Annotated in this window: 49 protein-coding genes (2 of these 49 cut by a window edge); 14 read left to right on the top strand and 35 right to left on the bottom strand. The window is 25.0% G+C overall.

What is annotated here, in order from left to right; genetic code table 11:
* The 14 genes from folC to ndhC form a co-directional block, all read right to left on the bottom strand.
* Positions 1–881: the 5' portion of a bifunctional tetrahydrofolate synthase/dihydrofolate synthase gene (gene folC, locus U0T64_00785; GenBank protein XBC41404.1), read on the bottom strand. The gene continues 364 nt to the left of window position 1, outside the view; the window shows 881 of its 1,245 coding nt (coding positions 1–881); it begins with the start codon at positions 879–881; its stop codon lies beyond the left edge, outside the window.
* A 52-nt stretch (positions 882–933) separates the two neighbouring features.
* Positions 934–2,409: an NADH-quinone oxidoreductase subunit N gene (locus tag U0T64_00780; GenBank protein ID XBC41403.1), complete on the bottom strand. Its 1,476-nt coding sequence runs from the start codon at positions 2,407–2,409 to the stop codon at positions 934–936.
* Positions 2,410–2,415: 6 nt separating this feature from the next.
* On the bottom strand, positions 2,416–3,954 hold the full coding sequence (locus U0T64_00775; GenBank protein XBC41402.1) for an NADH-quinone oxidoreductase subunit M: 1,539 nt from the start codon (positions 3,952–3,954) through the stop codon (positions 2,416–2,418).
* Between the two features lie 107 nt (positions 3,955–4,061).
* The gene (gene nuoL, locus U0T64_00770) at positions 4,062–5,903 is read right to left on the bottom strand and encodes an NADH-quinone oxidoreductase subunit L (GenBank protein XBC41401.1); all 1,842 of its coding nucleotides are present in this window, start codon (positions 5,901–5,903) and stop codon (positions 4,062–4,064) included.
* On the bottom strand, positions 5,900–6,202 hold the full coding sequence (gene nuoK, locus U0T64_00765) for an NADH-quinone oxidoreductase subunit NuoK (GenBank protein XBC41400.1): 303 nt from the start codon (positions 6,200–6,202) through the stop codon (positions 5,900–5,902). The genes nuoL and nuoK overlap by 4 nt, the downstream gene beginning before the upstream one ends.
* A gap of 32 nt (positions 6,203–6,234) precedes the next feature.
* Positions 6,235–6,729 (bottom strand): NADH-quinone oxidoreductase subunit J, encoded by a 495-nt coding sequence (locus U0T64_00760; GenBank protein ID XBC41399.1) that lies wholly within the window; start codon positions 6,727–6,729, stop codon positions 6,235–6,237.
* Positions 6,730–6,740: 11 nt separating this feature from the next.
* On the bottom strand, positions 6,741–7,286 hold the full coding sequence (gene nuoI / locus U0T64_00755) for an NADH-quinone oxidoreductase subunit NuoI (protein XBC41398.1): 546 nt from the start codon (positions 7,284–7,286) through the stop codon (positions 6,741–6,743).
* Between the two features lie 15 nt (positions 7,287–7,301).
* Positions 7,302–8,240, bottom strand: a complete 939-nt coding sequence (gene nuoH, locus U0T64_00750; GenBank protein ID XBC41397.1) for an NADH-quinone oxidoreductase subunit NuoH — start codon at positions 8,238–8,240, stop codon at positions 7,302–7,304.
* A 30-nt stretch (positions 8,241–8,270) separates the two neighbouring features.
* The gene (nuoG, locus tag U0T64_00745; GenBank protein XBC41396.1) at positions 8,271–11,000 is read right to left on the bottom strand and encodes an NADH-quinone oxidoreductase subunit NuoG; all 2,730 of its coding nucleotides are present in this window, start codon (positions 10,998–11,000) and stop codon (positions 8,271–8,273) included.
* Positions 11,001–11,117: 117 nt separating this feature from the next.
* Positions 11,118–12,455: an NADH-quinone oxidoreductase subunit NuoF gene (gene nuoF, locus U0T64_00740; protein ID XBC41395.1), complete on the bottom strand. Its 1,338-nt coding sequence runs from the start codon at positions 12,453–12,455 to the stop codon at positions 11,118–11,120.
* Positions 12,452–12,946 (bottom strand): NADH-quinone oxidoreductase subunit NuoE, encoded by a 495-nt coding sequence (gene nuoE, locus U0T64_00735; protein ID XBC41394.1) that lies wholly within the window; start codon positions 12,944–12,946, stop codon positions 12,452–12,454. Before nuoE ends, nuoF begins: the two co-directional genes overlap by 4 nt.
* An 8-nt stretch (positions 12,947–12,954) precedes the next feature.
* A complete protein-coding gene (gene nuoC / locus U0T64_00730; GenBank protein ID XBC41393.1) occupies positions 12,955–14,757 on the bottom strand; it encodes an NADH-quinone oxidoreductase subunit C/D in 1,803 nt (600 codons plus the stop codon).
* 103 nt (positions 14,758–14,860) lie between these two features.
* Entirely contained in the window at positions 14,861–15,535 is a 675-nt protein-coding gene (locus U0T64_00725; GenBank protein XBC41392.1) for an NADH-quinone oxidoreductase subunit B, read from the bottom strand.
* A 41-nt stretch (positions 15,536–15,576) separates the two neighbouring features.
* Complete coding sequence (ndhC, locus tag U0T64_00720; GenBank protein ID XBC41391.1) at positions 15,577–15,966, bottom strand: NADH-quinone oxidoreductase subunit A; 390 nt, start codon at positions 15,964–15,966, stop codon at positions 15,577–15,579.
* Between the two features lie 254 nt (positions 15,967–16,220).
* Here ndhC and dnaK point away from each other — a divergent pair, with 254 nt between their 5' ends.
* Both dnaK and dnaJ read left to right on the top strand, forming a co-directional pair.
* A complete protein-coding gene (gene dnaK / locus U0T64_00715; GenBank protein XBC41390.1) occupies positions 16,221–18,134 on the top strand; it encodes a molecular chaperone DnaK in 1,914 nt (637 codons plus the stop codon).
* Between the two features lie 87 nt (positions 18,135–18,221).
* Positions 18,222–19,361: a molecular chaperone DnaJ gene (gene dnaJ / locus U0T64_00710; GenBank protein ID XBC41389.1), complete on the top strand. Its 1,140-nt coding sequence runs from the start codon at positions 18,222–18,224 to the stop codon at positions 19,359–19,361.
* 80 nt (positions 19,362–19,441) lie between these two features.
* Here the strand turns inward: dnaJ and rpsT are convergent, their stop codons facing one another.
* Positions 19,442–19,705 carry a 30S ribosomal protein S20 gene (rpsT, locus tag U0T64_00705; GenBank protein XBC41388.1) on the bottom strand — a complete coding sequence of 88 codons (264 nt, stop codon included), beginning with the start codon at positions 19,703–19,705 and terminating at the stop codon, positions 19,442–19,444.
* Positions 19,706–20,008: 303 nt separating this feature from the next.
* Here rpsT and ribF point away from each other — a divergent pair, with 303 nt between their 5' ends.
* The 8 genes from ribF to folA all read left to right on the top strand — a co-directional run bounded on the left by ribF (position 20,009) and on the right by folA (position 31,105).
* Entirely contained in the window at positions 20,009–20,845 is an 837-nt protein-coding gene (gene ribF / locus U0T64_00700) for a bifunctional riboflavin kinase/FAD synthetase (protein XBC41387.1), read from the top strand.
* Positions 20,846–20,870: 25 nt separating this feature from the next.
* Positions 20,871–23,681 carry an isoleucine--tRNA ligase gene (gene ileS / locus U0T64_00695; protein XBC41386.1) on the top strand — a complete coding sequence of 937 codons (2,811 nt, stop codon included), beginning with the start codon at positions 20,871–20,873 and terminating at the stop codon, positions 23,679–23,681.
* A gap of 59 nt (positions 23,682–23,740) precedes the next feature.
* The gene (gene lspA, locus U0T64_00690) at positions 23,741–24,166 is read left to right on the top strand and encodes a signal peptidase II (protein ID XBC41385.1); all 426 of its coding nucleotides are present in this window, start codon (positions 23,741–23,743) and stop codon (positions 24,164–24,166) included.
* Between the two features lie 95 nt (positions 24,167–24,261).
* Positions 24,262–25,206, top strand: a complete 945-nt coding sequence (ispH, locus tag U0T64_00685; protein XBC41384.1) for a 4-hydroxy-3-methylbut-2-enyl diphosphate reductase — start codon at positions 24,262–24,264, stop codon at positions 25,204–25,206.
* A gap of 27 nt (positions 25,207–25,233) precedes the next feature.
* Positions 25,234–26,055 carry a 4-hydroxy-tetrahydrodipicolinate reductase gene (dapB, locus tag U0T64_00680; GenBank protein XBC41383.1) on the top strand — a complete coding sequence of 274 codons (822 nt, stop codon included), beginning with the start codon at positions 25,234–25,236 and terminating at the stop codon, positions 26,053–26,055.
* Between the two features lie 104 nt (positions 26,056–26,159).
* Positions 26,160–27,299, top strand: coding sequence for a glutamine-hydrolyzing carbamoyl-phosphate synthase small subunit (carA, locus tag U0T64_00675; GenBank protein XBC41512.1), 1,140 nt, complete (start codon positions 26,160–26,162; stop codon positions 27,297–27,299).
* Between the two features lie 23 nt (positions 27,300–27,322).
* Positions 27,323–30,550, top strand: coding sequence for a carbamoyl-phosphate synthase large subunit (gene carB, locus U0T64_00670; GenBank protein ID XBC41382.1), 3,228 nt, complete (start codon positions 27,323–27,325; stop codon positions 30,548–30,550).
* A 69-nt stretch (positions 30,551–30,619) separates the two neighbouring features.
* Positions 30,620–31,105, top strand: a complete 486-nt coding sequence (gene folA, locus U0T64_00665; GenBank protein XBC41381.1) for a type 3 dihydrofolate reductase — start codon at positions 30,620–30,622, stop codon at positions 31,103–31,105.
* Between the two features lie 16 nt (positions 31,106–31,121).
* On the opposite strand, the gene U0T64_00660 is transcribed toward folA, so the two are convergent.
* Both U0T64_00660 and rsmA read right to left on the bottom strand, forming a co-directional pair.
* Positions 31,122–31,946: a symmetrical bis(5'-nucleosyl)-tetraphosphatase gene (locus U0T64_00660; GenBank protein XBC41380.1), complete on the bottom strand. Its 825-nt coding sequence runs from the start codon at positions 31,944–31,946 to the stop codon at positions 31,122–31,124.
* Positions 31,947–32,017: 71 nt separating this feature from the next.
* On the bottom strand, positions 32,018–32,815 hold the full coding sequence (rsmA, locus tag U0T64_00655; GenBank protein XBC41379.1) for a 16S rRNA (adenine(1518)-N(6)/adenine(1519)-N(6))-dimethyltransferase RsmA: 798 nt from the start codon (positions 32,813–32,815) through the stop codon (positions 32,018–32,020).
* 464 nt (positions 32,816–33,279) lie between these two features.
* Between rsmA and U0T64_00650 the strand changes: the two genes are divergently transcribed.
* Positions 33,280–34,005, top strand: coding sequence for a DedA family protein (locus U0T64_00650; GenBank protein XBC41378.1), 726 nt, complete (start codon positions 33,280–33,282; stop codon positions 34,003–34,005).
* Positions 34,006–34,199: 194 nt separating this feature from the next.
* Here U0T64_00650 and rplY read toward each other — a convergent pair whose 3' ends face one another.
* Positions 34,200–34,514: a 50S ribosomal protein L25 gene (gene rplY, locus U0T64_00645; GenBank protein XBC41377.1), complete on the bottom strand. Its 315-nt coding sequence runs from the start codon at positions 34,512–34,514 to the stop codon at positions 34,200–34,202.
* Between the two features lie 108 nt (positions 34,515–34,622).
* On the bottom strand, positions 34,623–35,459 hold the full coding sequence (gene nfo / locus U0T64_00640; protein ID XBC41376.1) for a deoxyribonuclease IV: 837 nt from the start codon (positions 35,457–35,459) through the stop codon (positions 34,623–34,625).
* Between the two features lie 457 nt (positions 35,460–35,916).
* Between nfo and U0T64_00635 the strand changes: the two genes are divergently transcribed.
* Complete coding sequence (locus tag U0T64_00635) at positions 35,917–36,780, top strand: glycine--tRNA ligase subunit alpha (protein ID XBC41375.1); 864 nt, start codon at positions 35,917–35,919, stop codon at positions 36,778–36,780.
* Positions 36,781–36,828: 48 nt separating this feature from the next.
* The gene (gene glyS / locus U0T64_00630) at positions 36,829–38,904 is read left to right on the top strand and encodes a glycine--tRNA ligase subunit beta (GenBank protein ID XBC41374.1); all 2,076 of its coding nucleotides are present in this window, start codon (positions 36,829–36,831) and stop codon (positions 38,902–38,904) included.
* 1 nt (position 38,905) lies between these two features.
* On the opposite strand, the gene secF is transcribed toward glyS, so the two are convergent.
* The 10 genes from secF to ydiK all read right to left on the bottom strand — a co-directional run bounded on the left by secF (position 38,906) and on the right by ydiK (position 51,787).
* Complete coding sequence (gene secF, locus U0T64_00625; GenBank protein XBC41373.1) at positions 38,906–39,826, bottom strand: protein translocase subunit SecF; 921 nt, start codon at positions 39,824–39,826, stop codon at positions 38,906–38,908.
* 10 nt (positions 39,827–39,836) lie between these two features.
* The gene (gene secD, locus U0T64_00620) at positions 39,837–41,726 is read right to left on the bottom strand and encodes a protein translocase subunit SecD (GenBank protein ID XBC41372.1); all 1,890 of its coding nucleotides are present in this window, start codon (positions 41,724–41,726) and stop codon (positions 39,837–39,839) included.
* Positions 41,727–42,259: 533 nt separating this feature from the next.
* Positions 42,260–44,650 carry a phenylalanine--tRNA ligase subunit beta gene (gene pheT / locus U0T64_00615; GenBank protein ID XBC41371.1) on the bottom strand — a complete coding sequence of 797 codons (2,391 nt, stop codon included), beginning with the start codon at positions 44,648–44,650 and terminating at the stop codon, positions 42,260–42,262.
* A gap of 18 nt (positions 44,651–44,668) precedes the next feature.
* On the bottom strand, positions 44,669–45,652 hold the full coding sequence (gene pheS / locus U0T64_00610) for a phenylalanine--tRNA ligase subunit alpha (protein ID XBC41370.1): 984 nt from the start codon (positions 45,650–45,652) through the stop codon (positions 44,669–44,671).
* Between the two features lie 251 nt (positions 45,653–45,903).
* On the bottom strand, positions 45,904–46,263 hold the full coding sequence (rplT, locus tag U0T64_00605; GenBank protein XBC41511.1) for a 50S ribosomal protein L20: 360 nt from the start codon (positions 46,261–46,263) through the stop codon (positions 45,904–45,906).
* 39 nt (positions 46,264–46,302) lie between these two features.
* Positions 46,303–46,500, bottom strand: a complete 198-nt coding sequence (gene rpmI / locus U0T64_00600; protein ID XBC41369.1) for a 50S ribosomal protein L35 — start codon at positions 46,498–46,500, stop codon at positions 46,303–46,305.
* 46 nt (positions 46,501–46,546) lie between these two features.
* The gene (gene infC / locus U0T64_00595; protein ID XBC41510.1) at positions 46,547–47,086 is read right to left on the bottom strand and encodes a translation initiation factor IF-3; all 540 of its coding nucleotides are present in this window, start codon (positions 47,084–47,086) and stop codon (positions 46,547–46,549) included.
* A gap of 3 nt (positions 47,087–47,089) precedes the next feature.
* On the bottom strand, positions 47,090–49,018 hold the full coding sequence (gene thrS / locus U0T64_00590) for a threonine--tRNA ligase (GenBank protein XBC41368.1): 1,929 nt from the start codon (positions 49,016–49,018) through the stop codon (positions 47,090–47,092).
* Positions 49,019–49,222: 204 nt separating this feature from the next.
* Entirely contained in the window at positions 49,223–50,269 is a 1,047-nt protein-coding gene (locus tag U0T64_00585) for a 3-deoxy-7-phosphoheptulonate synthase (GenBank protein ID XBC41367.1), read from the bottom strand.
* A 399-nt stretch (positions 50,270–50,668) separates the two neighbouring features.
* Entirely contained in the window at positions 50,669–51,787 is a 1,119-nt protein-coding gene (ydiK, locus tag U0T64_00580) for an AI-2E family transporter YdiK (GenBank protein XBC41366.1), read from the bottom strand.
* Between the two features lie 388 nt (positions 51,788–52,175).
* Between ydiK and U0T64_00575 the strand changes: the two genes are divergently transcribed.
* Entirely contained in the window at positions 52,176–52,574 is a 399-nt protein-coding gene (locus U0T64_00575; protein ID XBC41365.1) for an iron-sulfur cluster assembly accessory protein, read from the top strand.
* Between the two features lie 26 nt (positions 52,575–52,600).
* Here the strand turns inward: U0T64_00575 and tyrS are convergent, their stop codons facing one another.
* The 6 genes from tyrS to rsxC form a co-directional block, all read right to left on the bottom strand.
* On the bottom strand, positions 52,601–53,875 hold the full coding sequence (tyrS, locus tag U0T64_00570; GenBank protein ID XBC41364.1) for a tyrosine--tRNA ligase: 1,275 nt from the start codon (positions 53,873–53,875) through the stop codon (positions 52,601–52,603).
* 202 nt (positions 53,876–54,077) lie between these two features.
* Positions 54,078–54,713 (bottom strand): endonuclease III, encoded by a 636-nt coding sequence (gene nth / locus U0T64_00565; GenBank protein XBC41363.1) that lies wholly within the window; start codon positions 54,711–54,713, stop codon positions 54,078–54,080.
* A complete protein-coding gene (locus U0T64_00560) occupies positions 54,691–55,401 on the bottom strand; it encodes an electron transport complex subunit E (protein ID XBC41362.1) in 711 nt (236 codons plus the stop codon). The genes nth and U0T64_00560 overlap by 23 nt, the downstream gene beginning before the upstream one ends.
* Positions 55,394–56,023, bottom strand: coding sequence for an electron transport complex subunit RsxG (rsxG, locus tag U0T64_00555; protein XBC41361.1), 630 nt, complete (start codon positions 56,021–56,023; stop codon positions 55,394–55,396). The genes U0T64_00560 and rsxG overlap by 8 nt, the downstream gene beginning before the upstream one ends.
* 8 nt (positions 56,024–56,031) lie before the next feature.
* A complete protein-coding gene (locus U0T64_00550) occupies positions 56,032–57,087 on the bottom strand; it encodes an RnfABCDGE type electron transport complex subunit D (protein ID XBC41360.1) in 1,056 nt (351 codons plus the stop codon).
* Between the two features lie 60 nt (positions 57,088–57,147).
* Positions 57,148–57,671, bottom strand: the 3' end of a protein-coding gene (gene rsxC / locus U0T64_00545; protein ID XBC41359.1) for an electron transport complex subunit RsxC. 1,042 nt of this gene lie beyond the right edge of the window; 524 of the gene's 1,566 nt are visible here — the last part of the coding sequence; the start codon falls outside the window, past its right edge; it ends in the stop codon at positions 57,148–57,150.

Raw genomic sequence — 57,671 nt, 5'->3', positions numbered from 1 at the left:
TTTGGATTATAAGATAATACTTGAAACCGACCAGGAATTGATATATCTTGAAAACAATTTTTAATAATATACTTATTTAAAACAATTTCTGATTCAGAAATTGCTGCTAACGCAGTAGCAGCATTAACTAAAGGAACATTTGGCAAAGGAAGATTTAAAAAACAATGATATTTATTCATAAAAGACCAGAAATTATTGTATTTTTTATAAAACCAATCCTGATGTATTAATCTAATTTTTACATTATTTTTATAAACAATTTTTTTTGCTACTCTCGAAAAATTTGTTTCAGAAATTATTGCTATTTTTCTACTTCTTAAAATTCCAATTTTTTCAATACTAATCAAATGTCGATTATTTCCTAATATTTCGATATGATCCAAACTTATATTCGTAATAACAGAAATATTAGGAGTAATTACATTCGTTGCATCTAATCTACCTCCTAAACCTACTTCTAAAATAATGATATCTAATTTACTATGTTTAAATAAATATAAAGCAGATAAAGTAATAAAATCATAATAAGTTAAAAATAATGTACCTCTTGCTATTTCAACATTATTAAACGAAATAATATGCAAATCTTCTTCCAGCTCAACCCCATTAATGCGTACTCGTTCAGTATATCGAAATAAATGTGGAGAAGTATATAATCCAACTTTATATCCATGTTTTAATAAAATTTTTTCTAAAATATAACACGTTGTTCCTTTTCCATTAGTTCCTCCTACTATATAAATAAACATATTAGAATTTAATATACCTAATTTTTTAGCAACATAAACGATATTTTTAAAATGATTTTTTTGAACATCAAAACGAAATTCTTTAATATAATTAATCCACTCAAAAAACGATCTATTTTTATTTACATTCATATATGTTTTACATACCAAAAAACATTTCTTTTAAAAAAATAAGAAAAAATCTCTAAAGATTAACAAATAAAATAGGTTTATATGTTGACATTATACCAATTATTAAATTTGGATAAATACCTAATACTAATATCAATAAAGATATTGCTAATAAAAATAATATACAATTTTTACTGTATATATCTAAAACTATTTTATCTTCTTTACTAAAAACTTGCGGATATAGATAAAATTTAGTTACTATACTTAAATATGAATATATACCTAAAATTGATCCTATCAAAAACATAATACCTAATAACCATAAGTTTTCTCTAATTATTAAAGATAAAATATAAAACTTTCCAATAAAACCAATAGTTATAGGAATGCCAGAAAAAGAAAACAAAAATATACTTAGTATAGTCGATAAAACCGAATTTTTCCAAAACAATCCATGATAAAATTTAATAAAATCACATTTCCATGTATAATTTAAATTAGAAAGAACACTAATTAATCCAAAAATTCCAATACTAGATAAAAAATAACTTATTAAATATATGCCTACAGCTTCTAAAGAAAAATCAAAATTTTTAGAAGATAATAATAATATTAACAAATATCCAAATTGAGAAATAGAAGAATATCCTAAAAATCTCTTGATATTGGTTTGGAATAAAGCCATGAAACTTCCAAAAATAATGGAACAACAGGATATTACTTCGAATACAATATGAAAAAACTTTACATTAAAAAATGTTAAAAAAATAAATATCTTAAAAAATACACTGAACACTGCAATTTTTACAGCAGTGGAAAAATACATTAATACCGTTGGTTCTGTTCCTTCATAAACATCTGAAATCCATATATGAAATGGAAATACAGATAGCTTGAAGAAAAACGATAAAATAATTAATCCTAAACCACATAAAAAAATATAATTTGGACTTAAAGAAGATACAACACATTCATATATCACACTAGAAAATGTTAAACTACCTGTAATAGAATATACTAAAGCAATTCCAAACAATGCTAATACTGAAATTGAACAAGACAAAATCATATATTTTAGGGCCGCTTCTAATGAACGTTTTTTATAATATGTATATGAAATCAATCCTAAAGTAGGTAAAAAAATCAATTCCATTCCAATAAATAAAGAAAACATATGATTAGAAATAATTAATGAAATACAACCAATTGTAGAAAGTACTAATAATAAATAAAATTCTTCTTTATTATAATGTGAATTCTTTAATGCAAAATATGAAAATATACACGAAATAATACTCGATACAATAACCACTAAGATATATAAAAACGAATACTTATCTATATGAAACAATATAGTAATATCTATAGGTATATTTTTTTGAACTATATATAAAAATAATAAAGTAAATACTAATCCTATAATAGAACATAAAAAAATAGAAAAATGGTTACGATAATATGAAATAAGTAAAATTATTGTTATTACAGTCAATAATAAAATTAAAAATGGACAAAGAACTATTAACTGTTCTGAAGTAATCATCATCGAAACTTATAACCTTGTCATTGAAATAGAATTAAAAAAAATCGTTCGAATATTATTTAGTGGAAACTCAGATATATGTAAAATTATGTTAGGAAACACTCCAATTAAAATCAAAACTGTCAATAGTAACATTGATATAAATATTTCTCGGAAAGAAACGTTTTTAATAAAAACTTTATTTTTTTTATAAAAATAAGGACCAAAATATATTTTTTGTATCATATTTAATGAACATAATGCTGTAAAAATTAAAGAAAAAGAAACAACACTAATCAAAAACATATTTTTATTAAATGTTCCAAATAATATCATAAACTCGCCAACGAAATTACCTGTTCCTGGAATTCCTAAATTTGCGACTGCAAAAAACAAAGATAAACTAGGTATCCAATTCATTTTTGACCATAAACCACCTATTTCTTTCATATTCCGAGTATTAGTACGTTGAAATACTTGACCTACAAGACAATATAAAGCAGAAGTAGAAATGGCATAAGAAATAACATGAATAATTATTCCTTGATATGCTATTTGATTAGCACTAAACACAGCAATTAATAAAAATCCTGTATGTGACATTGACATATAAGCTATTAAACGTTTAATGTCAACTTGAAAAAAAGCTACAAATATAGAATAAAATATTGTTATAACTCCTAAATACATAAAAATAGATGAAAAAATAAACGAAGCATGTGGAAAAAAAGGAATATTAAATCGTAACAGTGCATAAATAGCCGTTTTCAATAAAATTCCAGAAATATCTAAAGCACCTGAAATAGGAGAATATGTATGAAAATCTGGAAACCAATCGTGAAATGGAACTATAGGAATTTTTATAGAAAAAGCTAAAAAGAAACCAATCATAATAAAAGTTTCCATAAAAATACCAAGAGACACATTACGTAATATATCATAGTTAAAACTTAAAACATGAGTACATGTATAATTAGAATAAACTAAAAGTAATATTGAAAATAATAAGATTAAACCAGAAAATTGAGAATATATAAAAAACTTATTAGCTGCTATGTACCTATTTAAACATGTATTTTTACTATTAACTTTATATCCCCATAATATAATTAAAAAATACATTGGAAAAATTATTATTTCCCAAAAAAAGAAAAATAAAAAAAGATCAATAGACAAAAAAATACCTACGGAAAAACTTAAAATCCATAATAAATTCAAATAAAAAAAACCAATTTTTTTTTCGATTCTGTTCCATGAACAAAGTACTGATATCATTCCTAAAAAATTAGTCAAAACCAACATTAAAATTGACAAACTATCAGCAGCTAAATAAAAAGTAATTCCTAATTGTGGAATCCAAGAAGTTTGATATTCAAAGTTCCAAAAAGATTTATATGAATGAGAAACAAAAATTGTTAAATCACAAAATAAACAAGAAAAAGATAAAACAAATAATAAACTTGTTAATACCAATGCAATATAATGCGAAATTTTTATACCATATTGATCAAAACACCAACATGCAATTCCACCTAAAAATGGAATTAAAATAAAAATAGGAAGTATCATGTCAATTATATTCCTGATTTTAGTTCACTAACTTAATAAAATTAATAAAAATTTATAAAATAATGAAAAATTTTTATCTAATAACTTTAAAATTATTATCAATATTTTTAAACGTATAAAATTATAGTTTCTAAACAAGCTATGCATCCTAATAAAATCCATAACAAATATGCTCTTAAATAACCATTATGTATAAAAACAAAATTACGATAAATAAAATAAAACAAATTTTTAAAATGATTGAAAAAATTACCTAAAGGATCAAACATTAGAAATTTAGTAATATAAAGATATGGATTTACAAATAAAACGTTATATATATAATCAAAACCACAAGCATTAAAAAAAAACTGGTTGAAAAAAATCCCTACTTTAGTACATAATAAATTATTAATAATTTTTTTATTGACTACCCATAAATAATAAGATAAAGAAATACCAAATAAAGATATAAAACTGCATATTATTTCTAAATAAAAATTAAAATGAATAACTTTTTTTTCTATAGAAAATGTTTGAAATAATGGAAAATTTATATACAATTCAATAAATGTAGAAAATATTATGAGTACAATTAATGGAAAACTATGAGTAAACTCTGTAGGAGACAGAAGTTTTCTTTTTGTAGTTCCAAAAAAAATAACAAATATCATTCTATATGTATACAATGTAGTTAGAAATAAACCGATCAATCCCGATATAAAAAACAGCATAAAATTATTTTCAAAAGCAAAAAACAAGATATTTCTTTTACTATAAAATCCTGATGTAATAAATGGAAATGAAGCAAGAGAAGATCCACCAACTAAAAAAGATATATATAGTAAAGGAATATGACGTTTTAAACCTCCCATTTTAAAAATATTTTTTTCATTTTTTAACAAAATAATTATTGAACCGGCGGCGAGAAAAATAAGAGCCTTAAAAATGGCATGTGCAACTAAATGTTGAATAGCAGCTGTCCAGTTTTGCATACTTAATGCAATAAACATGTAACTTATTTGACTCATAGTAGAATATGCCAATATACGTTTTACATCAGTTTGAACTAATGCTGAACAGCAAGAAACAATTAAAGTAATACTACCTATTATTCCCAAAATATATAAAACTACTGGAATTAATGAAAATAAAAAATAAGTTCTTGAAATTAAATAAATTCCAGCTGTTACCATAGTAGCTGCATGTATTAAAGCAGATACCGGGGTTGGGCCCATCATTGCGTCTGCTAACCATGTTTGTAACGGAATTTGAGCAGATTTCCCTATAGCTCCCAATAATAAAAAAATAGTAATAAGATGTAATGAAAATATATGTTCCTTTATTTTGATCATTTTAAAAATTAATTTCAATTCTTCAAAATTAGTCGTTCCAAATTCTTTATAAATTAAAAATATTGATAATAATAAAAAAACGTCTCCAATGCGAGTAATGAAAAATCCTTTTAAAGCAGCGTAACCAGCATTAATATTCTTGTAATAATATCCTACTAACAAATAAGAACATATTCCTACTCCTTCCCATCCTAAAAACATAAATATCAAATTATCTGATAAAACTAATACAATCATACTAAAAATAAATAAGTTCATATATGCAAAAAAACTTGATAACTGCGTTTTAAATCCCATATACCAAGAAGAAAATAAATGAACTAAAAAACCAATGCAAGTCACCATAATCAACATTGTGAGAGACAAACCATCTATTAAAAATCCAAAATTAATTTGAAAATTATCAACAGCTATAAATGTCCACAACGTTTCAACAAATATATTATCATTCTGATAAGAAAAATTTTTTATGAAATATATAGAAAAAAACATAGATACTAATATAGATCCTACTGAAAACTTTATAACCTGAGAATCAGAAAAAATTTTCTTAAAAAATAATAATGCTACACAACTTATTAAAGGAAATAAAACTATTATATGAATAATATTCATCCATGCATCTCACTTAATTTATCAATATTTAAAGTTTTAAATTTGCGATAACATTGTATTAAAAGTGCTAACCCTATTCCTGATTCTGAAGCACCTAAAGTCACGATTAAGATATACATGATTTGTCCATCTACTTGATTCCAATAACTACCTACAACTACTAATGCTAATGCAGCAGCATTAAGCATAATTTCTAAACTAATCAACATACATAAAATATTTTTATGTATTATTAAAGATAAAAAACCTAGAATTAATAAAACTGAAGATAAAAATAGACCATGGAATAAAGGAATCATACATATTTAATCCTCATAAATGAATAAAAGTTTTACTTATCTTTTTTTTTTCCAATATGAAACACTATTATTAAGGAAGTTAAAAGTAACATTGATACTAATTCAATTATTAAAATATAATCTTGAAATAATTTTATTCCTACTTCATGTGTGCTAATAATAATATTATATATATATTTATCACTTAAATTAGACAAAAATAAAAATACACTCAAAACTAATGCTAAAAAAATAATACTGAGTGCTACCAATTTTATAAACGATATATTAGATATTGTAGAACAAGATGTAAAATTTTTAAAATTAAACATCATAATAACAAATACAAATAAAACCATTATAGCACCAGAATAAATTATTACTTCTAATGCTGCTGCAAAAAATGCTCCTAATGAAAAAAAGACACCTGATGTAGATAAAAAAGATGCTATTAAAAAAATCAAAGAATACATTGGATTTTTGCTAAAAATTGTAAAAACTGTAAAAATAATAGACATTAATCCAAAACCATAAAAAGATAATTCCATATCATTATTCCTTAAGGTAATAATGTCTTAACATCAATAGGATAAGATTCATAATCTAAATTACCCTTGTCTCTATTTTGTACTTTTACACCTGAAAAACTATAAAAGTTATAATCAGAATATTTTCCCGGTCCTGAAATTAATAAATCTTCTTTTTCATAAACCAAATCTTGTCTCTTATATTCTGATAACTCGAAATCAGGAATTAATTGAATAGCAGCAGTAGGACAAGCTTCTTCACATAATCCACAAAATATACAACGGGAAAAGTTTATTCGAAAAAATTTTGGATACCAACGATTATAAGATTTTAAAGAAGATTTTTTTAAAGAAATACAGCCTACAGGACAAACCACAGAGCACAAATTACAAGCTACACATCGTTCTTCTCCTTGTAAAGTACGAGATAATATAATACGACCTCTATATCTCGGAGGAAGATAAATAGGTTTTTCAGGATACATTATAGTTTCTCGCTTTGAGAAAATATTAATAAAAGTTAACCAAATACTTCGAATTTGACTAAATAGAAAATACATTACTTCTAAAATTTTCATATAACTTATCTCTTACTAAAATTTATACAATATAAAAATAGCAGTAAATATTAAATTTATTAAAGTTAAAGGAAAACAAAATTTCCATCCAAACAATATTACTTTATCATAACGAGGTCGAGGCAAAGAAGCCCGAATTAAAATAAATAAAAAAATAAAAAACACAGTTTTTAAAAAAAATAAAAAAATTGAAGAAAATCCAAATCCTAACCAACCACCAAAAAACATTGTTGTAATTAAACTCGAAATAACAATAATAGAAATATATTCACTAATAAAGAACAAACCAAATTTCATACCTGAATATTCAATATGATAGCCATCTGATAATTCTTGTTCAGATTCCGGTTGATCAAAAGGATGACGATGACATAATGCTAAACCTGCTATTAAAAATGTTATTAATCCAAAAAATTGAGGAATACAATTCCACATAGAAACCTGACTATTAACAATAGAAATCATATTAAATGATTTGGCACGAGCTACAACTCCCATTAACGAAAGACCTAAAAAAACTTCATACGATAATGTTTGTGCAGTAGCACGAATAGCTCCTAACAATGCATACTTACTATTACTAGACCAACCTGCAAGCAAAACAGAATATACTGAAAGAGATGCCATCATTAAAAAAAATAAAATACCTATATTTAAATCTATTACAACAAAACTACGACTAACTGGTATAATTGCCATAACAAGGAACAAAAAAACAAACCCCAAAATGGGAGATAAAACAAAAATTGCTCGTTTACTAAATCCAGGAATCCAATCTTCTTTGAAAAATATTTTTATCATATCTGCTGCTATTTGTAATGTTCCGTGCCATCCCACTCTATTAGGTCCGTGTCGATTTTGTAAGAAACCTAATATTCTACGTTCTAAAATACTCATGATTGCTGCAAATAAAAAAACAAAGAACAATAATAAAACCGATTTTAAAATTAACACATTTTATTTCCGAAAAATATTAAAAACTAATCATACAATTATCTTACGCAACTCGACAACTTTTTTTCTAGAAAGAGATAAGGGAAAATTTGAATATCCCAAAGGTAAACCTAATTGCTTAGATTTCATTTTTGACGATAAATGCACAATTATCGTAAATTTAGTTTTACAACAAATAAATTCTATTTGTGATCCAGATTGAATAGATAAAGTTTTTGCATCTTGAGTGTTCATAATTCCTGCAACATAAAATATATTTTCCTGAATTGTCAAAGACCATTGCGATAATTGCTCACTTCCAAACAAAAAATAACATGGAACCACATAATAACTAGAATCTGTAACAATAAAAGATATATTATCAAACCAGGGAATAGATTGACATGGGTCATATGAAAATAACCTCCTTCCAGAATCTCCACAATATAATTCTCCATTAATTTCTTTTTGAAACTTGTTCCAAGCCTGTATTGAATTCCAACCAGGAACCCAAGCAAAAGGTATATAAGAAGAATATTTATAAATTTGTTGGCATCCTTCCATAGAAAAAGAAAACATAGAATTTTTATCTTCAGGTTGTTTAACTTCATGAACGTTAATATTAGATCGCATTGATGTACGACCACTAGAACGATGTGAGGATCTTGCTAATTTTTGATTAAAAACTCTAAAAGATGAATTAGGAGCTAAAAATTTTATCTCTCGTAAACTATAATTTTCAGAACACATACTATGAATAACATCATCTAATGTATACCAGATCTTAGGTTTCTTATACAACTTACATTCTATAAGATGCAACCACATCCAACTATCTAAAATATGCAAACTTTTATTGTAAAATCCAGTATCATATACTTGAAAAAATCTCTGTGCTCGACCTTCATAATTTACAATTGTTCCTGAACTTTCAAAAGAATTAGAAGCTGGAAGAGTTATTTTTCCTATTTTTATTGTTTTAGTATTAAGATGATCAATAACTATGATATTTTTAATCTTACTAAACCAATTTAAAAGTTTAGATTCAGGAAAATAACGAAATAAATCATTTTCTAAAATTATTATAGAATCACATTTTTCTTTGAGCACACTATCCATAGATTGTTCTAATGACATGCCTTTTAACAACTGTATTCCTAAACTATTAGAATCAGATGTCAGAAGAACTAAACCAACTTCTTTCTCCAAATTTTTTAATGCTTTTGCTATATTATGAACAGCTTGAATTAATTCTACACTATTGCAATGTGAACCAGAAATAATAAGAGGATTTTTAGATGATAACATAGCTAAAACAATTTTTTTAACTATTTTCATGTCACATATACTCAAATTACTAAAATTAGAAAAAGTTTTATCAAGCTCATGCGCAATTTGAAAACATAATTGTACTTGATCATTTATATTAGAAAAATGACTTATTTCAGAAATATCGTCTAATTTGGTTGAACATGTATTTATAACAAATAATTTATTTTTTATATTTTGAGAAAGATTTTTAATAGCTAATGAATGCCATTTTTGGATTTTCTTTGAAAATTCTATTTTTTTTGAACTATTCTTGATTGCTTGCCTGACAGATAAAGCTACCATAGGAGAAGTTTGAGTAATATCCTCTCCAATAACAAGAATCATGTCATAATTTTCTATTTCTCTTAATGTAGGCACATAAATACCACTATCTTTTAAAATTTTTTCTATTAATTGTATACAATCTAATTCTATTTGTAATAATCCTATTGAAAAATTTTCTCGTCCAACTAATTTTTGCAAAGCATAATTACTTTCTAAACTAGCCCGGCTAGAACCAATCCCAATTATTTTAGAAGAACGTTCTAAATTTTTAGACACTAATTTAATAGACTGTTCTATACTATCTAAAACATATTGTTTCTTACTATTAATGCGATGCATAGACCATTTCGGTCTATCTTTTAAATTGGAATAACCATAACTAAATCTCCCCAAATCACATAAAAAATAGCGATTAATACTACCATGATATCGATTTTCTATCTTACATATTTTTCCATACCTTTCACCTACACTAATATTACATCCAATACAACAATGCTGACAAATACTTGGGGCATATTGTAAATCCCATTTTCTTGTATATGTTTCAGACTGTGTCTTATCAGTAAAAACTCCAGTAGGACAAACATCAATCAAATTTCCCGAAAATTCGCTTTCTAATTGTCCTTCTTTGAACCTTCCAAAATAAATATTGTTACTAATTCCAAAAACTCCAAAGTCTGTACCATCAGCATAATCCTTGTAATAACGCACACATCTGTAACAAGAAATACATCGATTCATTTCATGTTGAATAAAAGGTCCTAAATTTTGATTTTTATGAGTTCTTTTTGAAAATCTATATCGTCTAATATAATGTTTAGCCATTACAGTCATATCTTGAAGATGACAATTTCCACCTTCTTCACAAATAGGACAATCATGTGGATGATTAGTCATTAACAACTCTATAATACCTTTCCTAAAATCTACCGCTTCATGATCATTTATAGAAATTATTAAATCATCCGTAATAGGAGTCATACAAGATACTACTAATCTTCCTATCGTATCCTTATCATTATGATATTGCTTTACAACACATTGACGACATGCACCAATACTGCCTAATACAGGATGCCAACAAAAATAAGGTAAATTAAAACCAAGTGATAGACAAGCATGTAATAAATTTTCTGAATCATTAACATTATATTTTTTTTTATCTATAGAAATTATAGCCATAAAATTATCTTTATTTTTATTTGATAAAATTTTTAATTTATAAACTATGTATATAGTAAAATTAGACTACATACATACAAAATGGTCGTTTCAAAATATCTTTACTATATTTCTAAATTAGTCATTAATAATATTATTTGACTGAATACCTTCTATTAATTTTATACTAATAATCGACGACGGTTGAATACAATTTTCAAACTCTGCACGAAAATATTTAATAGCACTTCTCAATGGAGAAATAGCCCCAGGAGCATGTGCACAAAATGTTTTTCCAGGCCCTAATTGCAAACATAGATTTTCTAAAATCTTAATATCATCCTTATGTCCTTGATTTTTTTCTAAAGATTTTAAAATAAACACAATCCATGGTAAACCATCACGACATGGAGTACACCATCCACATGATTCGCGAGAAAAAAATTCTTCAATGTTTCTAACTACAGATACTATATTCATAGTATGATCAACTGCCATGGCGACAGCAGTACCTAATCTACTTCCTGCTTTTTGAATATTAAGAAAATCCATAGGAACATCAATATGTTCACATGTTAAAAAATCTGTACTTGCTCCACCTGGTAGCCATGCTTTAAGTTTAAATCCATTTTTCATACCACCAGCATAGTCTTCTAATACCTCACGTGCTGATGTTCCAAAAGGCAATTCCCATAATCCAGGATTTTTAACTTTCCCCGAAAATCCCATTATCTTAGTACCTGCATCAGAACTTTTTGATAAATTTTTATACCATTCTATACCATTTAAAATAATAGACGGTACATTAGACAATGTTTCCACATTATTAATACAAGTAGGTTTTCCCCATACTCCTATAACAGCAGGAAAAGGAGGTTTACATCTTGGATTAGCTCGTCTACCTTCTAAAGAATTAATTAAGGCGGTTTCTTCTCCACAAATATAACGTCCAGCACCACTATGTACAAAAATTTCAAAACTTAAATTTGATGTAAGAACATTTTTTCCAATATAATTTGAATTTTTAGCTTCACAAATAGCTTTATTGAGAATATGTTCAGCATGAACATATTCTCCTCTTAAAAAAATATAACTTACATTAACTTTTAAAGCTAATGCACTAATCAAAATTCCTTCTATTAACTGATGGGGAATTTTCTCCATTAAAAATTTATCTTTATACGTACCTGGCTCCATTTCATCAGCATTACACAATAAATATCGCACACTACTATTTCTACTTTGAGACATTAAACTCCATTTTATTCCTGTAGAAAATCCTGCTCCTCCGCGTCCTTTTAAACCTGAACCTATTATAGTATTTATAATCTCTTGCGGTTTTATAGTCTTAACTGCTTTTTCAAAAGCTAAATAACCACCTTTTTTTTTATATTCTTCTATCCATACTACATCTTTGTTTTCATTTAACCACCACGTTAATGGATGAGTTTCACGAGTACAGAGTATTTTTTTCACTTATATGATTCCAATAATCTCATGATTAAACTTGAAGTTACACAAGAATATACATCATCATTAATCATTATAGTAGGAGCTTTATCGCAATTTCCTAAACAACTCACAGGCAATAAAGTAAAATTAAAATCTTTTGTTGTTTCTCCAATAGAAATATCCAATTTTTTTTCTAAAAAAAATCTTATGCTTTCACAATCATGCATAAAACATACAATACTATCACAATAACGTATTATATTTCTTCCTACTGGTTTACGAAAAATTTGACTATAAAATGTAGCTACTTCTTCTAAATCGCTCTCAGTTATTCCAAGTATTTTCGAAATTTCATAAATAGCAAAGTCAGAAATCCAGCCATATTTCTTTTGAACTATTTTCAATGCTTCTATAGAACTAGAGCGCGAATTCTCATAATTATCTTTCTTTTTTAATATTTCTATCTTATCTTCATCATTTAATACAAAATTATCATACAATATTTTTTTTGACATGTTTTTACTTAACGATCGACATCAGACATAACGAAATCAATACTCCCTAAATAAACTATTAAATCTGATATTAAACTTCCACGAATGACTGATGGTATTTGTTGTAAATGAGGAAAACTAGGGGTTCTTATTCTAGTTCTATAACTTGTAGTGTTTCCATCACTAATTAAATAGTAGCTATTTATTCCTTTAGATGCTTCAACCATTTGAAAACTCTCATTAGGAGGAATTACAGGCCCCCAAGAAACTTGCAAGAAATGAGTAATCATTGTTTCAATATGTTGCAAAGTACGTTCTTTAGGAGGCGGAGTAGTTAAAGGGTGATCAGCTTTAAACGGACCATCTGGCATATTATTTAAACATTGTTGTAAAATAAAAATACTTTGCCAAATTTCCTCTACTTTTAACATTACTCTAGAATAACAATCACTAATTCCATTTCCTAGTGGAACTTCAAACTCAAAATTATGATATCCAGAATAAGGTCTCTTCTTTCTAACATCAAAATCTAATCCAGTAGCACGTAAACCTGATCCTGTAACACCCCATGTAAGAGCTTCATATTTGTTATACTCAGCTATACCTTTTGATCTACTTATTAAAATACTATTTTTAAGTGCAACATTAATATACTTTTTCAATCTTTTTGGTATCCATTGAAGAAAATCTTTCAGTAATTTATTCCATCCTCGTGGCAAATCATTTGCTACCCCTCCAATTCTAAACCACGCAGGATGCATACGAAATCCTGTAATTGCTTCAATAATATCATAAATCTTTTGACGATCAGTAAATGCTAAAAAAACTGGTGTCATAGCACCAACATCTTGAATAAAAGTAGAAACATATAGCAAATGACTATTAATTCTAAACAATTCTGACAACATTATTCGAATAACTTCTACTTTTTTTGGGACTGTAATACCAGCTAATTTTTCAACTGCTAATATGTAAGGCATTTCATTAATACATCCACCTAAATATTCAATGCGATCTGTATATGGGATATAACCATGCCAAGTTTGACGTTCTCCTATTTTCTCAGCTCCACGATGGTGGTATCCAATGTCCGGAACACAATCAACAATTTTTTCTCCATCTAATTGTAAAATTATACGAAAAACTCCATGCGCAGAAGGATGGTTTGGTCCTAAATTTAAAAACATATAGTTATTATCTTTACTTTGTTTTTTCATTCCCCACTCTTCTGGATTAAATCTTAATGAATCCATTTCAATATCTTCTTTATTCTCATTTAACACAAACGGATCATACTCAGTAGCTCTTGAAGGATAATCTTTTCGCAACGGATATCCTTTCCAAGTCTTTGGCATAATAATATGAGTTAAATGAGGATGTTGATCAAAAACAATTCCAAACATTTCCCATGTTTCACATTCATACCAATTAGAATTTGGATATAATGCTGTTAATGTAGGAACATTCAATGCATTGTTAAACAATGCTATTTTAAATATTACATCACTATTTCTAGAATACGAAATAAAATGATAAAAAACCGAAAAATCAGCTAACGGTAATCCTGATCGATGAGAACGCAATCTTTCATCAATTCCATGAAGATCAAACAATGTGGTATAAGGATTACGCATGTTTAACAAAAATTTACCTACTTCCAATAAAATATTTCTATCTATCCACAATATAGGAATATCCATTAAATTTGCCTGAAGAACAAACTTGTTTTTCCCAAAAAATTCAAAAAGTTCTTCTACAATGATGCTGTTAATATGATTATTAGGAATAAATTTTCCTAAATTATTATCATGGTTTAAACTATCATTTTTCATAAATTAAATAATAATCTTATAATTATATATAATTAAAAAGAAAAACATGCAAAAATTACTAAGATATAAAGACCTTTTAAAAGAACTTTTTAATTATTCTATCTTAAATTGTGTCTGGAGAACGAAGTGTTTTAATAGAAATATTTTTTGCTTTACGTCGACTTTTTTCCGATGGCATATTAGCACGGTATATACCTTGTTCTCCTACTATCCACGATAATGGACGACGTTCTTTAGAAATAGATTTTTGTAATAACATCAAACCTTCTATATAAGCTTCAGGTCTTGGTGGACAACCAGGAATATATACATCTACGGGAAGAAATTTATCTACACCCTGAACTACAGAGTATACATCATACATTCCACCAGAATTGGCACAAGCTCCCATAGAAATGACCCATTTTGGTTCTAACATTTGATCATATAATCTTTGAATAACAGGTGCCATTTTTATAAATGGTGTACCAGCAATCACCATAAAATCAGCCTGTCGTGGAGATGCACGCAAAACCTCAGAACCAAATCTTGAAATATCATGTACAGAAGTAAATGCAGTTACCATTTCTACATAACAACAAGATAACCCAAAATTATAAGGCCAAAGAGAATTCTTTCTTCCCCAATTAACTAAATTATGAATATATTTACGAATTGTACCCATATAAACATTTTTTTTTATATAATCATCAATAGGATCAGACACAACTTCTTTTGTATGAGTCGGATAATTTTTGTTTGTTCCTTTATTACCTACTCTAGTTAATGTATATTTCATAAAATAACCTATTTTTGAAAAATTTAAATATTAATATTTCCTTAAAGGCGGTTCTGATCCCAGTTCAATGCATTTAAACGAATTAAATAAATTAATCCACACAATAAAAATAGAATAAAAAATAAAACTTCTACAAAACCTAACCATCCAACTTTATAAATATTTATTGCCCATAAATATAAGTACATTGCCTCAACATCAAACAAAACAAAATAAATTGCCACCAAATAAAATTTAATAGATACGTTTAAAGGAAGTTCATCAACCGGATCTATCCCAGATTCAAATGGCTTATGTTTATGTCTAGATTGAGATTTTCCACCTAATATTGAACTCAATAATAAAATTAAAGCACACAATCCGATAACTGTTAAAAAATATATTAAAAATCCTAAATATTTAAAAGCATATAAGCTATTTATAAAATTCATGATATCTTTTTAAAATTATTAATAAATCTTCTAAAATACACATATATTAAACTAAAAATTATAAACTTTCTATTAAATTCAATATAGTAATTAATATTTAAATTAGTTCTACTGAAGACTTGATGATCAAAAAATTGACCCCATCTATGTATTATCTAAGCATATAATTTTGAAATATTTAATAAAAAATTATTGTTAAAAATTAGAAATAATGATTCCACCATTAAATTTTATATAGTTTATAGGAGCAATTTATGAGTAAAATAATTGGAATCGATTTAGGAACTACTAATTCCTGTATTGCAATTATGGATGGAAATAAAACACGTGTGTTAGAAAATTCAGAAGGCGATCGAACTACACCTTCAGTAATCGCATATACTAAAAACGAGGAAATTTTAATAGGAAAACCTGCCAAACGTCAAGCTATAACAAATCCGAACAATACATTATTTGCAATAAAACGTTTAATGGGAAGAAAATTCTCAGACGAAGAAGTACAACGTGATATTAAAATAATGCCATACAAAATAATTAAATCAGAAAATGGAGATGCTTGGATAAATATTCAACAAAAAAAACTCGCTCCTCCTCAAATTTCTGCAGAAATATTAAAAAAAATGAAAAAAACTGCAGAAGACTATCTAGGAGAACCTGTTACACAAGCAGTTATTACAGTTCCTGCTTATTTTAATGATGCTCAAAGACAAGCAACTAAAGATGCAGGAAAAATTGCAGGATTAGATGTAAAAAGAATTATTAATGAACCAACAGCTGCAGCATTAGCTTATGGTTTAGATAAAGACAAAGGAAACAAAATCATAGCAGTATATGATTTAGGAGGTGGAACATTTGATATCTCAATCATAGAAATAGATAACGTAGATCAAGAAAAAACTTTCGAAGTATTAGCTACAAACGGAGATACTCATCTTGGAGGAGAAGATTTTGATAGCCGACTTATCAATTATTTGTCTGAAGAATTTAAAAAAGACCAAGGAACTGATTTAAGAAATGATCCTCTTGCAATGCAACGATTAAAAGAAGCTGCAGAAAAAGCAAAAATTGAGTTATCTTCCACACAACAAACTGACGTAAATCTACCTTATATAACAGCAGATGCCAATGGGCCAAAACATTTAAATATAAAGGTAACTAGAACAAAATTAGAATCTCTTGTCGAAGATTTAATAGTTCGTTCTATAGAACCATTAAAAACTGCATTACAAGATGCAAAATTATCTATTTCAGATATTAATGATGTGATTTTAGTTGGTGGCCAAACAAGAATGCCACTGGTTCAAAAAAAAGTAGCTAATTTTTTCAAAAAAGAACCGCGCAAGGATGTTAATCCTGACGAAGCAGTAGCTGTCGGCGCTGCAGTACAAGGAGGCGTATTGTCGGGAGAAGTAAAAGATGTGTTATTATTAGATGTCACTCCCTTATCATTAGGAATAGAAACGATGGGTGGGGTAATGACAACGCTAATCAATAAAAATACAACTATTCCTACAAAACATAGCCAAGTATTTTCTACAGCAGAAGATAATCAAGCAGCTGTAACAATACACGTACTACAAGGAGAACGCAAACGATCAATAGATAACAAATCGTTAGGCCAATTTAATTTAGATGGTATTCAACCTGCTCCTAGAGGAATGCCTCAAATTGAAGTAACATTCGACATAGATGCAGATGGTATTTTACATGTATCAGCAAAAGATAAAAATACAGGAAAAGAACAAAAAATAACAATAAAAGCATCATCTGGATTAAATGAAACTGAAATTAAAAAAATGGTCTCTGATGCAGAAGCAAATTCTGAATCGGATAAAAAATTCGAAGAACTGGTAAAATTGAGAAACCAAGGAGATCAAATTTCTCATAATACTAGAAAACAATTAAACGATTCTGCTACAAAAATAACACCTAAAGATAAAGAAAATATCGAAAAATCTTTAAGTGAACTAGAAATCTCTCTAAAGGGAGAAAACAAATCTGATATAGAAGAAAAAATAAAAAATTTAATTCAACTTTCTTCTAAACTAATACAAGATACTAAAGAGTTTTCACAACCTAACTCCTCTAAAAATAATAATACTTCTTCACAACCTGAAGAAAACGTTGTAGATGCAGAATTTGAAGAAGTAAAAGATCCAAAAAAATAATATTTATTTATAAAATAATTTAAAAACTACAGCACGAGTGTAAAAATATTATACTCGTGAAATTATTTAAAATTAGGAAAAGAACGAATGTCAAAACAAGATTATTATAAAATTTTAGGGGTTAATCAATCATCTGATGAAAGAGATATAAAAACAGCATATAAAAAATTAGCTATGAAATATCATCCCGATAGAAATCAAGGTAATAAAACAGCAGAAGAAAAATTTAAAAAAATAAAAGAAGCTTATGAAGTGCTAAACGATGCAAAAAAAAGAGCTGCATATGATCAATATGGGCATGCTGCTTTCGAGCAAGGAAATTCAAATACTAGCACATTTACTCATAGCTTCAGTACTAATTCAGATTTTAGTGATATTTTTGGAGATGTTTTTGGTGATATATTTAATGGAAATAGAACACGAAAACCTTCAAAAGGATCTGATTTAAGATATAATATGCAACTAACTCTAGAAGAAGCCGTTCGAGGAGTTACAAAAAAAATCCGTATTCCAACTTTACAAACTTGTTCATCATGCTATGGACATGGTACTCAATCAAAATCTAAACCTCAAAATTGTCAAAAATGTCATGGAAGAGGGAATATACAAATGAGAAAGGGATTTTTTACAGTTCAGCAAACTTGTCCTCAATGTAAAGGAAAGGGTACCGTAATACAATTTCCATGCTACACATGTAGTGGCCATGGAAGAATAGAAAAACCAAAAATTTTATCAGTAAAAATTCCAGCTGGAGTTAATACCGATGATCGAATCCGTCTAAGCAATGAAGGAGAAGCAGGAGAAAACGGAGCTAATTCTGGAGATTTATATGTTCAAATAACAGTTAAAAAGCATCCAATTTTCGAGCGTGAAGAAAATAATTTATATTGTGAAGTACCAATTAACTTTTCTATGGCAGCTTTAGGTGGTAACATTGAAGTACCAACAATAGATGGAAAAGTTAAACTAAAAGTTCCGTCTGAAACACAATCAGGAAAATTATTTAGAATAAAAGAAAAAGGAGTAAAATCTATTCAAAGTAATAAAAAAGGGGATCTACTTTGTCGAATAATAGTTGAAACGCCAGTTAATCTTAATCAAACACAAAAACAACTTTTATATCAATTAGGAGAAAGTTTTGGAGGATTTAAAGGCGAAAAAAATAGTCCTCGATCAAAACGTTTTTTCGAAGGAGTGAGAAGGTTTTTTGATGATCTTACTAAATAAAATTCAAAAAATTTGCTTCTATATGAATTTTTATGGAAGCAAATTTTAAGAAATAAATACAAAATTTTTATTTAAACAAACTAGATTAATAATTTTATTTTATGCTCTAAATTAGATTTATGCCGAGCAGCTTTATTTTTATGAATCAAACCTTTAGTAGCATATCTATCTAAAATAGATTGCAATATTTTGAATTCGAATTTGGCTTTTTCTTTATTTCCTAAATATATTTCAGAATTTACTTTTTTTATAAATGTCTTAATTTTAGATTTATTACTAGCATTATAACGTCTTTTTTTTTCAGATTTTACTGCACTTTTTTTAGATGATTTTAAATTAGCCATAATAAACGTGTACTCCATATATAATGCTATATAATACATCAAAAAAATATTTATTAACATTATTAATGTATTGATAAAAACGTTTTTGCTATATTTACGTACTATTTCAAAGCACATTATTATGATTTTTAATAACTATTGAAATATCCTTAACACAAAATATTAAATTTAATCATTAATTAAAAAAATTATGAAAATAATACGTAATATAAATAATTTGAAGTTACCAACTACTTCCTGCATATTAACAATAGGAAATTTTGATGGAATACATTTAGGTCATCAAAAACTACTTAATTTAATTTGCAAAAAAAAAAAGAATACAAAAAGCCAACAACTATTATTTTGTTTGAACCACAACCTAAAGAATTTTTTTATCCTCATAATCCTCCTGTTCGGCTTACGAAATTTCGAGAAAAAATAAAATATTTATCTCGATGGAATATTGATACAATACTATGTATTTATTTTAATCACTATTTCTCTTTAATAAAACCTTGGGATTTTATAAAAAAAATAATAATAGAAAAACTAAATGTTTGTTTCTTAGCTGTTGGAAGTAACTTCTCATTTGGTGCTCAAAAAAAAGGAAATATTTCTTTATTAAAAAATATAGGAAAACATTATAATTTTGAAGTTTATGCTACAAAAATATTCAAAATACAAGGAATGGAAATAAGTAGTACAGCTATTAGAATAGCATTAGAAAATGATAATTTACAATTAGCTAAAAAACTTTTAGGACGATCTTTTAGTATTTCTGGAAAAGTAATCCATGGAAAAAAAAATGGAACTAACATAATTGGATTTCCTACAGCTAATATTACTTTACATAATAATACAGCACCTATTAATGGAGTATTTATCGTTAAAATATTTGTTTGTACCCTCAAAAAAACTTTTTTCGGAGTAGCGAATATTGGAACCCAACCTACTATATCTGGAATACAAAAAAAACTCGAAGTACATTTTATAAACATTTCAATCAATCTATATCAAAAATATATACAAGTTATCTTTATCAAAAAAATTCGAAACGAAATATTTTTTCCTTCTATACACGATCTACAAACTAGAATCAAACATGATATTAATATAGCTAATACATATGTTAAAAAACATTTCAATAATTTATTATAAAATATTTCATTAAAAAGAGAAAAACATGACTAATTATAAATCAACTTTAAATTTACCACATACTAATTTTTCTATGAAAGGAAATTTATCTAAAAAAGAAATAGAAATCCTTAAAAAATGGAAAGAAAATAATATTTATGAAATTATTAGAAAAACAAAACAAAAAAAAGAAAAATTTTTTTTACATGATGGACCGCCATATGCTAACGGAAATATCCACATTGGACATGCGGTAAATAAGATATTAAAAGACATTATAATAAAATCAAAAAATATGTCAGGATATAATGCGCCATATACTCCCTCTTGGGACTGTCATGGACTTCCTATCGAACATAAAATAGAAACCATAAACTCAAAATCAAAAAATAAAAGAAATTTTAGTTCTTTTCGTAATCAATGTAGAGAATATGCCAACCAACAGGTTAAAAACCAAAAACAAGAATTTATTAGATTAGGAATACTCGGAGATTGGGAACATGCATATTTAACTATGAACTTTAAAAATGAAGCACGTATTTTAAAAGTTTTCTCAAAAATGATAAAGCTTGGCTATGTTTATAGAGATTTTAAACCAGTTAATTGGTGTACTGATTGCAAATCAGCATTAGCAGAAGCAGAAGTAGAATATTATCCAAAATCATCAGTTTCTGCATATATAAAATTTCAAGCTCTTAATGACGATATTATAAAAAAAATATTTAAAGTTTCCAATTTAAATTATAAAATATACATAATAATTTGGACAACAACACTTTGGAGTTTGCCAGCGAACAAAGCTATTGCATTAAATCCTCATTTTAACTACCAACTTATTGAAACACAAAAACAAATACTAATACTATCTGAAAAATTAACTAAAAAGAACTTAAAAAAATTCGGAATTAAAAACTGGACAATTTTAAGTACAATATCTGGAAAACTTCTCGAAAATACAAAATTTTTACATCCATTTTTAAATATAAATGTTCCAATTGTTTTATCAAAACATGTTACATTAGATTTAGGAACCGGTGCAGTACATATAGCCCCAGAATTTGGAATGGACGACTATAAAATTAGCAAAAAATACAAAATTAGCATAACAAAAACGATTGATGGCAATGGAAACTATATTTCTGAAATCCACCCAAAACTAAATGGAATAAATCTCGTAAATTCTTCAAAAATTATAAAAAAATTATTAGATAAATATTTAATAAAAACTGAAATTCTCACCCATAATTATCCACATTGTTGGAGACATCGAACACCTATTATTTTTCGAGCTACTCAACAATGGTTCATTGCAATGGATCATAAAAACTTAAGAAATAATTGTATAGAACAAATTAAAAAAGTACAATGGATTCCAAGTTGGAGCAAAGATAACATGATCAATATGATATCTAATCGTCCAGATTGGTGTATATCTAGACAAAGATCATGGGGGGTTCCTATTACTATATTTTTCCATGAAAAAACAGGAAAATTACATCCTAAATTATTATTTATAATAAAAAGTGTTATAAAAGATGTAAAAAAAAATGGAATTCAAAGTTGGTTCGATATAAATTCAAAAAATTTACTAGGTAAAGAATCAAAAGACTATATTAAAACAGAAGATATTTTAGATATTTGGTTCGAATCTGGATCTATAATGATTTCTGATATATACGATGAAAAAATACATAATAAAAATATTTCTGATATATACATAGAAGGATCAGATCAACATAGAGGATGGTTTATGTCTTCTTTAATAATATCTACTGCTATAAATTCTATCTCTCCATACCGTACAGTAATTACTCATGGATTTGCTGTAGATGAAAAGGGGAAAAAAATGTCTAAATCTATCGGAAATACCATTCATCCAAATTATGTTATAAAAAAATATGGTGCTGATATATTAAGACTATGGGTAGCTTCTACTGATTATTCCAAAGATCTCTCTATTTCTGACATTATTCTTAAACAAATATCAGATACATATAGAAAAATCAGAAATACAGCTAGATTTCTTCTTTCAAATTTATATGATTTCTGTCCTAAAACAGAAATAATATCTTCTAAAAATATGTTAATACTCGATCGATGGGCAATAAATAAAACCTTAGAAACTCAAAAAAAAATAATAAAAAACTACGAAAATTATAATTTTCATGATGTAGTAAAAAATATAACATATTTTTGTTCTATAGAAATGAGTTCTTTTTATTTAGATATCATAAAAGATAGACAATATCTAACCAATTCTAAAAATATTGCAAGGAAAAGCTGTCAAACTACCATGTATTTAATTTTGCATGCATTAGTCAGATGGATAACACCAATTTTATCTTTTACTGCCGATGAACTTTGGGATCATTTACCAGGAAAAAAAGAAGATTTTGTGTTTACTGAAGAATGGTTTAAAAAATTGTTTTATTTAAAAAAAGAAGAAAAAATGAATAATCAATTTTGGAATACATTAATAGCTATTAAAACTGAAGTAAATAAAATATTAGATAATGCGCGAAAATACAAAAAAATAGGAAATTCTTTAGAATCATTAGTTATATTATATATTGATGAAGATATCCAAAACATGCTAAAACTATTAAAAAATGAATTAAAATTTTTATTTCTAGTATCAAAAATTCAAATAAAGAATTACTATTCTGCTCCTCATTATGCTACAAAAAGTAAATTCGTAAAACATCTCAAAATATATGTAGAAAAAATAAATGGAATAAAATGTATGCGATGTTGGCATATTATTTCCAAAAAAGAAGATATTGACAATAAATTAAAAATATGTAAAAGATGTGTTTCCAACGTCAAAGGACCAGGCGAAAATCGCAGATTTTTATAATGAAAAAATCACTAATTTTAAATATGATTATATTAATAAGTATTTTTAGTATAATAGTAATGTCAGACATTGTAAGCAAAAACTGGATAATTAATAACTATTCATTATTTGAAATAAAATCTATAAATTCAATATTAAATTTTTTTAGAATTCACAACTATGGATTAGCGTTTAGTATTTTTTCAAATATTAGTAAAGAAAACAAATGTTTTTTATTTTTAATAAACATTTTAACTATTATAATAATACTTAAAATTATATATTCTATGATACATAGTCATATATATTACAATATCCCTTATGTTTTAATTATAAGCGGAGCTATTGGAAATTTAATAAGTCGATTATATTTTGGTTTTGTAATAGATTTTATTGATATTCATTTTAAAAATTGGCATTCTGCCACTTTTAACATAGCAGATATTAGTATTTGTATAGGGTGCATTTTTTTGTTATATATTTATTTTTTTGAAAAAAATAAATGATACATATACATATTATCAATATATAACTGATAACATTTATAAATTTATAATAATTACATACAATTACATGAAAACAACACAATATAATAATATATATGAATATTTTTTTAGCAAATCCAAGAGGATTTTGTGCAGGAGTAAAACGTGCAATTAATATTGTTACTATGGCATTAAAAATTTATGGAAAACCTATTTATGTAAATCATGAAATAGTTCACAATACTTATGTAATAAAACATCTAGAATCTAAAGGGGTTATTTTTAACAAAAATATTGATACTATTCCAAAAGGAGCGATTTTTATATTTTCAGCTCACGGAGTATCTAAACATATTGAAGAAAAAGCGAAAAGAAGAAAACTTAAAATAATTGATGCAACTTGTCCTCTTGTCAAAAAAGTACATAGAGAAGTATCTAAAGCTAGTAAACTAAATTTTGAAGCTATACTTATTGGCACTTCTAAACATCCAGAAATAAACGGTACGCTAGGTCAATATACTAATAAAAATGGAAATATTTATCTTATACAATCAATTGAAGATATTTCAAAATTAAAAATAAAAAATCCAAATAAAATCATGTTAATGACTCAAACTACACTTTCCTACAATAAAATAAATCCTATTATTAAAAAATTATATGAAAAATATCCTAACATAAAAAAACCTAAAAATTCCGATATTTGTTATGCTACTATTAATAGACAAAAAGCAGTAAAAAATCTTTTAAAACTATCTGATTCTATTATTATAATAGGATCTAAACATTCTTCTAATTCTAACCAACTACTTAGAATTGCAAAAGAAACCAACAAAAACTCTACTTTAATAGATTCTCATCATGAAATTAATACAATTTATTGGATTAACAAAGTAAAATCCATTGGAATAGCTGCTGGTGCATCTACTCCAAATATTATTATACAAAACGTAATAAAAGAACTAAGAAAAACATATAAAAACAATAACATACAAGAAATTTTAGGAATACAAGAAAATATTAAATTTCATATTCCTAAAGAGCTCAACAATAAAATATAAAAATAAAAATACTTTATAGGAATAAAAATGCAAAATACAATATTTAAAATTGCCATTTCAGGTGTCTTAGGAAAAATGGGGAAAAATATAGTTAAAGAAATATATAGAAACGAGAATAAATGTATGTATCTAAGTGCTGCTATAGTAAAAAAAGGAAATATTTCGACAAAAAAAAATATAGGAAAAATTATAGGAATAAAAAATTCTAATATTTTTATTAACGACTCTTTAGAGAAAGAAATAAATAACTTTGATATTCTTATAGATTTCACTAATCCTAAAAGCACAATAGAAAATTTAAAAATTTGTTCTAAATATAATAAAAAAATTGTAATCGGTACTACAGGATTATCTAATCAAGATATAAAAACAATTGAAATATTATCAAAAAAAATAGGAATTGTTCTTTCATCTAATTATAGCATTGGAATTAATTTAATATTTCACTTGATAAAAAAAATAACTTCTACTATAGGAAGACATTCTGATATTGAAATTATTGAGGCACATCATCGCAATAAGAAAGATGCTCCTTCTGGAACAGCTATAGAAATGGGAAAAATAATATCTAATGCAATGAATTGGGATTTTCAAAAAGCAGCAATATATGAGAGAAAAAACATAGTAGAAGCAAGAAAAAAAAATACAATTGGTTTTTCAACAATAAGAGGAGGTGATATAATAGGAGATCATACAGCAATTTTTGCAAGTTTAGGAGAACAAATTGAAATAAAACATAGAGCTACTAACAGATCAATTTTTGCAAAAGGAGCAATAAAAGCTGCGAACTGGCTAATGTCAACAAATAAAATAGGATTGTTCAATATGCAAGATGTATTAAATATATAATTTCATTTGTACGTTTCAAATAATTTAAAAAATTATAATAAATATTCACTAAAATATACCAAATGTTAAAATTCTTATTGGAGAAAACTTTGAATATAGCAGAAATGTCATTACCAGAAGCTATTTTAATTTTAGAAAATGGGACTATTTTTTATGGAAAATCAATAGGTATATTAGGAGAAACTTTTGGTGAAGTTGTATTCAATACATCTATGACCGGATATCAAGAAATTTTAACAGATCCTTCTTATTTAAATCAAATTATTACGTTTACTTACCCTCATATAGGAAATGTCGGGGTAAATTCAGACGATTGTGAATCTAATATAATTCATGCAAAAGGATTAATTATTCGAGATCTTTCAACTATATCTAGTAACTATAGAAGCGAAACAAATTTATCAAAATATTTAATTAAAAATAAAATTATAGCTATTTCTAATATTGATACAAGAAAATTAACTAAAATTCTAAGAAATTTAGGATCTCAATACGGATATATTACTACTAAAAAAACATTTAATATTCCTAAAACTTTAAAAAAAATTCAAAAATTACATAATTCGTTCGAAATAGATTTAGCAAGCAAAATAAGTACGAAGATTCCTTATATATGGAAATCAAACAATACCCACGTTAAAAAATATAGAAACATTTCATTTCTTAAAAAAAGATATCGATTTCATGTAGTAGTATACGATTTTGGAGTAAAAAAAAATATATTAAATATATTATCAGATAGACAATGTTATCTAACTATTGTTCCTGCACACACTCCCGCGGAAGAAGTTTTAAAATTATTGCCAAATGGAATATTTTTATCTAATGGTCCAGGAGATCCAAGACCATGTTATTACGCTATCAATGCAATTAAAGAATTCTTAGAAATTAACATTCCTATTTTTGGAATTTGTTTAGGACATCAGTTATTAGCTTTATCTAGTGGCGCAAAAATAATGAAAATGAAATTTGGACATCATGGAGGAAACCATCCCGTAAAAAACTTAATTTCTGATACTGTAATAATTACTTCGCAAAATCATAACTTCACAGTAGATCCGATTAATCTCCCAAAAAATATCCAAATTACTCACATTTCTCTTTTTGATGGTAGTATACAAGGTTTACAAAGAAAAGATAAAAATGCATTTAGTTTTCAAGGTCATCCAGAAGCTAGTCCCGGTCCTCATGATTCTATATCACTCTTCGATAAATTTATAAATTTTTTAAAAAACTACAAATAAAACGTTAAAAATAAAGAGGAAAAATGCCAAAACGTACCGATATACAATCTATTTTAATCCTAGGATCAGGTCCAATCATTATTGGGCAAGCATGTGAGTTCGATTATGCTGGAACGCAAGCATGCAAATCTTTAAAAGAGCTTGGATATAAAATTATTTTAGTAAATTCTAATCCAGCTACTATTATGACAGACCCTGAAATATCTGATGTTACATATATTGAACCTATTCATTGGAAAATAGTTGAAAAAATTATAAAAAAAGAAAAACCTGATGCAATACTACCTACTATGGGCGGACAAACTGCTTTAAATTGTTCTTTAGACCTTGACAAATATGGAATATTAAAAAAATTCAAAGTAGAAATGATAGGGGCTACTGTTCAATCAATAAAAAAAGCAGAAAATAGAAAATTATTCGAAAAATCTATGAAAAAAATAGGATTAAACACTGCAAAATCAGAAATAATAAATAATATGGAAACAGCATCAAAAGCTATTAAAAAAATAGGATTTCCAGCTATTATTCGTCCTTCTTTTACTATGGGTGGAACTGGAGGGGGTATTGCATATAATTATGAAGAATTTAAGAACATTTGTGAACAAGGTTTGAATTTATCTCCTTCAAAACAATTACTGATAGACGAATCTTTAATAGGTTGGAAAGAATATGAAATGGAAGTGGTACGAGATAAAAAAGACAATTGCATTATTGTATGCTCAATCGAAAACTTTGATCCTATGGGAATACATACAGGAGATTCCATTACCGTTGCTCCTTCACAAACTCTAACAGATAAAGAATATCAAATCATGAGAAATGCATCAATATCTATTCTCAGAGAAATAGGTGTAGAAACTGGAGGAGCTAATGTTCAATTCGCAATAAACCCCAATAATGGAAAAATGATTGTTATAGAAATGAATCCTCGAGTCTCTAGATCATCTGCATTAGCTTCTAAAGCTACAGGATTTCCCATTGCAAAAATTGCAGCAAAATTAGCTATAGGATATACATTGGATGAACTAAATAACGACTTAATAGGAAAAAATACCACTGCATCATTCGAACCAGTCATAGACTATATAGTTACAAAAATACCTAGATTCAACTTTGAAAAATTTTTAGGATGTAATGATAGACTAACTACACAAATGAAATCTGTTGGAGAAGTTATGGCTATCGGAAGAACTTTTCAAGAATCTTTACAAAAAGCTATGATAGGACTAGAAATTGGAGCAAGCGGCTTCGATCAAAAAATAAAAGGAAATTCATTAAAAAACATACAAAAAATTTATTATGAATTAAGAGAAGCAGGTCCAGATAGACTATGGTACATCGGAGATGCATTTCGTTTAGGCATATCTTTAAAAAAAATTTTTCAATTAACACTCATTGATAAATGGTTCTTAAATCAAATTAAAGAACTTATAGAAATAGAAAAATATATACAAAATATAAATATAAAAAATATCAATTATACTTATTTTAAATTTCTCAAAAGAAAAGGATTTTCAGATCTAAGAATTTCTATTCTAACTAAGAAATCTGAAAAAGAAATTAGAAATATAAGAAATAATCTAAATTTATATCCAGTGTATAAAAGAATTGATACTTGTGCAGCTGAATTTGCAAGCGAAACAGCCTATATGTATTCTACATGGGAAGACGAATGCGAATCAAATCCAGTTAAAAGAAATAAAAAAATTATTATTATAGGCGGGGGACCTAATAGAATAGGGCAGGGAATTGAATTTGATTATTGTTGCGTACATGCATCATTAGCATTACAAGAAAATGGATTCGAAACTATTATGATTAACTGTAATCCAGAGACTGTATCAACTGATTATGATATTTCAAATAGACTATATTTTGAACCAATAACATTAGAAACAATATTAAATATCGTAAAAATAGAAAACCCTAGTGGAATTATTATTCAATATGGCGGACAAACACCATTAAAATTAGCAAAAGAACTAGAAAAAGAAGGAATTACTATTATAGGAACTAATTCTAATTCAATTGATAGAGCAGAAAATCGTAAACATTTTCAAAAAGTTGTATCTAATTTAGGATTAATACAACCTTCTAATGCTACTGTAACAAATTTACAAGATGCTCTATTACAAGCTAAATATATCAAATATCCTATTATGATTAGACCATCTTATGTATTGGGTGGACGAGCAATGGAAATAATTTATAACGAACATGATTTAAAAGAATATTTCAAAAATTCTGTAGCCTATAATAACAAAGATCCTATTCTATTGGATCATTATTTAGATAATGCAATAGAAGTTGATGTAGATGCAATTTGCGATGGAAAAGATGTTCTAATTGGAGGAATTATGGAACACATTGAACAAGCAGGAATTCATTCAGGAGACTCAGCATGTTCTCTTCCCGCTCACACTTTAAACGAAAATATACTAAATTCTATTAGATTTCAAGTTAAAAAACTCGCTTTTTCACTATCTATAAAAGGTTTAATAAATGTGCAATTCGCAATAAAAAATAAAAAAATATATATATTAGAAGTCAATCCTAGAGCAGCAAGAACTATTCCATTTATTTCTAAAGCTACTGGAATGGCATTAGCAAAAATAGCTGCGCGAGTTATGACTGGAATAACTTTATTACAACAAGGCCATACACGAGAAATAATTCCACCTTTTCACTCAGTAAAAGAAGTTGTACTCCCTTTTAATAAATTTCAAGGATCTATTCCTATACTAGGACCTGAAATGAAATCCACTGGAGAAGTCATGGGAATGGGAAAAAATTTTTCTGAAGCATTTTCAAAAGCAATGCTTGGCGCTCAAATAGATATGAAAAAATCTGGAAGAGTTTTGTTATCTGTAAAAAATAGTGATAAAAACCGAATTTTTAATTTAGCTAATAAACTTAAAAAAATAGGATTTAAAATAGATGCGACAGTAGGAACTGCAAAAATACTCAAAAGAAATGGAATACATGTCAGAATAGTGAATAAAGTTAATGAACGCAGACCTCATGTTCAAGATCGTATAAAGAATGGAGAATATGTTTATATAATAAATACTAATGATTGTAATCAAACTATAATTGATTCTAAAACAATTTGCCAAAATGCTTTGCAATATCATGTTCATTATGATACTACCTTAAATGGAGCTTTAGCTACAGTCATGGCTATTAAAGAATGTCCTACAAAAAATGTTACATCTTTGCAAGATAGACATAAAATGATCTTACAACAATAATTCGTAAATATTGTATACCGTATTTTAAAATTTTAACTCAAATATAATAATAATCATCTAAAAAATAATATGAAAATTAGCATTATTGCTGCAATATCAAAAAATTTTGTAATTGGATGCAATGGTTCCATACCTTGGAATTTACCACTAGATTTAAAATGGTTTAAAAAACATACCTTAAAAAAAAGTGTCATAATGGGACGAAAAACTTGGAATTCCATTAAATCCGAATTACCGATGAGACAAAAAATAGTATTAACCCACAAAAAAAATTACAAATTTAATAACGTAATTTTCGCAAATTCTATCCATGAAGCTATTGAACTAGCAACAAACAAAAATGAAATAATGATTATTGGAGGAGGAACATTATATGCGCAAACACTTCCTATGGCTAATAAACTTTATTTGACCAAGATAAATATTTTTGTTCAAGGAGATACTTATTTTCCACAATACAAACATATGGGTTGGGAAACGATATTTTCAGAAAATCATATAACAAATTTAGAAAATAAATATAACTTTCAATTTAAAATTCTAAAAAGAACCTAAAAAACAAAATAAACATTTAAAGTCTTTTTTGAGCGGGTTGACTAAACCATTTACTATCTTCCAATCTAAACATACTCAAATATCCACCCCAACAACATCCAGTATCCAAAGAAATAATTTTAGGAGATACTATATTTTTTTTTAAAGAAGCCCAATGACCAAAAAATAAAATGTAGTCTTGTAAACTATTATTTTTTATTGAAAACCAAGGTATTAACGGATAAGTATCAATAGATGGCGATTTCTTACATTCCATATCTAATGTTCCATCATTAAAACAATATCTCATTCTTGTGAACACATTTAAACTAAAACTTAAACGATTTAATTTACGACATGAGTTATCAATGTAATTTACTATTGCATTATTAAATATACCTCTAAGTAATATATCATAATTTATATTACACAGAAAAGATCCTAATTTATCAGAATACATTCGGGATACATCAATATCCCAATAAGGATGTATACCAGCATGCACCATAATAATTTTTCTTTTTTTATCAATTTGCAATAAAGGCTGTTTTCGTAACCAATTAATTAAAATATCAATATCTTTAGCTTTTAAAATATCAGATATAATATAATCATTAAATCTTTTATATTTATTTTGTGTATAAGAAAAAATCAAATTCAGATCATGATTGCCTAAAACTAATCGTGCATGAGAACCTAAACTAGAAATAAATCGCATTACTTCAATAGAATTAGGCCCTCTGTTTATTAAATCACCAGTGGACCATAAATAATCTAATTTTTCATCAAATGATATTTTTTCTAATAATTTCATTAATTCATAATAACATCCATGAATGTCACCTACAAAATATGTACTCATATATTCTGCCTATAAATACTTTTTTATACAATTATTTAAACTCACATCCTTAAAAATTATTACTATAATAATTAACTTATATAATTTGAAAGCATAAAATACTGTTCTACTGACAAATCTTCAGCACGCAACTTAGGATCAATATGTAAACTTATCAAAATATCTTCGTTAAACAAACTAGATAAACTATTTTTTATTATTTTTCTACGTTGACTAAAAGCTAATGTAGTAATCTTTTGTAAATTTTTTACGTTCGTAACAATATCCTTATTATTTTTACAGGGAACAAATTTTAAAAAAGTTGAATTAACTTTAGGAATCGGTTTGAACGATTCAGGAAATATATCAAATAAACGTATTATTTTGCAAAAATATTGAGAAATAATACTGAGTTTTCCATAGTCTTTAGTTCCTGGAACAGCTAATAATCTATTTGCTACTTCTTTTTGAAGCATAAAGTACATATCGCAAATAATATTGTTATATTTAAAAAAATATAGTAACAATTCTATTGAAATATTATATGGTAAATTTCCGAAAATTCGTATTGATTCATATCTTTTTCTATTTATACATGAAAAATTGAACTTTAACGCATTTTTTGAAAAAACCTGTATATTACTAACATTTTTATACAATAAAAATAATTTATGTGCTAAGTGTTTATCATATTCTATCAAAAATAATTTACATGGAAATTTAGAAGTATCATATGTTAATGCACCTAATCCCGGCCCAATTTCTATCATTATGTCTCGTTTTTTAGGATTCATGCTAGAAATAATTTTATTAACTACACATTGATCTATTAAAAAATGTTGTCCTAAATGTTTTTTTAAAAAATACTTGTCAAATTCTAATTTAGTCATAAAGTTAATATTAATTAATATTACAATTTATTTGTTAAAAATAAAATATTTTCATATTAATAAAATTCTAAATATTAATTTAATTTAAAGTTTTTAGAAACTTATTATATATTTTAAAAATAGCTTTAATATTTTTTAAATTACATTTTTAAATAAATATATCTTACTAAAATATCAGTAATCAAGTAAAAATTATAAATAATACTTCTTGAGATTATAAACAATTTTATATACTATAAATACAATTGATTTTCAATACAACAAAAATTTTTTAAAATATAAAAAATTTACATATAAAACTCTAAATAAAAAAAATATTAGCAATATTAAATTGAAATTAACAAATTTTGATAAATATTTCTTAAAAAATTTAAATAAAATTATTTAAATACATTTAAACATTATTTGTATCTTAATTAATACTATTATAAATGAAAATTTTATAAATACAAAAATGAGAAAATATGGAATACTGGTTTTTATACTTAATACAAAAATCCATTTTTTATTCATTACCAATTATAACAATAGTAGCATTTTTAGAATCTCTCGCTTTAGTCGGTTTATTTTTACCTGGAATAGTTATTATGGCCGCCTTAGGTACTCTTATTGGTAATGGAGAATTAAATTTTTATCCTGCCTGGATAGCTGGATTTATTGGTTGTATATCCGGAGATATAGTATCATATTATTTCGGATGGAAATTTAAAAAAAAATTAAAAAATTTCAATTTTTTAAAAAAAAATAAAACAATTGTCAAAAAAATAACCAATACTTTACATAAATATACTGCTATCACTATATTAATAGGAAAATTTTTAGGTCCTACTAGACCTTTAATCTCTATGGTTTGTGGTATGTTAAACATACCTATAAAAAAATTTTTTGTTTTTACTACATTTGGATGTATACTATGGCCACCTGTATATTTTTTCCCAGGAATTATCACTGGAATAGTTATAAATACTATTTCTCGGAAAAATAATCCATGTTTTAAACTTTTTTTTATTTCATTTATTATACTAATTTTTATAAATCTTTTATTAATATGGAAAATTTTCAAGCACAAACAACATAAAATATCTAAAAAATACTTAATTTTTTCTAAAAAATTTTTAACTTTTTTACTAATTATAAGTTTAATACTGAACATTATTAATTTTTTTGTTCTGTATCATTTTAAAAATTAATTTTAATCAATAAAACTCTAAAAAATACTATTGTCAATTATAAAATTCAAAAACTATATAAAATATATTTAATACTTAATATTAATACTTTTTATATTTATTAAAATAATATACTTGTTATATGTAAATATATCTAATTAATTTTTGTACAGTTTAAAAAATCGCATTTTTATTCTAACATCTCATAAAAATTATTATTTTATGCAAAAAAAATCCATATGCATGATACTCAATTTAAAAACATGCCGTTGTATAGATTTTACTTTAACTATATATTTTATTTCATCGATTATCAATAATAATTGATTTTCATATATTTTATTATCTAAAATAATTTTAGAAATTAAATTATTTTCTAATTCTATACAAATGTTAGGTTTTGCAATACAATACATAATAGCTGGAAACTTATTTTTTAAACGCAAACGTCTACTAGAACTTTTTCCACTTTTTTCACGTCTAACAGCATTTATAGTTATCATTTTTTTAAAGTTTATAAAATTTAACATATTAACGTCATTTTACTATAAAACAAAAAAAAATAATATTTTTTATATCTAAAACATTTATGATTTCTTATTTTCTTATAAACTTTTTGTAAAATTAAGAACAAAAATCTACAATGAATTTAACCAATTTATTTCTTTCCTCCATAAACTTTTATCTTTAGTTTCTAATATAATTGGAATATTTTCACATTTTATATTTTTCATAATCCATATAAATGCTAATTTTCCAATATTTCCTTTTCCTAAATTCTGATGTCTATCTACGCGACTATTTAGTATATATTCAGAATCATTAAAATGCATACCATATAAATAACTAAATCCTATAATATCATCAAAATTCTTAAAAACTTTTTCACATGATAACTCCGTACGTAAATCATAACCAGAAGCAAACATATGACATGTATCTAAACAAATTCCGATACGATTTTTGTTTTGAATTCTATTAATAATAAAACTTAAATGTTCAAACGAATAACCTACGTTTGTCCCTTGACCAGCTGTGTTTTCTATTATTAATTTTATATGCTGCGTATTTTTTAATGCTAAATTAATTGAATTGGAAATTCTTTCTAAACATTGTATTTCACTAATTTTATGTAAATGACTACCTGGATGAAAATTCAAAAAATTTAATCCTAATTTATAACATCTTATTATTTCGTCAATAAAAGACAATCTAGATTGATTTATCTTATCATCACAAGGATGTCCTAAATTAATTAAATAATTACTATGAGGTAAAATTTGATTTGATGAGTACGAAAAAGTTTTACACGCAATTTTAAAATTCATTATGTGTTTTTTATTTAATTTTTTTCTAATCCATCTTACCGGATTGCTAGTAAATAAAGAAAAAGCAGTTGCTCCTAAATTTTTTGCTCTAACAACAGCTTGATCTAAACCACCTAATATACTAACATGAGCTCCTATATATCTCATTTTTCATCCTTATAAACATATTAAATAATATTTTTGTAAAGAAAAAATTCTATGATATTGAACAAATATATCTAAGAAACTATTTTCTTACAAATTTAATTAACATTTGTAAATATTCTTAAGAACTATATAGTTTTGTATGTAACAAAATACTAAATATTATTAATTTTAAAGTATAATAAAAATTTACAATATTTAAAAATATACATTTAAAAATTTTTACTTAATTTAAAATATTGAAATTATTTAAAAATAAAAAATTTTAACTTAAAATAAATATATATTTATAAAATTTCTATTTTATTTTGCGTTTAACTATACCTAATTAAAAAATACACAGCATATTAAATTACTATAAAAATTTTTTCTAATTATTACCAATAATACTATTGAATTTAAAATAATTTCAAATATTTCAAATATACCATATTTTTGCATAACTAAATTAAATAAAAACATGAAAAAAATAAAAACACTTTATAAAATAACTTCCAAACTAAAAAATTACTGGAACAAAAAAAATTGCACTATTATTCAACCATTAGATATACCTGTAGGAGCTGGAACTTTTCATCATCAAACATTTTTCGGAACACTCAGATCTACACCTACTTCTATTGCATATGTACAAGCATGCCGCAGACCATCAGATGGAAGATACGGAAAAAATCCAAATCGATTACAACATTATTATCAATTTCAAGTAATTATAAAACCTGCTCCAGAAAATATTCAAAATTTATATTTAGAATCATTAGAAAAATTAGATATAAATTTAAAAAATAATGATATACGTTTTCTAGAAGATAACTGGGAAAATCCAACATTAGGAGCTTGTGGGCAGGGATGGGAAATACGAATTAATGGCATGGAAATTACACAATTTACTTATTTTCAACAAATGGGTGGAATTAACTGTAATCCAATTTCTGTTGAAATAACATATGGTTTAGAACGCATAGCTTTGCATATACAAAACAAAAATAACATATATGATCTCGATTGGGACTACAATGGAAAATATATTACTTACAAAGATTTATTTTTTCGAAGTGAATTAGAAAATTCAATATATAATTTTGAATATTCTAATACTGAAATTTGTTCTAATTTATTTAAAATTTATATTCAAGAAGCAAAAAAAATAGCAAATTTAAATCCGCCTTTGTTATTTCCAGCATATGAACAGGCATTATATGGAATACATTATTTTAATTTATTAGATGCAAAAAAAACATTTTCTACTACTGAACGTCAACAAAACATTTTAAATATTCGATCTGTAATCAAGAATATTGCAGAAAAATATTATATTACATAAAAAAATAAAATTCTTTTAGTTGTCATAAAAATTTTTAAAAAGGCAAATATGAAAAAAACATTTCTATTAGAAATTGGAACTGAAGAACTACCTCCAAAATCACTACATACCATTATTCAATCTCTTGAAAAAAATATGATATCTTTATTAAATCAGAATTATATACAATTTTCCAAAATATTATGTTTTTCAACACCTAGACGACTAGCTATAAAAATAAAACAACTTAACACACACATAAAAAGAATTAAAAAAACATATAAAGGGCCTTTAATTTCTAATGCTTTCAATAATGTAGGGCATCCTACTAAATCAACTAAATGTTGGATGAAAAAAATAGGAATTACAATAAATCAAACATCTCGAATAATAGAAAAACAAAAAGAATGGCTATCTTACGAATATTATTTAAAACATGAAACAATTGAAAAAAAATTAATAGAAATATCTATTAATTCTATAAAAAATATTTCTGTTCCTACTTTTATGAAATGGAATATAGAAAATATACAATTTTCTCGACCTATTCGCAACATAGTAATGCTTCTTGATAATGAAATTATAAAAGGAACAGTACTAGGACTAAAAACTAATAGACTAATTTTTTGGAATATTTTTACGAAAAATAAAAATATTAATCTTCTTCATGCTCAAGAATATCCAAAAATATTACTAAACTTTGGAAGAATAATTGCAGATCATAATGAACGAAAAAATGTAATTATAGCAGAATCAAAAAAAATGGCTCAAAACATTAAAGGATATTTAAAAATAAAACAATCATTATTAGAAGAAATTACTTCATTAGTAGAATGGCCTGTCGTTCTCTTAGGTACATTTAAAAAAAAATTTCTTGATCTTCCCAATGAAATTCTAACATATATTATAGAAAATCAACAAAAATGTTTTTCTATATACAATATAGATAGCAAAAAAATTACTAATAATTTTATTATTATAGCAAACGTTATGACAAAAGATTCTGAAAATATTATAATTAGAAATGAATATATATTAAATTCTCAACTTTTTGATGCACAATTTTTTTTTAAAAAAGATCAAAAAAACCCTCTTAATGAGTATCAACCTCTATTAAAAAATATTATTTTTCAAAGTTCTTTAGGATCTATTTTCGAAAAAATAAAACGAATGGAAAAATTGATATCTTGGATAATAGAATTTACTCAAGCAAATTTCGAAGATTGCATACGCGCAGTACAATTATGTAAATGTGATTTAGTAACTAATATGGTATTTGAATTTCCTGAAATGCAAGGAATTATCGGTATGTATTATGCACTAAAAAATAATGAACCAAAAAATATTGCACTAGCTATAAAAGAACACTACTTACCTAGATTTTCTAAAGATATGATACCACTTAATCCTATTTCATTTTCTCTAGCATTAACTGATAAAATTGATACTTTAGTAGGTTTATTTATAATTGGAAAAAATTTAATTTCTAAAAATAAAGATCCATTTTCATTACGGAGATTAGCTATTGGAATTATACAAATTATTTTAAAAAGAAAAATTTCTATTGATATATTAAAATTATTAAAAAAATCACTAAATACATATGAAAAGATAAAAGATAAAAATATTATATTAGAAAACTTGAAAAAATTCATTTTAGAAAAAATATATTTTATTTATATTAAAAAAAAATATAATACTAACATAATAAAATCTGTTTTAGAAAAAGACATTACATACTTAATAGACATAGATATACGTATACGTGCTGTTTCAAAAATTCAAAATTTAAACATTTTACAACCACTAATCACAACCTACAAAAGAATTTATAAAATATTACAGTCATCTAAAAAAATATCTTTATATAACGAAATAAATTCTAAACTTTTAAAAACCCCCGAAGAAAAAAATATAGTTATATTATTGCAAAATATACAAAAAAAAGTATCATATTTTTATTTAAAAAAAGATTATATATCTGTATTTTTTGAACTAAAAAATTTTAATAAACCAATTTCAAATTTTTTTGAAAACGTTAGAATACAAGACGAAAATTGTTTAATAAAAAAAAATAGATTAACTATTTTAAAAAAAATCACAGATCTATTTGTTTTAACTATTGATTTTACATTGCTATATTAAATTATTTCATGATTTTTAACTTTTTATATAATTGAAATGATAATGACGAAGAAACATAAATAGAAGATAATGTTCCTAAAAATATACCAATCATCATTGTAAGAGAAAAGTTTTTTATCATTTCATTACCAAAATAATACGATATCGCTGCTACTGAGAACGTAGTAGCTGAAGTCATTATTGTTCTAGCATATATTTGAGTCAAAGATAAATTCAAAATATTAAAAAAAGACAAATATTTAAATTTTTTAATATTTTCACGAATACGATCTGAAATTACAATACTGTCATTAATCGAATATCCTATAATAGAAAGTAAAGATACTACAATAATTGGACTAATTTCAATATGTAAAAAAGAAATACACCCTAATATTAATAAAATGTCATGAAATAAAGATAATATAATTCCAATAGATAAATACCATGAAAATCTTAAAAAAATATAAAAAGAAGTACATAAAATAGAAAAAAACAAAGCTAAAAAGAAAAAAATTAATAAATTATTGTCAATACTTGATCCAATATATTCAGAAGAAATAATTTCACATTGATTTTTTAAATTTTCATTAAAAAAAATTAAAATTTTATGTGATAAATCTTCTATAGAAATATTTGAGAAATGTGGAAAACGTATAATAATGTTATGTATTCCTCCAAAATAGCTAGATTTACTGTTATATAATCCAATACTATTTAACATATCTGAAACATTATAAATTTCTATTAATTTTTCAAAATGAATTTGAAAAATAGATCCCCCTGTAAAGTCAATACTCCAAGTAAATCCAAAAAATCCAATACTAAAAACAGAAAAAAATAAAAAAAATATTGATAAAATAAATGAAAAGTTTTTCCAATACATAAAATTATATATTAAAATTTCTTTTTTCAATATTTTTAAATGATATGAATAAGACACGAGTTAACCTTTACATAAATAACTTATGAATGTTTTTTTTATGATAAAATACTTGAATTATAGTATATGTAATAAACAACGCGCTAAAAAGTGATGTAAAAATTCCAATTATTGTAATAATTGCAAAGTTTTTTATAATGTCAGTTCCAATAATATATAAAACTATAGATATAATTAACATAGTTACATTAGCATCAAATATACTACGATATGCTCTTATATATCCTTTATTCACTGCTTCTCGAATATATACATTATTATTTATTTCTTCTTTTATACGTTCATTAATTAATACATTCGAATCAATAGAAAATGCTAGCATCAGTAATATGCTAGATATTCCAGGCATGGTTAAAACTATCCCTGGTAATACAGAAATTATTGCTATTATTAATAATAAATTCGAAATTAAAGCAATAGAAGCAATTATACCAAATCTTTTATATCTTATAATCATCATTAATATACAAAGTAAAATACTTATAATACAACTTAACATTCCATTTTTTATATTATTTTTTCCGATAGAAGGTCCGATAACAGTTTCTTCAATAATTTTTACAGGAGAAGAAAACGATCCAGTTTTCAATAAAATAGATAATTTTTTTGCTTCAGATATATCTTTTATTCCAATAATTCTAAATGAATTATCTAATATAGAATCAATTTTAGCAATATTGAGTATACTTTCCTTAAGTTTTAAATTGTTATATTTATTATGTGATTGAGTATTAGAATCAATATATTCTAGAAAAAGTATAGCTATATATTCTCCTATATTTTTCTGAGTAACATTAGACATAATATTTCCACCAACACGATTTAATGTGACATTTACTTCAATTTGATTTAAATCATTTGTTAAATAATTAGAATCTATAATATGTTCTCCAGTAATAAACGCAGATTTATACAATAAAATCGGACTATTAGCATCAACCCAATATAATTTAGAATTTTTTGGAAAATTTTTTGACTTCTTTAAATTAAAGATATTATCATAATTATTATTGACTAAATGAAATTCTATCATTGTATTAGCACTAAGAATTTCTTTAACTTTCATATTATTTCCAAAACCAGGTAATTCTATAATAATAGAATCAAAATTTTGTTGTTGTACAATAGGTTCTCCAAAACCTAATTGATGTATACGATTTTTTAATATATATATATTTTTATCTATAGACAACTGCATTATAGACTTTATATATTTTTTAGTAAAATGTACACATAACGTATTATTAGATTTTCTATTATATAAGAAATTAGAATAATTTAAATTAATTTCGCGCTGTATCTGATCTAATAAAAAATATTTCTCAGAATTAAATTGAACTCCATAATTTGAAATTTCTTTAATTCTAAAATCTTTGTAATTATGTTTAAAACTATAATCCGAAAAATATTTGATTGCATTTTTTTGATACATCTGCAAAACGTGATTAAAATTAACCTTTAACAATAAATGAGTACCACCTTTTAAATCTAATCCTAAGTTTGCAGGTTTAGCATGAAAAATTTTAAAAATACTTGGATAATAAGAACGAAGATCAAAAAAAACTGTATTTTTATTTTTTGAAAATATCTTTTTTAATTTTTCATATGCTTTTAATTGTTCGAATTTTTCATCAAAAAATAAAATTACATCTTTTTCATGTTTTTGAAAAGAAGTATATTTAATCTTTTCATGTTGAAGAACACTAAAAATTTTTAACATATGTTTATCAAACATATCTTTTTTTTCTTTACAACTGACATATATTGACAAAGTATTTTGATATAAATTAGGAGATGCATAAATTATTGCAAATAATAATATAACTACTATTATGAATAATTTAATTATAGAACGCCGCATCAACATATGTTTTAAGAACCTTTTTATGATTTGAAACATTAAATATTGTTAAAAGTACCTGGAAATAATACTGACGAAATATAACTATTGTTAATTAATACCTCAATATTTTTATTTAATTCTAATAAAATATACTCTACTTTTACAATTTTTTTGCTCTACCTATTAAAACACTAGTCGTTAATATCTCATCGCCTATAGAAAAAGAATCAATTAATTTTTGTGTTCTTTAACTTTATTTTTTTGTGGATGAATAACTATTAAATAAAAAACTAATAAAAAAACAATATCATATAAACTAATGAATATAAATTACTTTAATAAAAATTTCCAGTTGCAAAAAAAACATTAGAAATTAAAAAATTCACAAAATTTTCCTATATATTATAATGTTTAAAAATCATTAATATAAAAAAAATAAAATACACAGTTTTTAATTATATTCACATATTAAATACAAAAAATGAATAAAAATTCATATTTTAAAATTTATTATTATGCAATAAATTACAAAAATATGAAGTTAACAATCTAGTTCAAAAATACTTTCTCTTCTATAATAAAAAAAATAATTATTTGTTTCTTAAAACAGCATTAAATTTTAATTCTAATTTTACAATACACGTTTTTAAAATTTGTGAAATTTCTATTTCTGTAAAAGTTTGTTTTTCATTTTCTAATACAAAACGAAAGGACAAGCTTTTTTTACCTATTCCTATTTCATGACTTCTAAAAATATCAAATAAAAATATATCTAAAATATTTTTTAAAAAAAACCTTTTACATTCTGCAATAATGTCACCTACCGAAATTGTTTCATCTACTATAATCGAAATATCCCTAAAACTCCTAGGATATCTAGAAAAATATTTTATATTAGAACCATATGAAAATGGAATACGATCCCATATTATTTCAAAAATAACTATTTCATTTTTTAAATTTAGTTTCTTTTGTAAATCTAAGCTAATAACGCCTATAATTCCAATCATCTTATTTTTTAAATAAATTTTTACACTTTGTCCTGAATATAATCCAGGAATATTACATTTTTTAAATTCTAAGAATTCTGATTGTCCAAACAAATCCATAATAGATTCTACATCACCCTTTAAATCAAAAAAATCAATTTTTTTCTTTGACATATCCCAATGAAGTTCATTTTTTTTTCCACTTAATATGCCAGATAAACATAAAATTTGCTTAACACCTAATTTTTCTTGCGAACTTTTAACAAAACATAAACCACTTTCAAATAATCGAAATCTGTTTTCTTGTCTATTTTGATTATAAAGCACAGTTGAACACAATCCTATCAATAAAGATACTCTCATAGCAGAAATTTCTTTTGAAATAGGATTAGATATATATAAAGGAACTATATCAGGAAATAATAATTTTTGTAAATAAGGATCAACAAAACCATACGTAATAATTTCATGATATCCTTGATCAACTAAAAATAATTTAGCTCTGTTTAATGAACTATAAACTTCATTTTCCCTAACAACATTACAATATGTTTCCATAGGAAAAGAAGGAATATTTTGATATCCTAAAATACGAAATAACTCACCAATAATTTCTTCTTCTATTATAATATCAAATCTCCAACTAGGAGAAATAACTTTCCAATATTTGTCAAAAGAAGTTATTTTAAAACCCAATTTTTTTAAATTGAAAACAACTAACGCATCACTGATAAAAAATCCCGAAACACTATTTAATTTTCTTTTGTGCAATTTAATATCTTTTCTACAAAAAATCTCAGAACTTTTAATTGTTTGTTCAACTTTTCCTGATTTTCCATTACATAATTGTGTAATTAAATAAGTAGCATATTCTAAAGCTTTCTCTTGTTCTCCAAAATCAATGCCTCTTTCATAACGCTCTGTGAAAATGTTTTTACATCCATATTTAAAAGATCTTTCAAAAATATTAGAGCTATCATAAGAACCGATTCCTAAAAATAAGTTACATGAAGTTAAATTCACAGCGGAAATAAAAGAATTAATATGACCTCCTAAAACTAATACCTTTTCTTCATCAGAAATTACTATAACATCGCTATCAATTGAAATTTTTTCATTATTAGAATTAATAAAAATTTCGTTCTTATAAGATTTTCTTACAATTATTTTTTTTAAAACACAATCTAAATCAATAATATATAATGGCTGTCCTAACTCTATCAATATATAATGTACAATATCAATAATAATATTAGACGATTTCAAAGAAGAACGCACTAATTTCTCTCTTATCCAAAAAGGAGTATCCCTCTGCGTATTAATATTTTTTATAATACGCCCAAAAAAACGCAAACATATATCTGGAATATCAATCGAAATTTTTAATTTGTCTGGAATTCTAACTATATTAGGATATTTTTTAAAACAAGGTGTAGGTAAATCATTCCATGCTGCAATATCTCGAGCTATACCTAATATACTCAATGCATCAGAACGATTAGGAGTACTGCTAATTTTAATAATGTTATCATCTAATGATAAATATTCGCATGCATTGTTTCCTATTATAGAATTTGATGAAAGTACAATAATATCATCGTTAGAACTTATAAACCCAATATCTTCACAAAAACAAATTATACCATCATGTAAAATATTTTTAGATTGAACTAATTTAAAAAAATCATAATTGAATAACGTAGATGCGTGGGTAGCTATAATTACTTTTATATTTTTTGAAAAATTAGCATGACGAGATATAACTTTAATATATTTATTTTTTCCAATTTTAACTTTTATGAGAAGCAATTGAATATCAAAATAATGTTTTAAAATTTCAGTTATTTCTCCAACAATTAAATTTTTGCAAACATTAGGAATATAAGTTACTTTTTCAACTTCCAAACCTAATTGTGTAATTTGATTACATAAAGAACTAGTATCAATATTGGGATTGACCCATTCTCGAAGCCATTTTTCACTGAATTCCATGACTTATATACTCCAATTTTATTTGAATTGTCTGAGAAATTTTAAATCATTTTCAAAAAAAATACGAATATCCGAAATTCCATAAATAAGCATAGTAATTCTTTCTATTCCTAATCCAAAAGCATATCCAGTATATGTATCAGAATCAACATTGACATTTTTTAGTACGTTTGGATGTACCATACCACAACCCAAAATTTCTAACCATGTTTTATTACTTCCTAAAATATCTACTTCAGATGATAAAAAAGTAAAAGGAAAATAAGAAGGCCGAAATCGAATATCAATATTCTTGTAAAAAAAATAACTTAGAAATGATTGAATAATCCATTTTAAATTAGAAAAATTTACATTTTTATCAATCACTAATCCTTCAATTTGGTGAAACATAGGAGTATGAGTATTATCAGAATCTTTCCTATATACTTTTCCTGGAACTATAACTTTAATAGGTAATTTCATGTTCTTCATACATCTAATTTGCATATTTGATGTTTGAGTTCGTAATAAACGGTGAGAATCAAACCAAAAAGTATCGTGACTAGTTCTAGAAGGATGATTTTTTGAAATGTTCAAAGCATCAAAATTATGATAATCATCATCTATCTCTTGACCCCTAATTATCTCAAATCCTAGTCTTAAAAAAAAATTTTCTATTTCATTCATTGTTTTAGTTATCGGATGAAATGAACCTAAAGCATTTCGACGACCAGCTAGAGATACATCAACAAATTTTTTTTTCGATAAAAGACTACGATACGATGTTTCTATTTTTATTTTACACTTTTTAATTTCTTTTTTTAAATAAACCTTAAAATCATTAAGAATAGTTCCATTTTTTCTTTTTTCATCTGCAGACATATTACGTAATTGCAATATTTTCGAAGAAATATACCCACCTTTTCCTAAATATTTTTTTTGTAATTCATCTAATTCCTTTAATGTTTTAATTTTTTTTATTTCTAATCGTATACATTTTACTAACTTCAAAAAACTAAACAAAATCTTCTCCTTATTTTAAAATTACTAAAATATTATTTGACTAATTTTATCTTACAAATATTTTTAAAAATATCTAACATGCTAAAAAGCCTCCAAAATTGGAAGCTCTTTAAAATAATAGAGTAACTGCAAATAATACATAATTAATATATACAGTGGTTACTTAAACTTTATAATCAATTTTTATCATTATTTTATCATAAATAAATTACAAAGTAAGGAGAGATCAGCCACTCCCTCCTAACTATTAATTATTTTTGCAAAGCATTTTTTGAATTGTGTATTAATGAGTTAAATGTTTTTTTATCGAACATTGCTATCTCAGATAACATTTTTCGATTAATATCTATTGATGCCTTTTTCAAACCATATATAAATTGACTATAAGAAATCCTGTTTTCTCGAACTGCTGCATTAATACGAGAAATCCAAAGTTTTCTAAATTGACGTTTTCTCTGACGACGATCTCGATAAGCATATTGCCCAGCTTTAATTACTGCTTGATAGGATGACCTATACGTTCTTGATCGTGCACCATAATATCCTTTAGCTTTTTTTAATATTTTTTTATGACGAGCACGAGCAACTACTCCACGTTTCACACGAGCCATATCTCGTTCTCCTTTCACACATATTACTTTTAAATTAATTTACAAATAAGGTAAAAATAAACGAATCTTATTATTGTCTCCTTTAGATGCTATAACTTTAAATCGTAAATGACGTTTGCGATCTGGAGATTTTTTTGTTAAAATATGCCGTAAATTAGCTTGTTTACGTTTAAATTTACCAGATGCAGTCTTCTTAAATCGTTTAAACGCGCTACGCAAAGTTTTAATTTTAGGCATAAATACTCCAATTTTATATATAGTTTAAAGTAAAAAAATCTAACTATCATTTTTTTTTAGGAGCTAAAATCATGATCATTTGACGACCTTCAATTCTAGACGGAAATGTTTCTATTACAGAAAAATCTTTCAAATCATTTTTAACACGACTCAATACTTTTATTCCTATCTGTTGATGAACCATCTCACGTCCACGAAATCGCAAAGTAATTTTAACTTTATCTCCATTGTTTAAAAAACGAATTAAATTTTTTAATTTAATTCGATAATCGCTTTCGTCTGTTCCAGGTCTAAATTTTACTTCTTTAACATTAATAATTCTTTGTTTCTTTTTCTGTTTTTTAATTGATTTACTTTTCTGATATAAAAATTTTCCATAATTCATAATACGACATACTGGTGGTTCAGAATTTGGACTAATTTCTACTAAATCTACTCCTACTTCTTTTGCTTTATTTAAAGCTTCTTCTAAGGTAACAATACCAACTGGTTTTCCATAAAAATCAGTCAAACGTACTTTAGCAGCACGAATGCTATGATTTATACGATTTGGTTTCGTTATTTGTATTTTTTTTCCGCCTTTAATACTTTATTCCTCCAAATTATACAACTCTCTATTAGTAATTTCTTTTTTTAATTTTTCAACAAAATATTTTATATCAACAAGTGAAAAAACTTTTCCAAATATTGTTCTAAATGTTAATTTTTCATTTAAAACTTCTTTATCACCACAAATTACAGAGTATGGAACCTTTTGTAATACATGTTCTCGGATTTTAAAACCTACTTTTTCAGCCCGTATATCTAATTTAACTCGTATACCTAAAAAAATCCAACTATTAAATAACATTTCAACATATTTTATGTGATTCTTATTTACATTTATTAAAACTACTTGTACAGGAGCTAACCAAATTGGAAAATTTCCAGAATATTCTTCTATTAAAATTCCTATAAATCGTTCAATCGAACCTAGTATTGCTCTATGAATAATTATCGGCGATTTTTTTTTGTTATTTTTATCTATATAAAAAGCACCTAAATTAACAGGTAAATAAAAATCTAATTGTATAGTTGCACATTGCCAAATTCTTCCTAAACAATCTAATAAAGATAACTCAATTTTTGGTCCATAAAAAGCTCCTTCTCCATTTTGATATTCAAAAACTATATTGTTATCTTTTAACGCAATAGCTAAATCATTTTCAGCTTTATCCCATATTTTATCACTTCCAATTCTATTTTTTGGACGAGTAGCTAATTTTACAAAAATTTTTTTGAAACCAAATACTCTATATACATCATATATCATTTTAATACAATTGCTAATTTCTACTTGAATTTGATCCTTTCTACAAAAAATATGAGCGTCATCTTGTGTAAAATTTCTGATTCTCATTAATCCATGTAAAGAACCAGACGGCTCATTTCTATGACAACTGCCAAATTCTGCAATACGAATGGGAAGATCGCGATAAGAATTTAAAACATTATTAAAAATTTGAACGTGACCAGGACAATTCATTGGTTTCAGTCCATACTTATTGTTCTCTGAATATGTCATAAACATAAGATCTTTATAATTATCTAAATGTCCACTGTCTTTCCAAACTTTTTGATTCATAATCAATGGAGTTTGTACTTCTTGATAATGGTATTCTCTTAATTTTTCACGTATAAATTTTTTTAATTCTTGAAAAATAATCCAACCGTTATGATGCCAAAAAATCATACCTGGTGATTCTTCCTGAATATGATATAAATTTAATTTTCTAGAAATTTTTCTATGATCTCTCTTTTTAGATTGCACTATATTTTCTAAATAATTTTTTAATGTATCCAAAGTAGGCCATACTGTTCCATAAATCCTTTGCAAAATTTTATTTTCTTTTTTCCCTTCCCAATAAACACCAGAAAATTTTTGCAATTTTAAAAATTGACAAAAAGATACGTTCGGAAGTGAAACCCCAAATTGAAAATCAACATATTTTTGATGAAAACATAAACAGATAGTATTTTTGACATTAAAAATTTTTTTTAAAATCAATAATTTATATATTTCCGAACGATCTTCAAAAATCTTGTAAGCTTGCTTCCACATCACTTTTTTTATATAAATATCATAATTCCTTTTACAAATTTCTAACATACGCGTTTCTAATAGAATTAAATCTTTATCTTTAAATGAAAAATCTACATCTATATCGCAATAGAACCCAAATTCTGTAACAGAACCACTACAAATTTTAGAGTTAGGCCATAATTCTTTTGTAGCATATCCTAAAATACAAATACAAGTATTTCGAATACTATTTAAAAAATTTATATCATCATCATAAATAATTTTTATATCGGCATCATAATCTATAATAGCATTTTTACTTAAACTAACACCATTTACACAACAAAAACAAAACTTTTTTACTAAATTAGGTTCAATTTGTTTTACTAAGTCCAATACTGAAACAGCATGCTTATATATTAACTTCTGTCCATTAAACAATGTAATAATAGGCATTTCAAATCCTTAAATTCACTTATGTTATTTTATTTATCTTCATAAATAAAAAATACTATATGTAATACATTAACATAAAAGAAAATAAAAATTAAATACACATATATTATCAATATTTGAAAGTATAAATAAACTATAAAATCAATTAATCATAATACAAAAATATATTAGAAAGGATACCAGTGCAAACTGGTATCAAAAAAACTAAAACCTACTATTTACAGCATTTGATAATTTTTTAAGAATGCGTACACTATCACTCCATCCTAGGCAAGGGTCTGTTATTGATTTACCATAAATTAAAGGTTTGTTATTTATGACTTTTTGAGAACCTTCTTCTATGAAACTTTCAATCATAACGCCGAATATAGCAGTAGAACCATCCCTTATTTGTTTAGCTATAGAATCTCCTACATCACATTGCCGCCTATGTTGCTTTAAACAATTTCCATGACTAAAATCAATCATTAAATATTCTAATAAATTAAATTCTTGCAAATATCTAATAGTTAAATCTATATCTTTAGCATGATAATTTGGAGACTTTCCTCCACGCATAATAACATGTCCAAATGGATTTCCACTAGTATGATTTATAGTCATTTGTCCATGTTTATCAGGTGCTAAGAACAAATGTTTAACGCTTGCAGCACGAATAGCATCTATAGCAATTCTGATATTTCCATCAGTTCCATTTTTAAATCCTACTGGACAAGATAACGCAGACGCCATTTCTCTATGAATTTGACTTTCAGTAGTACGTGCTCCTATTGCACCCCAACTGATTAGATCAGCTATAAATTGACCAATTACTATATCTAAAAATTCAGTAGCCGCTGGAAGTCCCAATGAATTAATATCTAAAAGTAATTTTCTAGCAATTGATAAACCATGATTAACACGAAAACTTCCATTCAAATCAGGATCTGAAATTAATCCTTTCCATCCTATAACCGTGCGTGGTTTTTCAAAATAAGTTCGCATAACTATTTCAAGCCGAGAAGAATATTTTTTACGTAATTCATTTAATTTTTTTGCATATTCTACGGCAGCTAAGGGATCATGAACAGAACAAGGACCTATTACAACTAATAAACGTAAATCTACTCCTGTCATAATATTAGCTATATTTTTTCTAGCATTGATAACAGTATCCATAATATCAGAAGTTATAGGATAACGTTTTGCTAATTCAAATGGAGTAATTAATGGATCAATTCGTATTGTTCTTAATTCATCTGTTTTTTTCATATTTTTTCTCAAAATATACTTTTTATTATAAATTAAAATTACTAGAAATCTAAATTATAAATTTCAACAAATATACACCTTATAAAAACGTTTAAACCATATTTTATCAATAAAAATTATATTTAAATTGTCATAATAATCTTTATAAAAGATATCTTAACAATTATTCTATAAAATAAAATTTCTATTGCCTAGCAACGATTCATAAACATTAATTTTTTAAAAATTAATATATATGCATTATATAAAAAATTTTACATAATTTTTAAGTGAATATAATATTCTAAAAAAATATATAATATATAAAAATTATGTAAACAGTTGAAATACATAAAATAAACGACTAATTAAAAGAATTATTAATTTATATTCATAAAAAATAAAAGTTTAAAAAAATTATCAATTTTTCTTTTTAATCTCATTTCTTAACAAAAAATGTTTTATTGCTTCTTTTGAAAAAGAATTCGGAGCTGGAATTTCATTCATCCAAGAAGAAATAAGACGATACGATATGACTAATACCACTGGACCAATAAACAAGCCAATCATTCCAAATGCAATTAAACCGCCTATAATTCCAGATAATATCAATACAGTAGGAAAATCTGCTCCAATACGTATTAACATAGGACGCAGTATATGATCTAATATGTAAACTATACAACTCCAAATTAATAAAACAGTACCCCAGATAGTATTACTCTTCCAATATAACCATACAATAGCTGGAATTAAAACAGGTAACGGACCCAACTGAATTAAACAAAGAATAATTATCAATATCATTAATACTGAAGAATATGGAATACCAGAGATTGCTAAGCCTATTCCACCTAATATCCCTTGAACTAATGCAGTAACAACTACTCCTAACGCTACCGCTCTAACTGCTTGTCCTGCTAAAAAAACAACTGAATCTCCAGAATGAGAACCTAAACGTAAAGCAAAATGTCTAATAATGTTTCTCATTTTTTCGCCATTCCAATATAACAAAGAACTAAAAATCAACATTAAAATTAAATGTATAATAAACCTTCCAAAATGACCTACTTGAATTACAAAAAATTCAGTAGTTTTTCCCATATAAGGTTGAATTTTAGTAATTAATTCAGAACCACCTTCATTCAAAAGTTTTTGATAATTAAAAAATAATTTCGTTCCAATAATAGGAATATCTTGTAACCAATTGAAATCTGGAAATTTTAAATTATCTGAACTTAACCAACTGATCACTTCAGCACTATTATCGATTAAACTATTCACTAAACAAACAATTGGAATAATAAAAATTAACAATAAAATAACAATCATTGCAATAACAGCACATGCTCTACTTTTCCATAAAAAACACTGTAATTTTAAAAAAATAGGCCATGTTGCTATTACTACCATACTAGCCCAAGCAAACCCTAAAAAAAACGGCCGCATAATCCATAGACTTGAAAATATCATAATTACAATAAATATTAGAGAAAAAATAGCTTGAGGTAAATCCATACTTTCTCGCTTATTTCGCATATAAATATTATACCTTTACATTTCCTTAATCATTATATGTATCAATAAAATTTGATTAACTAATAAAATATCATAATTAGACGTATAAATAATAGTATTTAAAACTTCTAAATGCATGTCTATAAAATATATATTTTATATAACTCATGAAATATATACATATATATACAATAATGATAAAATATTAAATTTAATTTATAAAAAAATTATATATTGATTATTTTAATATTAATATTTAAAAAAAATACATAGCAATTATACTACTTAATTGCGCATATTTATATATAAGAAATTAATTTAAAAATATTTGTAAAAACATATTATTTTCTTTAAAATTATTAATTAAAAATAAATACAATAATATTTAATAAATTAATAAGGATAAATTATGAAAAAAAATCGTTATCTAACATTATTTCAACAAATAAAAACCGAAAAAAATGTAAAATGGATAAAAATAAGCTACGCAGCAGAACAACAAATTTACAAAATTATTAAAAAAGAAAAAAAAACAGGAATTAAACTAGGAATAAAAAAATCGGGCTGCGCGGGAGCAAAATATTATATGCAATTAATAGAAAAAATACACCCTTCTGACATTAGTTTTGTTTCTGAAAAAATATTAATTTTAATAAACTCAAAATATTTGTCAATGCTAGAAAAAATACAAATAGACTATATAAAAAAAGGAATAAATTATAACTTTCAATTTAAAAACCATAAAATTAAAAATTTTTGTGGATGTGGAGAAAGTTTTGATATAGAAAAATATGGATCATTCTTATAAAATATCAAAAATAAAATTGTAAAAAACTATTTAATCCAACATATTAAACAAAAAGTTTTCTTTCCTCTAGAAATTAAAGTATATTTTTTAAAAAAAATATCATTATTTGATAAAATATACATAACGTTTCTTTGTTTAATACGATTTATAGAAATAGAATTTGACAAAATCATATTCTTAGCCTGAGTTCGAGAAGTAGCTAAACAAGAATCAACCAAAACTTGTTGTAAATCCAAAATACGTGACATATTAATCGTAGGCACACCATCTTGTTTTAACTGAAGAAAATCAGATTCTTTCATTTTACATAAATCTCCATAAAATAAACATGATGATATACGTTTAGCAGCTTGTACTCCTTGTTTTCCGTGTACTATTTCTGTTATATAATCTGCTAAAAATAATTTAAATTTGTTTAATTCTATTTTTTCGCAGCGACATTCTATTTCATTTATATCTAATATATTAAGATTGGTAAAAAACTTTAAAAATTTGCATGTATCGCTATCAGATATATTTATCCAATATTGATAAAATACATAAGGACTAGTTTTTTTTCTATCTAACCATATAGTATTTTTTTCCGTTTTTCCAAATTTTATTCCGCTTCTTTGAGTTAATAAAGGAAGTGTTAAACCAAATGCTTCTTTTTTGTACAATTTATGAATTAAATCAATTCCAGATACAATATTACCCCATTGATCCGATCCTCCAAGTTGTAAAATAACATTATATTTTTTATATAAAACAGAAAAATCATAAGCTTGTAATAAATTATACGAAAATTCCGTAAATGAAATTCCTGTATCTATACGACTGATTCGTTTCTTAACTGCATCTCTAGTAATCATTTTATTTACAGAAAAATATTTTCCTATATTACATAAAAACTGTAATAAAGATACACTTTTAAACCATGTATAGTTATTTATTATTACCGCATTATTTTTTTTACAAAAAAAATCTAAAAATAAAGAAATTTGATTTGAAATATTTATTTTCCATTTTTCAACTAAATCTATTGAATTTAACTTTCTTTCAGACATTTTAAAACTAGGATCTCCTACTAAACTAGTAGCGTCTCCTATCAAAACAAAAGGTTGATTACCAACATTTTGAAATCGTTTGAGACAAAGTAAAGGCAAGATATGACCTACATGCAAACTTTCTGCAGTTACATCAAATCCACAATACAAAGAAATATTTTTTTTTAACATTATAGATATTAATTTACTCTCATTAGTAATTTGCGCTATCAAACTTCTTTTTTTAAGTTCATGAATTAAATTAATTTGATTCATAAAAATTCCTATATACTAAATGTAAAATACATATTAATTATTACCAACAATAATTGAATTACAAAAAAATAATTATTTTTCTAATTATTTACTGAAATACAAATAAAAAAATACGATTATATTATATACATAAAATTTCATCTCAACTTCTAAAAATTATAAAAAACTATAAAAATAAAATTCAAATATCTCTTACAATACATTAAAAAATTTTATTTTTAAATTGACATAAATAATTTATAAAACATTTTGAGCAGTTTGGAATTTTAGATTTACATATATAACGGCCATGTAACACAAACCAATTATGAAAATAAAATTTAAATTTTTCAGGAATTACAGAAAGTAATTTTTTTTCTGCATAAAAAACTCTTTTTTCTTTAATAAATCCAAGTCTATTACATACTCTCAAAACATGAGTATCTACTGCAATGACATTTTTTTTAAAAATACAATTTAAAATAACATTAGCTGTTTTTCGACCAACACCTGGCAATGATAGCAATTCAGTAATAGTATTAGGTACTTTTCCTCCATATTTATCAAGCAAAATATTACAAGTTTTAATAATATATATAGATTTTTTATTAAATAATCCTAAGTTTCTAATAATTTTTCTTAAATTATTTAATCCAATTAATAACATTGATTCAGGTGTATTAGCAAAATTATATAATTTCTTAGTAACTGTATTAACCATACGATCAGTAGATTGTGCTGATAAAATCACAGAAATCAAACATTCAAATTCTGAAGAAAATCTTAATTCTGTTTTTGGTGTAGGATTTTTTCGAGAAAAAATTGACAAAATTTCGCTAATTTGATTTTTTTTCAACATGCTTAATATTCTTTTGATATAATTTGTTTTTCAAATATATACTTCGAAAATTTGTAGAAATTTTTTTATCTATAAAATTTTTTCCAGCTAAAACAAATCCCAAAATCATAAAAGCTCCTGACGGATATATAAAAAATAATAAAACATGATCGATATCAATGACTTTTATATAAAGACTCTTAGACCATGCCCCTAGTAAATTTTCAATACCAAAAAATAAAGTTCCATTTCCAACAATTTCTCTAATAGATCCAATTAAAAACATAGCACAAGTAGCTCCTAACCCTATAAAAAATCCATCTAACAACGAAATCCATAAAGAACTATTAATAGCAATGAAATCAGCACGTCCACAAACCACACAATTAGTTATAATTAAAGGAATAAAAATTCCTAATGACTGATATAAACTCAATGAATATGCATGGATTAAAATATCACAACAACTTACAATTGCACTAATTATTAACATATAAATAGGAAGTCGAATATCCTTTGGAATCCAAAATCTAAGAACAGATACTATTACGTTTGTACAAACTAAAACAAATGTAGTAACTATACCTAATCCTAATGCATTAATAGAACTTGTAGTCACTGCTAAGATAGGACATAATCCTAATAATTGAACCAGCGACGAATTTTTTGTCCATAATCCATAACTTAAAATTTTAAAAAAACTATTCATAATGAAATTTACAATGTTTAAATGTTAAGTGTTTAAATTCTGTGTTTTCTACTAAATAAACAATACGTTTAATTGCATTAATTATTGATAATGGAGTAATAGTTGCTCCTGTAAATTGATCAATTTTCCCTCCATATTTCTTTAAAGAAAAATTAGGATCATTTTCCCCTAATACAGTCATACCCGAAAATTTAGTAATCCAATCAGAAATACGAATATCAATTTTATCACCTAATCCCGGAGTCTCATGATGTTCTAGTACACGTACACCTAAAATTTTTCTATTTAAAGTTAGAGATATAATCATATTTATGTTTCCTGAATATCCATCTGGAGCAACGGCCTCAAAAACAACCGCTATTAAATTATTTTGTTTTTTAATCATCCAAAATTTATGATTTCTTTCGTCTCCTAATAGCTTGTTTTTTATCGTATAACATAAAATATTTAAATTTTCAAAACGCAAATTAGGCAAAATTTCATTTAAAATTTTTTTTTGATAGTTATTTTTTTGAGAAATTATTCTAGATTTAGTCAATATATACACCAAAGCTACACTGCTAACTGCAATCATAGAAACAAAAACTAACTTAATTATAACTGAGAAATTTTTTTTTAACATAACTTTATTTACTTCCCATAAATACGCGTTCTAGTATAAAAATCTAATAAAGGAACAACAGAATTGGCAAGTAATATAGAAAATGATATAGCATCAGGATATCCACCAAAAACTCGAATGATCCAAATTAATGTTCCAATAACCAACCCGAATATTATACGTCCAATTTTGGTAATAGAAGTCGTAATTGGATCTGTTGAGATGAAAAAAGCTCCTATCATAGTATTTCCTAAAAATAATGGAATTAACGGAAATAATTTATTTTTCTCAAAAAATAAAAAATCAAGAGAATAACAAAAAAAAATCGAAAACAAAAAACCTAAAGAAATCCTCCAACAAATAATTTTTTTTGTTAACAAGAACAAACCTCCCACTAAAAAACTAATATTAATCAGTATCCAATGTCGATAAATTAAAATATTTTCAAAAAAAATAGAAAAATCAGTAAAATGAAATATTGAAATATTTCTGTTGTCTATTCTTATTTGTTCTAATGGAGTAGCTTGAGTTATAAAAAAAGATAAATTAAAAAATTGAGATAATGTTTCAAAATAATCTTTTAAATTAGTAAAAAAAATAATTGAAATTATATTTTTAATACTTAATGTATCAATTACATTTAAATTATTTTGAAAAGACCAATTAGTCATTATAGCAGGAAAAGATATTAATAATATGGCATATCCTGACATTGCAGGATTAAATATATTATTTCCTAAACCTCCATACAAATGTTTAGTAACTACTATAGAAAAAAAAGATCCTATAACTGAAATCCACCACGGAGAAAAAGCAGGAACACTAAGTCCTAATAAAATTCCAGATACAATTGCAGAATAATCAAAAATATTGATATATATGTTCTTCTTTCGTAATTTTAAAATAATAATTTCGAAAATAACCGATGTAATACTAGACAGAAATATTTGAATCAATACAGCAATTGTAAAATAATAACATTCCATTATGATTCCAGGAATCATAGCTAATACTACTAATAACATTATACTACTGGTATCCCTACATGCATAAATGTTACTAATTTTAATATTTTGATAATTCATGAATAATGTTCTAAAATTAATTTTTTAAAACCATATCATATATTATTTTAACAAAAATAATTATTTAATATTTCTTTTGAACTTAGCCCTACGGATAGATTCTTCAAGTGTTTTTTGTCTCGTATGTTCAACGTTTTTTACAAATATTTTATCTATATTTTTATTTTGAGTAAATTTTTTTTTAACACTTTTACTTAAAATATTACTAGAACATATAATATTTTCATTAATTGCACCTGAAGAATATAATCTAGATTGACGAGATATAAATAAATTTTTAAACTTTTTAGAGATATTTTTTTTAAATGTTCTTTCTTTTAATTTTAATTTTTCTTTCCTGAAATAAGTCAATAAAGGAATATTACTAGGGCAAACTTGCTCACAAATTCCACATTCAATACACTCATTAATATTGTATTCTTGAGATTTAAGATGATCAAAAGATTTACTATAAAAATACAATTGTTCTGGAAATAAAAACATTGGACAAGCACTAGAACACGCTGTACACCGAATACACGGACGTTCTAAATTATTATTAAAAGAAAACTCTGAATATAAAATACTATTACTAGTTTTTATAA

The organism is Buchnera aphidicola (Nurudea yanoniella) (genome assembly GCA_039829995.1).
In the GTDB taxonomy this organism is placed as follows: domain Bacteria; phylum Pseudomonadota; class Gammaproteobacteria; order Enterobacterales; family Enterobacteriaceae; genus Buchnera_B; species Buchnera_B aphidicola_AV.
Note: the sequence above shows the minus strand (reverse complement) of the source record. Positions and strands in the feature narration are given on the sequence as shown.

What these genes read in the sequence shown, in the direction of transcription:
- nfo (XBC41376.1), bottom strand. Translation starts at nt 35,459, where the DNA reads ATGAGATATATAGGAGCTCATGTTAGTATATTAGGTGGTTTAGATCAA.
- secD (XBC41372.1), bottom strand. Translation starts at nt 41,726, where the DNA reads ATGTTTCAAATCATAAAAAGGTTCTTAAAACATATGTTGATGCGGCGT.
- U0T64_00585 (XBC41367.1), bottom strand. Translation starts at nt 50,269, where the DNA reads ATGAAAAAAACAGATGAATTAAGAACAATACGAATTGATCCATTAATT.
- carA (XBC41512.1), top strand. Translation starts at nt 26,160, where the DNA reads ATGTCATTACCAGAAGCTATTTTAATTTTAGAAAATGGGACTATTTTT.
- folA (XBC41381.1), top strand. Translation starts at nt 30,620, where the DNA reads ATGAAAATTAGCATTATTGCTGCAATATCAAAAAATTTTGTAATTGGA.
- U0T64_00780 (XBC41403.1), bottom strand. Translation starts at nt 2,409, where the DNA reads ATGATGATTACTTCAGAACAGTTAATAGTTCTTTGTCCATTTTTAATT.
- U0T64_00760 (XBC41399.1), bottom strand. Translation starts at nt 6,729, where the DNA reads ATGGAATTATCTTTTTATGGTTTTGGATTAATGTCTATTATTTTTACA.
- ndhC (XBC41391.1), bottom strand. Translation starts at nt 15,966, where the DNA reads ATGAATTTTATAAATAGCTTATATGCTTTTAAATATTTAGGATTTTTA.
- pheT (XBC41371.1), bottom strand. Translation starts at nt 44,650, where the DNA reads ATGGAATTCAGTGAAAAATGGCTTCGAGAATGGGTCAATCCCAATATT.
- dapB (XBC41383.1), top strand. Translation starts at nt 25,234, where the DNA reads ATGCAAAATACAATATTTAAAATTGCCATTTCAGGTGTCTTAGGAAAA.
- ydiK (XBC41366.1), bottom strand. Translation starts at nt 51,787, where the DNA reads ATGCGAAATAAGCGAGAAAGTATGGATTTACCTCAAGCTATTTTTTCT.
- nuoG (XBC41396.1), bottom strand. Translation starts at nt 11,000, where the DNA reads ATGGCTATAATTTCTATAGATAAAAAAAAATATAATGTTAATGATTCA.
- rplY (XBC41377.1), bottom strand. Translation starts at nt 34,514, where the DNA reads ATGTTAAATTTTATAAACTTTAAAAAAATGATAACTATAAATGCTGTT.
- U0T64_00775 (XBC41402.1), bottom strand. Translation starts at nt 3,954, where the DNA reads ATGATACTTCCTATTTTTATTTTAATTCCATTTTTAGGTGGAATTGCA.
- nuoL (XBC41401.1), bottom strand. Translation starts at nt 5,903, where the DNA reads ATGAATATTATTCATATAATAGTTTTATTTCCTTTAATAAGTTGTGTA.
- U0T64_00650 (XBC41378.1), top strand. Translation starts at nt 33,280, where the DNA reads ATGGAATACTGGTTTTTATACTTAATACAAAAATCCATTTTTTATTCA.
- rpsT (XBC41388.1), bottom strand. Translation starts at nt 19,705, where the DNA reads ATGGCTAATTTAAAATCATCTAAAAAAAGTGCAGTAAAATCTGAAAAA.
- rsmA (XBC41379.1), bottom strand. Translation starts at nt 32,815, where the DNA reads ATGACTAAATTAGAATTTGACAAGTATTTTTTAAAAAAACATTTAGGA.
- lspA (XBC41385.1), top strand. Translation starts at nt 23,741, where the DNA reads ATGTCAGACATTGTAAGCAAAAACTGGATAATTAATAACTATTCATTA.
- tyrS (XBC41364.1), bottom strand. Translation starts at nt 53,875, where the DNA reads ATGAATCAAATTAATTTAATTCATGAACTTAAAAAAAGAAGTTTGATA.
- nuoK (XBC41400.1), bottom strand. Translation starts at nt 6,202, where the DNA reads ATGATTCCTTTATTCCATGGTCTATTTTTATCTTCAGTTTTATTAATT.
- U0T64_00560 (XBC41362.1), bottom strand. Translation starts at nt 55,401, where the DNA reads ATGAATAGTTTTTTTAAAATTTTAAGTTATGGATTATGGACAAAAAAT.
- nuoE (XBC41394.1), bottom strand. Translation starts at nt 12,946, where the DNA reads ATGTCAAAAAAAATATTGTATGATAATTTTGTATTAAATGATGAAGAT.
- U0T64_00635 (XBC41375.1), top strand. Translation starts at nt 35,917, where the DNA reads ATGAAAAAAATAAAAACACTTTATAAAATAACTTCCAAACTAAAAAAT.
- rplT (XBC41511.1), bottom strand. Translation starts at nt 46,263, where the DNA reads ATGGCTCGTGTGAAACGTGGAGTAGTTGCTCGTGCTCGTCATAAAAAA.
- nth (XBC41363.1), bottom strand. Translation starts at nt 54,713, where the DNA reads ATGTTGAAAAAAAATCAAATTAGCGAAATTTTGTCAATTTTTTCTCGA.
- U0T64_00725 (XBC41392.1), bottom strand. Translation starts at nt 15,535, where the DNA reads ATGAAATATACATTAACTAGAGTAGGTAATAAAGGAACAAACAAAAAT.
- ileS (XBC41386.1), top strand. Translation starts at nt 20,871, where the DNA reads ATGACTAATTATAAATCAACTTTAAATTTACCACATACTAATTTTTCT.
- U0T64_00550 (XBC41360.1), bottom strand. Translation starts at nt 57,087, where the DNA reads ATGAATTATCAAAATATTAAAATTAGTAACATTTATGCATGTAGGGAT.
- carB (XBC41382.1), top strand. Translation starts at nt 27,323, where the DNA reads ATGCCAAAACGTACCGATATACAATCTATTTTAATCCTAGGATCAGGT.
- ispH (XBC41384.1), top strand. Translation starts at nt 24,262, where the DNA reads ATGAATATTTTTTTAGCAAATCCAAGAGGATTTTGTGCAGGAGTAAAA.
- U0T64_00660 (XBC41380.1), bottom strand. Translation starts at nt 31,946, where the DNA reads ATGAGTACATATTTTGTAGGTGACATTCATGGATGTTATTATGAATTA.
- rpmI (XBC41369.1), bottom strand. Translation starts at nt 46,500, where the DNA reads ATGCCTAAAATTAAAACTTTGCGTAGCGCGTTTAAACGATTTAAGAAG.
- dnaK (XBC41390.1), top strand. Translation starts at nt 16,221, where the DNA reads ATGAGTAAAATAATTGGAATCGATTTAGGAACTACTAATTCCTGTATT.
- dnaJ (XBC41389.1), top strand. Translation starts at nt 18,222, where the DNA reads ATGTCAAAACAAGATTATTATAAAATTTTAGGGGTTAATCAATCATCT.
- glyS (XBC41374.1), top strand. Translation starts at nt 36,829, where the DNA reads ATGAAAAAAACATTTCTATTAGAAATTGGAACTGAAGAACTACCTCCA.
- thrS (XBC41368.1), bottom strand. Translation starts at nt 49,018, where the DNA reads ATGCCTATTATTACATTGTTTAATGGACAGAAGTTAATATATAAGCAT.
- rsxG (XBC41361.1), bottom strand. Translation starts at nt 56,023, where the DNA reads ATGTTAAAAAAAAATTTCTCAGTTATAATTAAGTTAGTTTTTGTTTCT.
- nuoI (XBC41398.1), bottom strand. Translation starts at nt 7,286, where the DNA reads ATGAAAATTTTAGAAGTAATGTATTTTCTATTTAGTCAAATTCGAAGT.
- nuoC (XBC41393.1), bottom strand. Translation starts at nt 14,757, where the DNA reads ATGAAAAATGATAGTTTAAACCATGATAATAATTTAGGAAAATTTATT.
- U0T64_00575 (XBC41365.1), top strand. Translation starts at nt 52,176, where the DNA reads ATGAAAAAAAATCGTTATCTAACATTATTTCAACAAATAAAAACCGAA.